We start from the raw sequence: 57,671 nt of genomic DNA, 5'->3' as shown, positions 1-57,671 counted from the left end.
TCCTCCTTGAGCCTGTTCAGGACTGGAAACAAATTCATTCCCGTATTGCCGAGCTGGTTGGACGGGAAAAACAAGCCTTGAATCATTTCAAACAGCTTGAATTTAGAACGCTGGATGTTGGCAAACGTCTGCAACAGTTTTTTGACCATGAACGGGTTACACTTGTAGAGGTTAAGCCTCCAATGATTCGGCTGCAGGGTACGATCAATCATCCCCTGAGTCATTTGCTGTATACCGAATTGGGGCTGCAGCCTGCACAGATTGCTCCGCCAGAACACCAGTGGGTCGATTACCCTGCTGAACGCATCCCTTTGCTGGATACGGATCACTTGTTCATCCATCGTCTCTCCATGCATCCTGCCAGCGAAAAATTGCTGCGGCGGTTAAAACAGACGTCTTCATGGAATCGTTCGCCTGCTGTACTTGGTGGCAATGTACATGATATTTCAAGTTGGCTGATGATGAGCTGGACCCCTTCGGGACGTCACCGGATTATGGATGAACTTATACACATCGCAGAGCAGCATGCGGCCCTCTCTCATGCCGGACTGATCGGGCAGTTCTAATGCATTAGGAAAGAAACCTGATTTTTTTCTTCATTATAAATACACAGCAAAAAGGCGCCTCCAAATAGGAGAGCGCCTTTTGGGTTCTGCTTAAGAGTTATCTTGAATCTCTTCCCGCGGAACCAGCTTATAGATTTCTTCATCTTCCATGGTGTCGATCAGTCGGTCCAGCCATTTGTAATATGCTTCCGCTTGCAACACTTTATTTTTGTCTACCTTTAGAATGTGAAGAAGTTCGGCATCTGCTTGCTCGTCCAGGTCCTTAATCAAACGATTCAGCTCCTCAACGGACTTGCGCAGCACCTGAAGGTTACTCTCCACCGCTTTTCTCCATTTAATTGCAAAATAATCCGTAAACGTCTGATGCCAGTCATACTCCACTTCATATAGGTCTTTCCGAGAGCCCTTGCTCCATACCTTATTTACCATTTTCAGATCCAGCAGTGTACGTACGCCGGTACTCATGCTCGTTTTGCTCATTTCCATTTCCCGGCCCATATCGTCAAGGGTCATAGGTTTGTCTGCAAAAAAAAGCAATCCATATAAGTGTCCCGTGGACAGCGTAACGCCGTATAGATCCATATTACGTCCGATAGCTTCAATGACGCGTTTACGGATTCTAAGAACGGTTGCCTGCTGTTCTTCTTGTAAATGGTCCAAGCCCATGCTTGCAACCTCCATTCTGAACATTCCCAGTCTTGGCACAAATAATTGCAACCATACAAGATCCTGCTTACATGGGAAAGCATCCGGCCGGACATCCTATACGCCAGAGGGCTTTCATTCACCCAATGTATGAAAAATGGAACCTTACCCGGTTGCATCTGCCTACGACTATCTTTAACCAAAAAACAGCTTAAATTAGCTCATTGTCTATTGTAGGAAAAGCAATATCAAATGTAAAGCCGCCTCATTAGGCAGAATAAGGAGTAAAACAGAGCATTCGGACGTAAAACTTTGTACAGTTTTTACTGTACAAACATTATGTACTGTTTATTCAGTTGATATACTGGTTAAGTATTGATACAATACAAAACGTTACCCAGAAAGACGGGAAGCGAAGCAACAATTACCGGATTTCGTGGCTGGGCGCACAAGTGTATGGGCTTGTGGATGCTGAAAGCCGTTCGAAGTGCACAACACATCAGAAGGGGTGAAAACATGACCATACTTGAAGTGAAAAATGTAAGTAAACTGTTTGGCCCCCAAACCGAGCAAGGTCTGCAATTACTGGAGCAAGGTTGGGGAAAAGAAAAGTTGGCCAAAGAAAAACAGATAACGGTTGGTGTCAACCGGGTCAACATGGAAATTAAGCAAGGTGAGATTTTTGTCATCATGGGACTTTCAGGAAGTGGTAAATCCACACTGGTTCGAATGTTCAACCGACTCATTGAACCAACATCCGGTGAAATTCTCGTTCACGGCAAGGATCTACGTAAAATGAACAAAGAGCAATTGCGCGAAGTACGCCGGAAAACAATCAGCATGGTATTCCAAAAATTTGCGTTGTTCCCGCACCGTACCGTTCTTGATAATGTGGAGTATGGACTTGAAGTCCAAAAGGTGGACAAAGCTGTTCGCCGGGAAAAAGCGAAAACCTCACTTGAACTGGTTGGCCTCAAAGGCTGGGAAGATAAGATGCCAGATGAACTGAGTGGTGGTATGCAGCAGCGTGTCGGCTTGGCTCGTGCGCTTGCCAATGACCCGGAAGTACTTTTAATGGATGAAGCGTTCAGTGCACTAGATCCACTGATCCGCCGGGATATGCAGGATGAACTGATTGAGCTTCAGGATAAAATGAAAAAGACGATTATTTTCATTACCCATGACTTGGACGAAGCGCTGCGCATCGGTGATCGTATTGCCCTCATGAAGGACGGCGCTGTCGTGCAGATCGGTACTCCGGAAGAAATTATGATTCAACCGGCCAACTCTTATGTGGCCCGCTTCGTCGAAGACGTGGATTTGTCCAAAGTCCTCACTGCATCACATGTAATGCGGCGCCCTGAAACAATTACGCTTGACCGTGGTCCTCGTGTTGCCCTCGAATTAATGCGCGAACGTGGTATTTCCAACCTGTTTGTCATTGACCGTTCGAAAAAATTGCTTGGTGTCATTACAGCAGATGATGCATCCCGTGCGATGCGTGAAAATAAAGTATTAAACGACATTCTAATCACGGACGGGCCGACAGTGGCGCCTGAGACCCTGATTCATGAATTGTTTGAAATGGTAAGTTCAGCCCATGTGCCTCTCGCTGTAGTAGGTGAGAATGGCCGTCTGCAAGGTGTTATCGTCCGCGGTGCCCTTCTGGGTGCGCTTAGCGGTGAAGTTGCAGTAAAGGAGGAACTTGTGAATGATTCCCAAAATACCACTAGCATCGTGGATTGAATCCATCGTTGACTGGATGAGCTCATCGCTCTCCGGATTGTTTAATGTAATCTCTGTTGTCATTCAGGAAGTAGTCGGATTCTTCTCCGGGCTGTTCTTGCTGCCCCATCCGCTCCTGTTCATTGCGATACTGGGTGTTCTAGCGTTCCTCGTGGGTCGCCTCCCATTGACACTATTTACGGTTATCGGATTCTTGCTCGTGGATAACTTGGGATACTGGTCCCAATCTATGGACACACTCGGTCTGGTTATCACTTCAGGACTGATCTCCATTCTGATTGGTGTTCCGGTCGGTATCTGGCTGGCATACAGTAAAACTGCAGCACGCATTATTACACCGCTGCTTGACTTCATGCAGACAATGCCTGCATTTGTCTACTTGCTGCCTGCGGTTACATTCTTTAGCCTTGGTGTTGTTCCAGGTGTTATCGCCTCTGTTATCTTCGCGATTCCGCCAACCATTCGTTTGACTCATCTGGGGATCAAACAGGTTTCTGGCGAACTGGTTGAAGCCGCGGATGCATTTGGTTCGACTTCCATGCAAAAACTGTTCAAAGTACAGCTTCCACTCGCCTTGCCTACCGTCATGTCGGGTATCAACCAAACGATTATGCTGTCGCTGTCCATGGTTGTCATTGCATCCATGATCGGTGCACAGGGTATTGGTGCGGAAGTATATCGTGCGGTAACGCAGCTTCAGATTGGTAAAGGTTTTGAAGCGGGTCTGGCTGTCGTGGTACTCGCGATTGTACTCGACCGTTTCACGCAAAATCTGTTTATGCCTGGTCGGAAAAAGACCTCTCGTGTATCTTCTAAACAGAAAGCTTGGATTGCTGCAGCAGCTACACTCGTCGTGCTGGTTGCCGGTTTCTCCCAATACTTTACGGGCGGGACTACTTCTGCCGGCGGTAACAACACAGCAGCCAATGCTGTAGGTGAAGAAGTCAATTACCAGATCATTGGTATCGATCCAGGGGCTGGTATCATGAAGTCCGCTGCCAAAGCGATCGAAGACTATAAACTGACTGACTGGACTCTGATTGAAGGCTCTGGTGCAGCCATGACGGCTACGCTGGACAAAGCGATCAAAAATGAGGAACCAATCATTATTACAGGTTGGACTCCGCACTGGATGTTCAACAAATATGATCTGAAATATCTGGAAGACCCTGAGAAATCTTTCGGTGATGCGGAAGAAATTCATACCATCGCTCGTAAAGGTCTGAAAGAAGATCACCCTGTTGCTTACGAATTCCTGTCCCGTTTCCAATGGACGTCGGATCAAATGGGTGAAATGATGACTGCTATCCAGGATGGCACATCTCCGGAAGAAGCAGCTAAAGCATATGCTGAGAAACATGCAGATCAGATTGCTGAGTGGACCAAAGGTCTGACTCCAGTGAACGGTGACGCATTCAAACTTAGCTATGTGGCTTGGGATTCCGAAATCGCAAGTACCAACCTGCTGAAATATGTGATGGAAAACAAACTGGGTTATAAAGTTAATGCTCTGCAAGTTGAAGCCGGACCGATGTGGACCGGGGTTGCTTCAGGCGACGTAGATGCTTCTCCTGCGGCTTGGCTGCCACTTACTCACGCAGACTACTGGGAGCGTTACAAAGACCAGGTTGACGATCTGGGAGCCAACATGACAGGTGTACGTACCGGTCTCGTTGTTCCTTCATACATGACGGACGTGAATTCGATTGAAGATCTGGAAACCGGTGCTGCTTCCTCCGCGCCAACGGCTAATGCCAATGTAGGCAATGAAGTGAACCATCAGATCATCGGTATCGATCCAGGTGCCGGCATTATGAAATCCACAGCAAGTGCAATTGAACATTACGGTCTGTCCAACTGGAACCTCGTTGAAGGTTCCGGTGCGGCCATGACAGCTACACTCGATAAAGCCTTCAAAAATGAAGAGCCCATTATCATTACAGGCTGGACACCACACTGGATGTTCAATCAATATGACCTGAAGTATCTGGATGATCCCGACAAAGTGTTCGGCGATGCTGAAGAGATTCACACCATTGCACGCAAGGGACTGAAAGAGGATCAACCTGTTGCCTATGAATTCCTGTCCCGTTTCCAATGGACCTCGGAAGATATGGGCGAGATGATGATTGCCATCCAAGGTGGCACTTCACCAGAACAGGCAGCTAAGGATTATGCTGAAAAACATGCAGATCAAATTAGCGAATGGACTAAAGGTTTGACGCCTGTTAATGGTAAAACCCTACGTCTCGGTTATGTTGCATGGGACTCGGAAATTGCAAGCACCAACCTGCTAAAATACGTGCTTGAGACGGAACTGGGTTATACCGTAAATGCCCTGCAAGTCGAAGCTGGTCCGATGTGGACCGGGGTAGCCACAGGTGATGTTGATGCTTCACCCGCTGCTTGGCTTCCGCTCACCCATGCAGACTACTGGGATAAATATAAAGATCAGATCGATGATCTGGGTGCCAACATGACAGGGGTCAAAACCGGACTTGTTGTCCCTGCGTATATGGATGTTCAATCCATTACCGATTTAAAAGATAATTAAACCAGATCGAGTTGAATCAACCTCAATTTGGAAAAAAGACCACCGAAAAATTCGGTGGTCTTTTTTATATGCTGCTTTTTTCTGGAATTCGAGCAAACTGTTTTCGTTAAGGCTAGATCTCATTTGAGATGTACTTCTAATGGAGCTATGTAGGTTTTACTTTGAACTGAACTACTACCTTATCCGATAAGTAACAATAACACACCAATTGTAATGAGTACTATACCCAAAATGCCATAGACTACCCTTGCTGCCTGTCGTCCAATCGTTTTCACGAAAAGTCCTGCCTGAAAGGTACTCATGAACCAATCCCAATTTTTCATACCGCCCAACATGCTGAAAATCCCTGCGATTATGGCAACCAATGCGAGCAAGATCGGTTGATCCTCCATATCATCACCCCTTCCAATATAATCCTGTTTACTATACTCGCTGATGATAAAAATGAACAGTAATTAAATAGTAAAAAACGGCTTACAGATTATGATCTGCAAGCCGTTTTAAGCAATTGCTAAAAGTTAAACTCTTTTGTGATTTGTAGGGATTTGAACAAACCTGGCCTGACTTGTTTCTGCCTGTGATGCATCATTTCTTTAATACAGATTCTAGTTATAGCTCACTTGCCGACATCAGCAGCGTCACCACTTCTGCACGGGTTGCATTCGCAAGCGGATTAAACCTGTTATTGCCTGTGCCCTTAATCAATCCGGCTTCATAAGCTGCTGCAATGTATGGAACTGCCCATGCCGGAACTTGATTTGCATCTGTGAAGCTTAACGTTGCATTGGATTCGATCGGAAGTCCCAGCGCTCTTACCAGCATGACTGTCATTTCCACGCGGGATACCTTGCCTGACGCACGGAACGTCTCATCCGTATATCCGCTGATAATGCCTTGTTCAACCGCCTGAGCGATAAACGATTGTGCCCAAGCCGGAATTTGTTCAGCATCCTTGAATGTTAAAGCCTTGTTGCTTGCTGGTAATTCGAATCCTCTTGCGAGCATGACTGCAAACTCAGCACGTGTTGCCGGAGCATTTGGACGGAAGTTACCATCTGCATATCCGTTTACAATTCCCCGGGAAATGGCCTGCTCGATTGCAGCAGCTGCCCAGTGATTGCCAATATCCTTGAGAATAACACCCGGATTCGGTGTTGGCGTACCTCCGCCATTTTCATTGCCCGGAACCGTTGGCGTTGTTGGTGGTGTCGGATTGGTTGGCGTTACCGGTGTTGTTGGTGTTGTTGGTGTTGTTGGTGTTGTTGTGCCTCCGCCACTGTTGCCACTGCCCGGATTGCTGCCGTTGTTGCCACCGCCGTTTCCGTCACCCGGAAGCGGTGATCCTTTCAGATCCGTACTGCGTCCTTCTGTTGTCTGATTAACTACACCCACTCGATCCAGATGCTCATGGAAGATCTCATAGTCTACCAAGTTGAGTTCGTAAAATCGGTTGTCATCCTTCGCTGCTCTCATGGAGCGATAGAAGTCTCCACCATTAGCCATAAAGGAGTTGGTTGCCACGATATAATATCCGTTTGGATCCATATCCGTGTACGTACCATTCTCATTCTTGATTTGTACTTTCACTACGCGTTGACCTTCTTGCGTCACGGTATTGGTCGTTGAATCAATTTTCTCGCCTGGTTTCGTCGAATCGTAGTAGAAGCGCATGCCCGATACTTGCGGGAAGCGTCCCTCTCCCGTTTCCACACCACTCACACCATTTTCGAGAGCAGCTGTAATTTCCTTACCTGTCATTTTCAGTGCAGACAGATTGTTACCGAATGGCATAACGGTGAGCAGATCGCCCAACGTAATGTCACCTTTCTGGAACGATGCCCGGATACCGCCGCCGTTTTGGATGGCCACATATCCTTTCACGTCGTTTTCCTTAACGATGGATTTCACTTTTTCCAGCATACCATCTGTCATCAGGTTACCCAGGTTGGTTTCCTGCTTGCGCACGTTACCACGTTCTCCATCGAGCAGTACGTTCGTTTTGCCGATGACTTCTTTCTTGAAATCTTCCAGCAGTGGTGCATATTCTGCCAGCTTGGCTTTTGCTGCCGGATCATCTGCATATACATATTTTCCCGCGGAATCTTTTGCATCCAGGCTCAGTAATTTACCGTTCCATGTTTTCAACACACCTTCTGCATCGAATGTAACATCCAGTTGACCCAGGGACACATCATATTCTCCCGTTTGGACAACTAAAGTTGGGTTTGTATGAGTATTGACCTCAACGGGCTCGCTTAGAATCGTATGCGAGTGACCACCCACTACAATGTCGATGCCTTCCACGGCTTCTGCCAGCTTCAGGTCTTCCGAGTACCCCAGATGGGTCAATGCAATAATTTTGTTAATGCCTTCTTGCTCGAGCATGGCAACTGTCGCTTGTGCACTTGCAATGTAGTTTTCAAATTTCAGATCATCTCCCGGTGAGGACAGGGATACAGTATCCGTGGTCGTTAAGCCGAAGATTCCGACCTTCTCGCCGTCTACTTCCGTAATGATAGCCGGATAGATCTCAGCATTCTCAGCTGGTTGTCCGATCGTATCTTTGTATAAGCTGCCCAGGTTGGTATCCTTCGTAAAGTCGATATTGGCACTTACGAATGGGAACTCTGCTTTCTCAATGAATTCCTTGAGCACGCCTGTGCCTTTATCGAACTCATGGTTGCCAAAGGTCATTGCGTCGTATCCGATCATGTTCATGAATTCCAGATCCGCTTGACCGTTGAAGAGATTGAAATACAAGGTTCCAGAGAATACGTCCCCGGCATCCAGCACCAAGGTGTTATCGTTGCGTGTTTCTTTGATTGCCGTTACGCGGCGCGGAATGTTATCCAAGTGCGCGTGCGTGTCGTTGGTGTGCAATACACGAAGGTTGAAGTCGCCCTCTTCTGCAGTGTTTCCAATACTTAGCTGCGCAAGCAGTGGATCATGGTCACTGACGCGTCCATCCGCTGTTTCAAAATCCGCATTCACATGCACCACTTCAATGGCGGCCGTCTCAGACAGATTTTTGCTCACCAAGATGTGGTCCAGTGTTTGTGAATTGCCATCATAGATGTAGGAATAGCGTTTATTTTCTGGCAGCTTGTTCACCAGATTGTCCAGTTCATTACCTTCAATGATACTCAAAGTCTTGGAGAACTGGAAGTCATTGAAATCCCCAAGCACAGCCACATTTACGTTAGGATCTTTATCTAAAAGTTCTTTCACAAAACCATTCACTGCCGCTGCCTGTCTGGCACGCTGAATTTCACTGCTTCGTGTCGCAGGCTGAATACTACCATAAGGCTTCAGATCGCCACCTTTGGAATTCAGGTGATTCGCAATCACGACTACTCGCTCTCCAATAAATTCGAACTCAGCTGCAAGAGGTTTACGTGAGCTGGCAAATGCATCGTTTGTTGGATCAATACGCCCTGGATTCAGGGACAGCGTTCCATCCGATTGCACCCCAATTGCTGTTGTAGCATCTCCCTTAGTTCCTTGTTTCAAAGAAATTCGCGCCTCGTTGTACAGGAAGCCTACACGAATGTTGGCACCTGGAGCCCCGCCATCCAGATTGTTTACCGGAGCAATATCCGTGTACTTATAAGCAGGACCACCGTTGCTAGCAATTGCATCAATTAAGGTCTGGAAGCTCGCATCCGCAGCAGTTGTTCCGCTGTCGGTTGCTCCATCGTTATCCTGTACTTCCATGATACCGATAACGTCAGGATTCTTGAGGTTGTTGACTACAATACCACCGATTTTCACTGCTCTTGCAGCATCCTTCTGACTGAAATTCTCCACGTTGAAGGTTGCAATCGTCAGTTTATCATCAGCTTGCTCAATTACTGTTGTTGCCTGTTTAAGGTCACTCGAAATAACTGCCGGCAAATCCCCTTCCGGAGCTACCTTATAATTGCCGTTAGCGTAAGTCATCACACCTTGGACAGAATTCGCAAGCTCGTCCCCCGTTTTAACGGCCTGAGAAGGCTTTTTATTGATAAACAGCCGCTGTGGATTCAGGGAGCTCTCGAATGGTTCCGCTCCATCTCCAGTCAGAATGACTCCCCCTGCAGGCGTTCGTAACGGATTGTTTTCACCATTATCTACTACGACTGCCAGTCCTGGTTCACTGGAATACGGACCGATAATCGTGGCTTGATCAAGCTGTACTCTCATGCCTTCCAAACTCTCATAAAAGTCGATTGCATCCACATCCGGATTAAACTCACCAAACTGATCCGAATCAATTACGGTAGGAATTATACGGCCATTCTTCCCAAGGATAACAGGTTCAGGCAGTGTCTGATTTTCACCTTCAACCGTAATCGCTGCAGCCACAATTTCGGTTGTTGCCAGTTCGGTCGTTGCTGTCGCATATTCCTTCACTTGACCGGATACGCTGACTTTGTTGCCTACCGCCATGCCATGAGTGGATTTATAAATAAGGATACCCTCAGATGTTTTTACGTCGTCATCTTCCATGCCAGGAATCTCCTGCATATAGAACGAACTTGCATTGACAACATGAGTCACGATACCTTCAACATTTTGGACAGCCAGACCATTATACAGGGAGTTATGAGATGCTCCTTGAATATCGTGGATTCTCAGGTTGTCCAGCTCCTGAAGAACGGTGTACGTAAAGCTATATACATCACTTGTGTTTTCGCCTGATACGGCAATCGCTTTAACAGTTGTATCTTCATTTACTGTGATCGGGCCACTATAGAGTGTAGATGTTTGGGTTGGTTCTGTTCCATCAACCGTGTAATAAATTTGCGCTCCTGCTGTTGGTGAGGATAAGGTTACGGTTGATCCTTTGACAATACCACCGGGCGGAGCACTGGCTGTTACGGACAGCAAATTTTCGACAACATCTGCAGCTGTACGTGGAATGATCTCTAGGCCATAGCTTGTGTGATACGTCATGACGCCTGTCACTTTTTCGTATATTTTGCCTGCTGCCAGTGCGGTTGGACTATTCTTCGCATAGATCGTGATCTCTGCACCATCGGCATCTGTCGCATAGAAGGTAGAACTGCTGCTTCTTGTCACTGTGACTTCATTCACTTCGACAAGCATCCCCTCAAAAATACCGCCTGCACCCTTGCCTCCGCCCTCAGCCGGCATGAAGTCTTTGGATGTCAGAGTGATCGGTGCTGGAATTTCTTGATTCTTGTCCAGAATTTTGATGTAACCGCTTGGGAACCCGGCCTTGTCTTTCTCTATCTGAAGCAAACCGTTATAAATAGTGAGTGATCCATACGCTTCAATACGGTCTCCCGGCTCTACTGTGGAATCCGTTCCACGAACGACGATCCCTGCATTCTCATCCTGGATGTACAGATTGGCCATGCCTCCAGACTCTTCCCGGTAGGTCACAATTCCTCGAACGGTAACCGGGGTGTTCTCCGATTGGTTCCTGGCACTGGAGATGGAGATTGGCGTATTATCCACGATTGTATAATCGAAATTGGTAACATCACTATTTTCTAGACCATCTTTTGCTGCAAAGGTTTCAATATAAGTTGCATCATTTACTGTAATGGGAACGGTGTATGGGAGATAGTCGGTGTTGTCATTTTGCTTGTAGTAGACTGCGGCACCAACTGTGGTTGTTGCAAGAGTAACCTTTGTTCCAGCTGGAACCATACCTGAGGAGGGATTAGCGGTAACGTTTGCCACTTTGTTTTCAGGCGTCTCATCAATCAGTTGGAAGGTGGTTGAGGTAACAGAGCGTATCCCTTTGGAACTAAAGTATTGAGACAACGTGCCATTGTTAATACGAACTTTGGATTTATACAAGGAAGGATTACTTTGTAGTCCGAAAATGCTTCGGGGAGCAGATGTCGGCACCTGAACAGGCATCATCTTGCTGATATTTGTCTCTTCAGGGCTATCTGCGATTGCAAAATTAGTGTCCAGTGTAAATGGTGAATTCAGATTTACGTTTGGACCATTACTAAATGTTCCTACGACATAACCTTCCACCGTGGCGGATGAGTCATTTGATTCCATAGCCAGTGCCTGAGCAACCGTCAACGGCTCGTCCGCAGCAGCTGCCTTGCTGTTAAATAACCCAACCGGAATAGCTCCTGTGATCAGCAGCACCATGGCTAAGAATAATCTGAGCCAACTCCTTATTCGCTTACTATGCATCCTTTTCCTACCCCCATGTCTCGAATTTGCAATCATTTGTTCAAAGAGCTTGTACATTGGTTCAAATATAAGATAACTGAACTCTTTTATGATGTAAACCATATTCTTGTCGTTTGATATAAATTAGTACATATACTTTACACAGTTTTAATAAATAGTGATTTGAAATCAAATACAGGACCTCTTTTTGATGAAAAACACGACTTTATGACCCTAAATAATTATTAGCACATGCACAATTGACTATTTCGAGTTAGGTATTATTACATTGATTCTTAATCAAATATCTTTCTCGACATAAACTGATAACATTTTAATGTTAAAAGAAGTGTTAACCCGAATCTTGATCATGCTTTTAGACACAGCAAAACGATGCGACGTTCCATCAAGAGCGCCGCATACGCTGTGTTGTTATATAATACTTCGATACTGTACCTAACGGATGATCCCGTTCGATTACTACACTTTTTCTTATTTCTTTACTGTGCTGTTATACTGGGCAATCTTGTCTGTAATTTGTTTCGCAGCTGCATCGAGTGCTTCTTGCGGTGTACCTTGTCCGTTCAGTACCGTCTCAATCGCTCCTTCGACAAGTTGTCGAGCCTCAGGGAATACGCCCATTACAGCCCCGGATGTTGCTGTCGAATCAGCGGAAGCGTGCAATTGGTCGACTGCTGTCTGGAATTGCGGGTACTTCGCCATATTATCCTTTAATATTTGCTGGTCGTAGGCTGCTGTCGTAATTGGGAAGTATCCTGTCGCAACACTCCAGCTCGCTTGTACTTCAGGTGTCGCCAAGTACTTGATGAATTCCCAAGCAGCCTGCTGCTGTGCTTCCGATTTGTTGTTCATGATATACAAGCTTGCGCCACCTACAACCACACCACCTTCTTTGGCATCTGCCGGACGAGGCAGGAAGCCTGTTCCCAGTTCAAACTTGCCACCAGCACCTTCTACAATTTTGCGCAATCCAGCGGTGGAATCCAGTGTCATACCGATTTGCTCTGCGGTAAATGCCGCCGTTGTATCATCTGTGCTGCGTCCCAGATTGGAGAGAGTCTTCTCATCAATCATCTTTTTCCACCATGTCAGCGTCTTCACACCCGCTTCAGAATTCAAGAGAGATTCCGTCGCAGCGCCGTCTCTTCCGTTACCATTGTTTACATAATCTGCATTCTGGTTTGCGAAGAACTGCTCCATGAACCAGCCGTAGATTGCCATGGATGCACCCGGCTTGCCGTCTTTCGCGAGTGCTTTTGCCGCTTGTTCAAACTCTTCATACGTCTTCGGTGGATTCTCTGGATCAAGACCTGCTGCCTTAAACATATCCTTGTTGTAGTACAGAATCGGGTTTGAAGTGTTGAAAGGCATGGCGTTCAGTTTGCCATCAATCGTGTAATAACGGATGATATTCGGCTCCAGTTGGGACAGGTCGAACTTGTCTTTGTCGATAAAATTCTGTACTGGTGTGATCATGCCCGAATCGATCATAAACTTGCTGCCGATTTCGTATACCTGGATGATGTCTGGACCGCTGTCCGATCCCATGGATGCTTTCAGCTTGTTTAGACTCTCATCGTATTTCCCTTGATAGATTGCTTTTACCTGAATATCCGGATGACTTGCATTGAAATCGGAAGCGAGCTGGTTAATGGCTTTCTCCCCTGCTCCGGACATGGAATGCCACCACGTCAGTTGAGTCGGCTCAGCAGCTGCCGCATCCGCTTGAGCTCCACTTACCGGACTGCTTGTCTCTGTTTTGCCGCCGCAGGCGGATATGACCAACATGAGTGCTGCCAACATCAATGCAAATGTGCCTCTTTTTTTCAAACGCATAATCTCTCTCCTTTTATTTGTGGCTCAGTTCAAAAACAAGTGCTTACGTCCTGCAAGTTAGACGTTACGGGTACGAATCGTTCTTTCGATCGCTGTTGTCTCCAAATTTATTTGAATTAATTTTAGTTGTTTAAATTTTGAGACAAAGGCGAACGCTCCACTTCTACAGAATCGATTTCGTTCCCTTCACTAATTGCAGCCATTAAAGAACTTATTTTAAGAGTGCGCCTTATTTATTCGCTCCTGGGTAACAAACCCGCCAACCTGAATGCACAACGTATTTACTTAACTAGCCCTTCAGTGCGCCTGCAGCCATACCGCGGACAAGCTGTTTCAATCCGAAAACAAGCAGCAGCAATGACGGCAGGATAACTAGCGCCGTTCCGGCAAACACCAGGTTCCACGCCGTGGATTCCTGGAACTCCAGCATCGAAATTCCGATCTGCACCGTTCTCATCTCAGGTGTGTTGGTTACAAGCAGTGGCCAGAGATACGAGTTGTACATATTCAGGAATGAATAGATCGCCAGCGTCCCTAATGCAGGACGGGATAGCGGAAGAACATGTGATACAAAGTAGCGGATATGTCCACATCCATCGATCTTTGCCGCCTCGAACAGCTCCTTCGGCAGCTGCATGAAGAACTGCCTTAACAGGAATGTACCAAATGCCGTGGCCAGAAATGGTACGGTAAGCCCTTGATAGCTATCCAGCCACCCCCAGCTGCGGATGGTCAGATAATTGGGAATCATGGTGACTTCCCACGGGATCATCATCGTTGCGACAAACATGCTGAAGATGACGTTTTTGCCTTTAAACTGCATTTTGGCAAAAGCATACGCAGCCATACTCGCTGTTATCAGCTGTCCAAGCATCGTCAGACCTGCAACCAGAAACGTATTTCCGATGAAGGAACCGATGGGAACGATATCAAACACTTCGGTAAAGTTGGATAAATCGATCGACTTCGGAATGATATGTGGCGGATAGGCGCTGGCATCCTCAGGCGTCATGACGGCCATGAAAAAGGTGTACAACACCGGATACAGCACTAGCGCTGCACAGATGGTAAGCAATACATACAATAGCGTTTTCGTCCACGGTGTCCTCATTGGTAATGCACTTTCCTTTCCACCCACTTGAACTGAATCAGGGTTAGCAGCATAATGACCGCGAAGAGGATGAGTGCCTGTGCACTTCCCGTCCCGAAGCGGAAATTCACGAAGGCTTCCTGATAGATGGAATAAACGAATACATTGGTACTGTCCATCGGCCCCCCACGGGTTAATATGTTAATCTGTCCAAAAGACTGAAAGGCTCCGATGATCGATACAACTGTTACAAAAAACAGGGTCGGTGAAAGCAGTGGCATGGAGATTTTGCGAAACGTGAGCAGCGGACCTGCACCATCTATCTTCGCACTTTCATAAATTTCATCCGGGATGCCCTGCAATCCGCTGGACAAGATGATGTAATTGAATCCGAGATTCATCCAGATTGTCATGATGGAAATGGAGACTAGCGCCCAATCCGGACTGGTCAGCCAAGGAATTGGATCGATGCCCACCTTGCTAAGCAGATAATTCAACATGCCTAGAGTCGGGTGGAACAGGAACTTCCAGATGACGGCCGACGAACCCACTGATAATACAACCGGCAGAGAGAATACAAACTGGAACAAGCGCATGCCCTTGAAACGGTTGTGAGTCAATGCAGCCAGAATCAAGGCAGCCAGTATGCCTGTTGGCACAGTGAACAGGACAAACAGCAGCGTTACTTTCATTCCCTGCAAAAACAGCCCCGACTGAAACACAGCCTTGAAGTTGTCCATTCCCACGTAAGCCGCGATTTGCCCGGTAGGATCTGTGGAGTGCAGACTCAGATAAACAGACTTAAACATTGGGTAAAACAGAAACACTGCAAACAAAAGCAGCGATGGTGCCAGGAAACCATAGGCCAGCAGATTCTCCCGCATTCGCTGTACTCGCAGCGAAGCTGTCCGGCGCTCTTTAGTATCGGATACGCGCCGTCTGGCGGCGGGCAAGCTGATCCGGTTGTCAAGCTCACTCATCGGATTTTCTTCCCCCTTGGTCTATGCATTCGGTGTGTGAATGGTACTTAAGCTTCATCAACACCACGTTATCTAGTGTAAAAGTCGAATGTCACAGCAGGATTCACTCAGAATCAACTTCACGTTAATCGTGGACAATGGACTTTACCCGATGAGCGAGCATTCAGATCGACAGGTTGGAGGCTTATAAACGAACGAAAAAACCGCAGCAATCCCCATTCCGGGATATTGCTGCAGTTCATTCTGTAAACGAAATATAAACGAGGATGTCATAATATCCCCATCCTTTTTTTACAATAATCTACAATAAGTCCAATTGAACTTGTTGATTAGTTAAGATCATTGGCTATCAGCGATAGCATGGAAAAGGCAAAGTAATCGGTAGAAATCAGATAAGTCGCCACCGCCAAATAGGCAGTGGCACAGCAATCTATCGATTAAGATGATACGGTACCGTCGTCACAATCACGTCTTTATAATTAATCAGATAGGCCCGGATCATGAAGCTGGTCTGGTTATGCAGTACATTTTGCCACCAATGCTTGGTGATGAATTGCGGAATCAAAATCGTGATATGGTCAGTCTCGGCCGTTTTCCACTCCACGGTATCGATGAATTTCTTCAGCGGGCCCATAATGCTGCGATATCTCGATTTGATAACAACCAGCCGCACACCCGGGTTCCATTCCTCCCACTTCTGCTCCATCTTGCGGATGGACTCATCATCGAATCCGATATACAAGGCCACCACATGATCCGACATCGTCTGTGCATAACTGATCGTGTTCATGACCACCCGCGTAATCCCAGCTACCGGAATGACAATCGTATTGCCTTTTTGCGCTGGCTTATCCATCTTAATATCAATGCGCAGCTCATCTGCAATGTTGCAGTAATGGCGGTGAATACGCATGAAGACATATACAACGAGTGGCAAAAAGATAAAGATGACCCACGTTTGCGTGAACTTGGTGAAAATGAAGATCAATGTGATCGACAGAGTGGTCAGCATACCGACTGTATTCACCAGCAGCTTCATCTGCCAGCCGGACGGTTTAACCTTGATCCAGCGTATCATCATGCCGAGCTGTGACAGGGTGAATGGGATAAACACGCCCACCGCGTAGAGCGGGATCAGGCTTTCCGTATTTCCTTTGAATCCAACAACAAGCAAGGCAGACATGACACTCAGGAAAATAATGCCGTTCGAGAAGCCCAGCCGGTCTCCCCTAACCATAAACATATGAGGCATATATTTGTCCTTGGCCATCATGAAGGACAGCAGCGGGAATGCGGAATACGCCGTATTGGCTGCCAGGAACAAGATGAGTGCCGTCACACCTTGAATGATAAAATACATCCAGCCTCTGCCGAAAGTTGCTTCGGCAATCTGTGAAATCACCGTAGCATGGGGATCCGGCTTCACTCCGTAACCGAAGGCGAGCAAGGTGATCCCGATAAACATAACCCCGAGAATGCATCCCATGAGCATCAGCGTGCCAGCTGCATTTTTCTCAGCAGGCTGCTTGAAATTTGGAATGGCATTACTGACAGCCTCCACACCAGTCAGAGCGGAACAGCCGGAGCTGAATGCCTTCAGCAGCAGAAATATACTCACATGAGACAGACTTGTTCCGAATTCAGGCGCGGCTGCTTCCATGCCGCCTGTCAGAAACTTAATGCCGCCCGATATAATCAAAACCGCAATTGAAAAGATAAACAGGTAGATCGGAATGGCCAGTACGGAAGCCGATTCCGTAACCCCTCGCAAATTCATAATCGTCAGAAAAACAATCATTATTAATGCAATCACTACGCTGTAATCATGAAGTACCGGAAAAGCCGATGTAATAGCATCTGTCCCTGCAGATGAACTTACAGCAACCGTTAAAATATAATCGACCAGCAGTGATCCTCCAGCAATCAGGCTGGATGTTGTCCCCAGATTATCCTTGGCTACGATATACGCACCGCCACCTGTAGGATAAGCAAATATCGTCTGACGGTAGGAAAAAATTAAAATGACGAGTAATCCGAGTACGGCGATGGAAATGGGCACAGAATACCACAAGGCGGCAAATCCGGCCGCTACGAGCACCAGCAAAATCTGTTCCGTTCCATAGGCTACAGAGGATAGCGCATCGGAGGACAGGATGGCGAGCGCCTTCCATTTCCCCAACTTTTCTGCATCCAGTTCAGCCGATTTCATCGGTCTGCCGATTAAGATTCTCTTCATTTTGCCAAGCATGATCATGACTTCCTTCCATCTCTCATCTGTGAAGCATTGTTATTATGCAAAATCCAAAGCTCCCTGACAATACGTCATTTCACCCGAAAATCGCCAGCGTGTGATAATGCACCCTACGATTCAATAATGGATAACAAAGCGGTTCTTTATCAGTGTTTTGAACTTTTTTGAACCAAAATGACGTTTGTTAGCCGAAAAATAAGAAATGGCCCTTGGTTCATAGAACCAAAGGCCATTCATTTTATAGAAGTTGAATGCATGTATTTATAAAGTAACTAACAGCAGTAGCTAAAAGTTCAAAAACCGTTCCCTCACTGAAAATATTGGTTTGAAAAGTGAAGTTATTTGCAGTCTACTTTGAACCGTAAAGGCTCAGCAGCGAATCTTGGGCATTAACCTCTCCACTGGCTTTAACCGGCAGCACTTGCTGGTAATTAGCAGAGTTCGTTACAATAATCGGTGTTACCGTAGCATATCCCGCAGCCTTGATTTGGGTAATGTCGAACTCTAGCAGCAGATCTCCAGCATTCACCCGATCGCCTTCCTTGATATGCGAGACAAAATGCTGCCCATCCAATTTGACGGTGTCCACACCGACATGAACTAATATTTCTGCACCGCTGTCGGATACGACAGCCAGTGCGTGTTTTTTCTTGAAGGCCACCGTAACCGTGCCATCAAACGGAGCAACCACTCTTCCTACACTTGGCTCAATGGCAATGCCTTGACCCATAGCCCCGGACGAAAAGGCCGGGTCCGGAACTTCCGTCAGATCAACGATTTTGCCTTGGATCGGGCTAAGCACCAGTTGGTCTGCTGCCTGCGTCGAGGTTGCCAAGTGAACGGCTTTCTCGGCTGTTCCGTCCTTGTTTTCTTCTTCACTCACCGGATCTTCAAAGCCCATAATATATGTTAATACTGCCGACACGATAAAGGAAACGACAATTCCGATAATTAATCCCGGGAAACCTTGACCGCCTGGGCCGTAGAAGATCGGTAGGGTCAGCAACCCCGGCGCACCAGATGCGAAAGCTTGGGTCCCCGCTTGGCCGATAATTGCGCCTCCGATCGCACCTCCGATAAGACCTGCAATAAATGGGCGTTTCAGCGGAAGCGTAACCCCATAGATCGCCGGTTCAGTGATCCCGAACAAAGCCGTAAGCGTGGAGGACCCTGCAAGGGTTCTCAGCTTTTTGTTCTTCGTTTTAAGCATGACTCCAAATGCAGCTCCCGTCTGAGCGAATACCGAAGCTGTTGCGGCAGGCTTAATGCCATCACGGCCGTGAACCGCGACATTGTTGATGAAGATTGGCACCAGGCCCCAGTGCACCCCAAAAATGACGAACAATTGCCAGCCCGCACCCATAACGGCTCCCGCAAGCAAAGGACTGAAGCCAAATGCGGCAACCAGAGCTGAAGCGATGGCATTACCTACATATACACCGAATGGTCCAAATGCAATTAGCGTCAGCGGAACCATGATGACTAAGAGCAACAGCGGCGTAATGAAATTTTTGACGCTCTGGTGGATCACTTTACTGAACCATTTCTCCAACAAACTCATCACGATAACCGATATGATGATGGGAATAACAGTCGATGAATAACTCATCATAATTACCGGAATGCCAAAGAAATCGGTTGGTGTACCTTCATTTTTCAACGTAATAATGGTCGGATATATTAATGCGCCCGCAATGGTCAGTGCAACGAAAATATTCCCCTGAAATTTTCGCGCGGTTGTAACCGCTAACAGCATCGGCAGGAAGTAGAACAGACTATCTGCAGCAGCATAAAGGATAATATAGGTTGTGTCCGTTGTTTCAAGCCAGCCTGCATTGCTGGTGATCAGCAGAAGTCCCTTCAAAATACCGGCTCCCGCCATGACACCCAAAAGTGGAGCAAAGATGCTTGAAATCACGTCGATAATGCCGCCAATACCTTTGACGGATTTACCCGATTTTTCCTTGGGCGAGGAATCATCCAAAATGTTGCTTACTTTTCCGATAGCACTGTATACCTCGGGTACCGTATTGCCAACGACAACCTGGAACTGTCCACCGTTCTCCTTTACGGCAATGATACCATCCAATTTTTCCAACTTGCTCTTGTCGGCTTTGGCGTCGTCTTTTAATACAAACCGCAAGCGCGTTGCGCAATGCACCAGAGAAACGACATTTTTCTCCCCACCGACCAGCTGAACGATATCTTTGGCCAGCTTTTCATGACTCATGTTCTGCACCCCCATGTTTATTGACGACAGGTCTTTGATTTTTTGCACGCAAAAAACCTAAGCCTTGAAGAAAGGTGCACAAACGATGCATCCTTTTCATGGCTTAGGTTTTGCCTGCATAACCAGTAACAATCCCAGTTAAATCATATGTTCTTCCTGTTAATCACATAATATAATTATAAAACCATTTTTGTCAACATTTATTTATTAACGATTAACCACTCTTTCAATATGTACCGTCAGATACAGTTTTTCCTCGTTCGTCAGGTCGTGATCGTATTCTTTTTTGACAAACATTTGGATTTTTTCTGTGCAGGCCGCTGCTTCTTGATGCTTCTCTTTAATCATGTCGTAGATATGATCATAATTGTTGTTATAATGCGTTCCATTTAATACTCGCTGCGAGAAGAACTTCAGATGGGTGATGAACCGAAAATAGCTAAGGGATTCCTCGTCAAATTCCATCTTGAAATGATATTTCGCAATGTTGATGATTTGTTGAATGAATTTGGTCATGTTCATCGTGGTCACAACTTCTTCATTCATTTCTGCATTCACAATATGCAGCGCGATGAAGGCAGCCTCATCTTCGGGAAGTTCGTATCCAAGCCTGGATTTGATCTGTTCCAGCGTGTTCAATCCTAGAATAAATTCAGACTTATAGAGCTGTTTGATCTCCCATAACATCACATTTTTAATATCGACACCCTCGCGATAGCGTTCGATTGCAAAATGAATATGATCCGTCAAGGACACGTAAATATTTTCATTCAGGCTTCTCCCCATGTTATCCTTAGCATGGGTGATGACCTCTTCGACAATTTCGATCAGTTCGATCGGAACTTCACGCAGCAGCATTTTGAAATTATCAGAAGTCTGCTTATTCTTAAGGGCAAATACCTTCTGGATGCGGGTCTCGTCTACTTTATCTCCCGGTTTCTTCTTGAAGGCAATTCCTCGTCCCATCACGACAAGCTCAGCCCCGTCTGTCTGATAAGTGCTGATTACATTGTTGTTAATGACCTTGGCTATTTTCACTTCCATCCCCCATTCACGATCCACTCGTAACTACAACCTATCGCGTTTTGGAGATGCAAAAAAAACCTGAAGCAGTACAAAACGGAAAAACGTCCTGAAACGTTATTCTCGGAAGACGGACAGCTTTTTGCCTAAGGCAATTAACGCCCTTGAGAGCGTAACTACCCGGTACGAACGACAAATAAACCGACGCCTAATTTTGCATGCTTAGGTTTTGCCTACATGATATGTAGTAACAATCCCAAAACGATATAATTGCGTAAAGTATATCGCGAACTCACAGATATGTCAACGCTTTCACAGGAACCCTGTTACTCCGAAGATCCACCAGCCGAGGTGAACCTTCGGAATGAACAAGGTATTGTCTTACGCCTCCAAATCCGTACCTCCGGATGCAATGACTTTCTTATACCAATGAAAACTTTTTTTCTTGATTCGCTTCAAATCACCATGTCCTGTGTTGTCGCGATCTACGTAAATATAACCGTAGCGCTTTTTCATCTCGCCAGACGATGCGCTCACGATATCGATTGGCCCCCAGCTAGTGTAACCGATAATTTCAACGCCATCCTGCAGCGCTTCACCCATTTCGGCAACATGCCGCTTCAGGTAATCAATGCGATAGTCATCGTGAATTTCTCCGTTTGGCGCAACTTCGTCGTTGGCCCCAAGACCATTTTCGACCACGAAGAGTGGTTTTTGATAGCGATCATGCAGTTGATTGGCCGTTATGCGGAATCCCTTCGGATCGATCGTCCATCCCCAGTCGGATTTCTCCAAATAAGGATTAGCGACTGATCCAAATACATTACCGCTGGTCATGTTTTTCACCACTTCCGGATCAGTACTTGTTGTTCGGCTGGAATAATAGCTAAATCCGATATAATCTACGGTATGATCTCTCAGAATGTCAGCATCCCCCGGTTCCATCACGATGTTCAGACCATGATCCTTAAAGAAGCGTTTTGCATAGCCGGGATATGCCCCCCGCGACTGCACGTCGATGAAGAAGTAAGACTCCCGGTCCTTCTCCATACCCTGGAACACATCGTCTGGATTACAGGTATACGGATAGAAGCTGCCCGCTGCAAGCATACAGCCAATCATGGCCCCAGGAATGATCTCATGGCAGGCCTTAACGGCTAATGCGCTTGCGACCAGCTGATGATGAGCAGCTTGATACTGAATTTCTTTTATATTATCCCCTTCCTTGAAAGCCAAGCCGGCACCCAGAAACGGCAAATGCAACAGCATGTTGATTTCGTTGAATGTCATCCAGTATTTAACCTTATCCTTGTAACGCGTAAATACGGTTTTGGCATAGGTTTCGAACAAATTCACCAGCTTGCGGTTTCTCCAGCTCCCGTACTTCTCAATCAGGTTGACTGGTACATCGAAGTGGGCAAGTGTTACAACCGGTTCAATTCCGTGCTTAAGCATTTCATCAAAAAGATGGTCGTAAAACCGCAGCCCAGCTTCGTTTGCCGCCGACTCTTCCCCACTCGGAAAAATGCGTGCCCATGCTATGGAAACACGGAGTGCCTTGAATCCCATTTCAGCAAATAGCGCGATATCCTCCGGATAACGGTGGTAAAAATCAATTGCTTCATGTGAAGGATAAAATTCTCCGTCCTGTGGCTTAAATCCCGGAACGTTCCCCTTCATGATGCTTCTGCGATTCTCTCCGGAAGGCAGGAGGTCCACGATGCTCAGCCCTTTGCCATCCTCCAGGTAAGCTCCTTCGGCCTGATTGGCGGCAATGGCACCACCCCACAAAAAGTTTTCAGGAAATTTGAAATTGCTCATAACGAACTCTCCTTTCAGCTCCATTAAGTAATGTACAACCACGTCTCCAATCCAGGGCAACAAAAAAACCTGAACCAGCCTGTCTACACATGTAGCGTAAACAAGCCAGCTCAGGTTATGCCCATATCGGTAACATTCCCAGAATGCATTATGCGGTTTTATAGAACTTTACCAAGATTTAGGGCGGTTGTCAATTGCATTAATTTAGATGTTCTCCCAATACTTTTCTCACCAATTAGAAGTTTCTTAGGTGTAACTTGAGAGCCGACCTTTCCATGTGAATCGCAAACTCTCCTGGTCTATCCGCTAAATTTTGGATTCAGTATACCTGCACGCGGGGTAACCCCGAACGCCTGAGCCAACGTGGTCAGCTGTTCGTCCGTAATTCGCTGCTGAATCTCATGGCCCGCAACCAACATGTAAACCTGAGCTGCTTTCTCAATCGTCTCAATGAGACCGAAGGCCTCATCGATGGTTGTTCCTGTCCCGAAGATCCCGTGCTGTGGCCAGATGACCGCATGAACTTCCTTCATTTTCTCCGCCGTCTCACGGCCGATTTCATTCGATCCAGGTACCATCCACGGGATGATGCCAACGCCATCCGGGAAAACGACCACACATTCCGTACACATCTGCCATAGGGTTTTCGTAAATTTCACTTCATCCAGTTCATGGATAAACGTCATCGCCAGCACGTTAGTGGCATGGTTATGCATGACCACCCGGTGGTTCGGGTCCACCTTCAGACGCTCAATATGGCTCATAAAATGCGTAGGCAGCTCACTCGTTGGATTCGCCCCGTTCTTCAATCCCCAGAGGACCTCCAGTTCTTCTCCATCATTCGAGACACGCAGCAAGCCCAGATTGCTCTCCGGATCCGCAAGTACATTTTTGAAATATTTGCCCGATGCGGTTACGATCACATATTTGCCTGCCAGTTCATGTACCGAAAACGCGGGTTTAATCCGCCTTATAACCTGTTGGACATCAATGTATCTGGCCACTTCTTCTTCTTCCAGCAGATAACTGACATTCCCTCCGTTGCGCTCATCCCAACCATTTTTCCACATATGCTGCGTAATCTCTGCCATCTCACGGATAAAAGGGATATCCCAACCAGCTGCTTGCGTTGCTTCGTTTCTAAGGGTCACGTTCATGATCATTCTCTCCTTATTTGGAAATGTCGATCGATATGATTCACGTACATAGTAAGTTCCTTTTTTCACATTCATTATACCTTTGTTTGTCTTTACCAGTCAATAAAATAACCGTAATTATTCTTTATTTATTTTTGTTTTTATTTGATTTTATCTTTTATTTTAAAATATAAAAAAAATACCCTGCCGGATTCCGGCAGGGCTAGTCACACATCTATCTAACACGAGAAGGGGTTTACAAGAAATATCTTACCCCCTCTACCTTAATAGAAGCTGAAAATCGCATAAAAAACAATGAAAAACGAACAACGCGGTATAGGTACAACTACTCCATGTCTGATTCCGACAATAAGTAAGACGGATGCATCTTGCCTGTCGGCTCGTAGAATTCATCTTTCTTATAGGTAAATCCCAGCTTCTGCAGCAGCCGTTTGGATACACCATTCTCTGGATGATGTCCTGCGAAAAGTGCATGAACACCCAATTGCTCAAATGCATAGCGGATAACAGCCTTCCCCGCTTCGAGTGCATACCCTTTCCCCCAGTGATCTCTGGTCAGGTGGACTCCGAATTCATAGATTTTCTCCTCTGGTGCATAAGGACGTAATCCGCAGCACCCTACGAACACACCTGTTTCCTTATTAAAAAGCGGCCAGTACTGCACCTCCATCTCCCGCTGCCGTTCCATTTCCTGCGCGAGTCTGGCTTCGATCTCATCCTCGCTCATGAAACCCTTGCTGCTAATCCACTTCGTCACCTCGGGATCCCCCCAAAGTGCAGAAGCCAAGGGTCGGTCCTCCTCGCTCCAGGTGGAGAATTGAAGACGTTCCGTTTCCAGAATTGTTTCTCTGCTCTTCACGCCTGTTTTATTGGTTTGATCCATAATCCTACCCCTCCTGCTTCTAAGCATGCTTCTACGAATGACTCTATTATAAATTACTCGTATAGCTTCTCTCATAAACAAAAGGATGTAATATTAGAAATAACAGGCTGTGACTCTATTCATACATTCATCTAAATTATCTCATCATAAATAAGAAAAGCCCCTGTCGACATATTGTCCGACAAGGGCTTATCAAAGCATGCTGCGTTCATTAGAAATCAGATGTTGCGATTTGGATCGTACCGGTCGAAGCGCCTGCAACCGTAGTTAACAAGGCAGCAACGAGCAGCAAATGAACCGACAACGTGAGGCTGTTACCTGCAGGAATCGTATATGTGATCACGGGTGCATTGACACGAGTTACAACCAGGTCTACCGGAGCAGGTCCAAAGTTGTTGACAGTGATGCTGGCATTAGTACCTCCAAACAGATTTTCGTAATACGATTTCCCTACACCAGCAGCCAAGCTGTAAAACTGTTGTGGTAAAAGGATGGCCATTGAAATCACCTCCTTTTGCTTTGATACGGTATTCTATGTTTGGAATCTAGCATTGTAACGGTAAATTGACCGTGGAACTACGTCCATTTTGATAGAATTCATAGTTTATATAGGCCACTAACACAAAAAAGCCCCAAAGGAATCGACACAAGATGTGTCTGCCTTCAGGGCCTCATGATTATGCATATAACATGAAAAAGTTTAACTCATGTCCTTGTTGCTTAAGATAGTTGTACAACTGGGAACGATGATGGAACACATGGGTTACCGTCTCAATTTGCCATTTCACCTGTACATGCCCATGTTCCATATAAAAGGCAGTCGTAGACCGATTCAACAGATCTTCTTCACTCAGTGATACGATGTACGCTTTGTACGTTTCAAAATTGCGCCACAGGACCGCTTCCAGCTGTTCAATATCCTCAATACCAGATAAACTATTTTCTATTGTTCCAACTTCCGCTTCACTTTTCTCCTGCATGATGGCAAGGTCAGATGCCGTAATCTGGATCCAGTGGTGAACCAGCTCCACCAGTGAACGCATGTTTTCCTGAGGGCGATAAGCCCAGTCTTCCGGACGAATCAGGCGAATCAGGGAAGCTCCGGTCCGTACACCTGTCTCCAACTCATCCAACAAATGATCCCGAATTTGCATTGTTCCATTCATCGTTCATGTCTCCTTTATTATAATTCTCGCATTTCCAGTATAAACGAAGTCTCGTCTGATCTATTGTACTTTTCGGACAGCATCCGGCGATGCTCTTTGGCCGCGGTAAGCGGCGTTTCTCCATACAACTTGCGAAATTGCCGAATCAGATGTGCCTGGTCAAAAAATCCATGATTCTGAGCCAGTGCTGCCCAGTCCGTACGCTGCCCCTGATGGATTTCTCTCAGAACACAGTGAAATCGAACCACCTCGCTAAACCGTTTAGGGCTGATCCCCACCCATTCACCGAACTTGCGATGCAGCTGCCGCTCACTCACAACCTCTCGGCTGGCCAGCTCTTTCACACTCATCCGTCCACCGTTCACAAAGATTCGGTGCATGGCATTTTTCATCAAATCTTTCTCATATGTACTTCCATCCCCAGATAATAGGCACAAATACGTCTTCATGACCTGCACCCTCTCTTCAAAATGCTTGGTCCCAGCCATTCGCTCGCGAAGCTCGTCGATGTTAGCTGGCCAGCATTCCTCCAAGGGGATGCGCCTGTCCGTGAAGGATTCCAGCGGCAAACCGTGAAAGTGACGTGCCCCACCGGGAAAAAACCGAACACCAAAGGTGTAGTCCGCAGGCGGGTTGACCTCTACACTCACTGGAATGGCAAACGGCTCGGTATAATTGCCACAGTAGGCAAAAGAATGCTGCTGAAGAACAGCATCATATGTTATCAGAATATCCGTACAACCATCAGGTAATACTCTGCCGGGCACACTCTCTAAAGGATTGTAACCAGCATAAGAAGTAGTCCCCGATTCCCAGAAGCAAGCGATATGGGCTGTCATCGGGTGAGACGGTGGTTGTTCTATGTAATAGGTGTGTACATCGGTCCCATTAATCTGGATTGGCCTGAACAACGGGTGCAGCCTGGCGTCCACCGAAAACTCCCCTCCCAAACGCAAGGATAACTAACTTTTTCAATCACTCTACTATTTTCTCTATCATACCATCTCAAGAATAATTTAGGAAAAAGAGTGCCCTACCGGAGGACAATCCGATAGGGCCATTCACACATCTATTTAACACGAGAAGGGGCTTACAAGATTGATATTACCTTCAATACCTTAAGTGAATCTGAAATTGAGATGAAAGTTACATCAAATATTAGATTGCCTGCAAGCAGTCTCCCATCCTTCTGTCATCAAACGAAACAAAAAGACCCCAAAGAGAAGCCACTTGTTCAAGTGTACATCTCTCGGAGTCTTCTTCTACTCATGGATATGAGTTGCTAGATGGTTCATAAAGGTTGTTAAACCTTTATTACATCATGCCGCCCATTCCACCCATGCCGCCCATATCAGGAGCGCCAGCAGCGCCTGCAGGTTCTGGCTTGTCAGCGATAACCGCTTCAGTAGTCAAGAACATAGCCGCTACGGAAGCTGCATTTTGCAGCGCATAGCGAGTTACTTTCGCAGGGTCAACGATTCCTGCTTCGATCATGTTTACCCATTCGCCAGTAGCAGCGTTGAAGCCCACGCCCACTTGCTCTTTTTTCAGACGTTCCACGATGACAGAACCTTCTTCGCCAGCATTAGCAGCGATCGTACGGATTGGTGCTTCCAGTGCTTTCAGCACGATGTTAACACCTGTTTGCTCGTCACCGGACAGTGCTACACCAGCAACCGCTTGATATACGTTCAGGAGCGCAGTACCACCACCGGATACGATACCTTCTTCAACCGCAGCGCGAGTTGCGTTCAGGGCATCTTCGATGCGCAGTTTGCGTTCTTTCAATTCAGTTTCAGTAGCCGCACCGACTTTGATTACTGCTACGCCGCCGGACAATTTAGCCAGACGCTCTTGCAGTTTCTCTTTGTCGAACTCGGAAGTTGTTTCTTCCAGTTGTGTACGGATTTGGCTAACACGTGCATCGATATCGGATTTGTTACCAGCACCGTCAACAATGATTGTGTTTTCTTTAGTTACACGGATTTGGCGAGCTGTACCCAGTTGTTCCACAACAGCGGATTTCAGGTCCAGACCCAGTTCTTCCGTGATCACTTGGCCACCAGTGAGGGCAGCGATATCTTGCAGCATTGCTTTACGACGGTCACCAAAGCCAGGAGCTTTAACCGCTACAGCGTTGAATGTACCACGCAGTTTGTTCACAACCAGCATCGCGAGTGCTTCGCCTTCGATATCTTCAGCGATCAATACGAGTGGTTTACCTTGTTGTACGATTTTCTCAAGCAATGGCAGGATGTCCTGTGTGCTGGAGATTTTTTTGTCTGTGATCAGGATGTACGGGTTGTCCAGAACAGCTTCCATTTTGTCCGTATCTGTGATCATGTATGGAGAGATGTAACCGCGGTCGAATTGCATACCTTCAACCACTTCCAGCTCCGTTGCGAATCCACGGGATTCTTCAACAGTGATTACGCCGTCTTTGCCCACTTTTTCCATAGCTTCAGCGATCAGTTCGCCTACTTCTTCGTCAGCTGCAGAGATAGCTGCAACTTGTGCGATGGATTGTTTAGTTTCAACTGGTTTGGAGATGGATTGCAGTTCAGCAACAGCCGCTTTAACTGCTTTGTCGATCCCTTTGCGGATACCGATTGGGCTAGCGCCTGCAGTTACGTTTTTCAGACCTTCTGTGATCAGTGCTTGAGCAAGTACAGTCGCTGTTGTAGTACCGTCACCAGCAACATCGTTTGTTTTGGTTGCTACTTCTTTAACCAGTTGTGCACCCATGTTCTCGAATGCATCTTCCAGTTCGATTTCTTTAGCGATGGTTACACCGTCATTCGTGATGAGCGGGCTTCCGAATTTTTTCTCCAAAACCACGTTACGGCCTTTAGGACCGAGCGTTACTTTTACTGCGTTAGCCAATGCATCCACACCGCGAAGCATGGAGCGACGAGCGTCTTCACTAAATTTAATGTCTTTAGCCATGGTAAGAAAACCTCCCTAGTATATTGTAAAATGATCTTGCTATATGGTTCGGTTAACCGATTAAATTTGAATTAGTCGAGAATCGCGTGGATATCGCTCTCTTTCATAATCAAATATTCTTTACCTTCGAATTTGATTTCTGTTCCGGCATATTTGGAGAAGATTACGCGATCTCCTTCTTTCACTTCCAGAGCTACACGTACGCCGTCTTTCAGTGCACCCGCTCCAACGGCAATAATTTTGCCCTCTTGCGGTTTTTCTTTAGCAGAGTCCGGAAGTACGATCCCGAAAGAAGTTGTTTGCTCTTGCTCCAGTGGTTCTACCAATACGCGTTCACCTAAAGGTCTGATCATGAAAAATAGCCTCCTTTTGAAATTATATAACGTTGCATTGTAGGTTGTAGCCATATGTATTAGCACTCGACAGTGTTTAGTGCTAACAACCAACTTTATGATACTCAACTTGAAGCATGATTTCAAGTCCTTTTGAAGAATTCATGCGAGAATTTACGCTGCATTAACATCAGGACATCAAAACAGCGTGTTCAGCACCGTACCTCTTGTTGCGTAACCCTGTTACCGAGTCACCAATTAGCTGTAACGGAATCACTAAACAGCCCTTCACCATTGTATCCATTGCTGGACAAAATATGCCTGCCTGTCCCAGAACACAGATCTCTCCGCAATTGATTATACCGAGCATAGTCTAATTGAAAGCTGCAAGAACAAGAGCACAGGAAGGTTCACTTAACCTGCGCTCTGCTCATTGTTGGCACGTACATATCTGGCCTCTGCCGCTTCATCGGCCGCAAGCTGCTTGCGGTATACGATGGCAGACAGAAACACACTGATCTCATATAACAGGAGTAACGGAATCATAACAAGCAGATCGGATATGAAATCCGGCGGCGTCACAACAACTGCGATGAAGATCAGGACAAAATAAGCCACCCGCCGCATCTTTCGCAGACGGATTGGATTCAATATCCGAAGCCCTGTCAGAAACATGATGAGCAGCGGAAGCTCGAATAACAGCGATACCGGCAGCACAATTCCAAACAGGAAACTGAAATACTGTTTCATTCCATAGGTCTCCACAAGCCCCATCTTCTCCGTAATCGTGGAAGTGAAAGCGAGTGCCATTGGAAATACAACATAGTACGCAAAGGCCAGTCCAACCAGAAATAACAAAAATACATAAGGCACATACTTCAGTGTCGCTTTCCGTTCACGGGGCCGCAAGCCTGGACTTACAAACTTCCAGATCTGAAACACCGTAAAGGGCAGTGTAATAATCAATGAAAACAGACCGGCAATCTTCATATAGATCCCTATTCCATCCCAGAAGGAGAAGGCATGCAGCACAAACCCCTGAGCCGATTCCGCCTTCGTTAAATAGCGGTACACCGGATCTGCTACGAAGAATCCTGCCACCAGGCCCAGCACAAAAACGCTTAACACATAGATCAGCCGCTTGCGCAGCTCGCTCAAATGTTCCGTAATGGTCATTTCTTCATTCTGCTGCGTCATTCCTGCCCTCCATTATTGCCAGCTTAAAATACAAAACCCTTCCGGCAGGAAGGGATTTCTCATTCATTGCCGTCAGGTTACTCCGGCAGACGCTTGTCTACAGGCTTGGGAGCGGTCTCAGGCTCACTATCCACTGCCAGCGGCTTGGATTTCTCCTGCTCTTTGCGATTGGACGAATCATCCTCAGAGATGATTTCACGTGCGCCCTCTTTGAATTCACGGAAAGTACGTCCGACAGCACGTCCCAGTTCCGGGAGCTTGTTAGGTCCAAACAACAATAAAGCGATCACGGCCAGCAAAATAAAACCTGTTGGTCCAATGGAACTTAACATTGATATTCCTCCTCGTCTCAAGCTTCGAAGATGCGTACACTTGGCCCTACACTCATAGATGGATCTGCTGTAATTTACAATTAAGCCCATCATACCACAGATGTAACCACTTACATAACCCGCAAAATCAACTAAGGAGTATAAAAGAAACGATTTTTAACTCTACATCTTTCCGGGTTGATTGCCGTTATTGCTTAAATTGCCCTGTAACCATCAGGAGCGCTTCGGGAAGCTGATCCATAATCGCAGCCAGATGCTCATGCACACCCTTCGGTGTACCCGGCAAATTGACAATCAACGTACGTCCACGAATCCCGCACACGCCCCGGAACAGCATGGCGGAACGATTTTTGCTCATAACGCTGTATCGCATCGCTTCTGCCATTCCCGGAACTTCACGTTCAATAACCCGACGCGTGGCTTCCGGTGTAATATCACGAATCGCCAGCTCCGTACCTCCGGTTGTTAGTACAAGGTCGGCATGAAAATAGTCTGTCATCTCAATCAAGGCCGCAATAATCTCATCGGGTTCATCCGGAACGATGCGGTATTCCACGATCTCCCCACCCAGTTCCTCTTCCACTAGCTCCCGGATTACTTGTGCACTCGTATCCTCACGTTCCCCGCGGGCCCCTTTGTCGCTGGCTGTCAGGATTGCTGTTCTCCACACCATAAAGATCACCCTTCTCCTCTATGAAAATAAATGTCCCTTATCGGTTGAAATCACCGTTTTTGCCACCACTTTTGGATTGCAGCATCGTTGGTCCGATAATCATGTCTTTTTGCAATGCTTTGCACATGTCATAGATCGTCAGTGCCGCTGCTGAAGCCGCCGTGAGCGCCTCCATCTCGACACCGGTTTTGCCTTCTGTTTTGACCGTGACCTGAATCGACAATTCATCCAGTCCATTGTCCTCAAAACGAATATCCACACCATTCAGTGCCAGTGGATGGCACATCGGAATCCAGTCTGACGTTTTCTTGGCGCCTTGGATTCCCGCGATTTGAGCCACGGCGAGCACATCGCCCTTCCCGATCCGTCCCTCCCGAATGGCTTCCAGTGTGGAGGGGTCCATCGTTACTTTGGATACGGCCACTGCCGTACGCACAGTTACTTCCTTGCCCGAAATATCCACCATACGGGCACGTCCCTGCTCGTTAAAATGTGTCAGCTTGCCTTCGCTCGAATCCGATCCATTCCTTGCATTGGAATTCAATACCATCACAACCCTTTATTCGATATGTAGTATACCTTCGGTTGTCATCAACAGATCCATACGCAGATCAAACGGGTCCATCGGAATTTCATCCTGCAGTTGTCCCGGCAAGACGAGTGCAGCGAGAAGCGGCCTTTTCCCTGCCTTGAAGCATTCTTCTTCAAGCTGCTCGGCAAATCGGTCATAATAACCGCCACCATAACCAATTCGTCCGCCATGAAGATCATATCCGAGGCCGGGTACAATGACGAGATCAATATTGGGCCATTCCTCACGCTGAAGCACCTCGCAGGTGTCTTTGGGCTCCGGGATCCCCCATACGCCAGGCTCAATATCGTGCTCTCCGGCCACTCGCCTTAATTCCATACGGTCCGGATTCGCCAGCACTTTCGGTGCAAACATCCTGTCGCCGTGCTTCCAGCCATCCTCAAACAGAAAGGCCGTGGATGCTTCGCTTCTATAAGACAAGTAGCTGAAAATCGTCAACCTCTGCTTGTCCTGCCGAAGTCGCTGCAGCTCCTGTTTAGCCACAAGACTAACTTCACTCATGGCGTGCTGCCGAATTGCCTCATCCATCAGATCACGACTCTTCATCAGTCTGGAACGAAGCTGGCTTTTGGGTTCCGTCCGGTCCTGCATGTTCCTGAATAACCTCCTGTTGATGTGGAAGGTAGTAAAAAAGCGTCAATTCAAAACAATTATATGTTAAGACCAGTTGTCGTCTCGTTGAAAAAATTAAAATGAGTGATTTTCTGCAAAATCCTCATATATTCACATGTCTTCTTTCAGTTTATCATTAGTTGAGCAAAAAGACTACACGCCGGGGCGCTCGTTATCGGTGCATTTGATCTGTATTTCATGTAAACTGGAATGTAGTTGAGTAATCAAGAACTGGACCTATGGAGGAACTTAATTATATGCTGCTGCAAGTATCCGGAATTATTAAACGTTATGGTGTCGATCCGATTCTGGACGGCGTGAACTTACAAATATTAGAACGTGAACGCATCGGACTCGTGGGCGTGAACGGTGCGGGGAAATCCACCCTGCTCAAAATCATTGCGGGCGAAATGTCCTATGACGGCGGACAGATTTTCAAATCGAAAGAGACAACCCTGGGTTATCTCGCCCAAAACAGTGGTCTGCAATCCGACCGCTCCATCTGGGAGGAGATGATGCATGTCTTCTCTCACCTGACCCAGGCTGAGGCTGAACTGCGGAAGATGGAACAGGATATTGCCGATCCAGCCCAGATGGAGGACGAGAAAAAGTACTCGGACCTGCTTGAACGCTACGCCCAGCGTTCGGATTGGTTCAAGGACCACGGCGGTTATGCCATGGAAACGCGCATTCGCAGCGTCCTGCACGGAATGGGCTTTGGCGAGTTTTCACCCGATACTCCGATTGCTACCTTAAGCGGCGGACAAAAGACACGTCTTGCACTTGCCCGCATCCTGCTTCAGGCACCTGACCTGCTCATGCTGGACGAGCCTACCAACTATCTGGATATTCCGACCCTGACGTGGCTGGAAGATTATCTAAGAGGGTATTCAGGGGCACTGCTCGTTGTATCCCATGACCGGTATTTCCTTGATCGGCTGGTGACTACCATTGTGGAGATCGAACGGCACCGCTCCAAAAAGTACACAGGGAACTACAGCCGTTATATGGAGCTTAAGGCTGCCGAGTATGAGAGTCAGATGAAACAGTACGAAAAACAGCAGGATGAGATCGCCAAGATGGAGGACTTTGTACAGAAAAATATTGTACGTGCATCCACGACAAAGCGTGCTCAGAGCCGCCGTAAAGCGCTGGACAAGATGGAACGTTTGGACAAGCCGATGGGTGACTTGAAGAAAGCTCATTTTTCTTTTGAGACAGCCGTCATGTCGGGTAAGGAAGTGCTTCGTGTGGACGATCTATCCGTCGCTTACGATGAAGCTTCGCCATTATTTCGCAATGTCTCATTCGATCTTAGACGCGGGGAAACGGTAGCGCTGATCGGACCGAACGGGATCGGGAAATCCACGATGCTGAAATGCCTCACCGGAAGCCTGCGCCCGGTAAGCGGCCAGATCCAGTGGGGAACCAAGGTACAGATCGGCTATTATGATCAGGAGCAAACGGGGCTAAACCCCAACAATACGGTTCTGGAGGAGCTGTGGAGTGCATATCCCGGCATGGAGGAAGCAAGAATTCGCACCGTGCTTGGCAACTTCTTGTTCAGCGGAGATGATGTACTCAAAAAGATCTCCTCGCTGAGTGGCGGTGAGAAGGCTCGTGTCTCCCTCTCCAAGCTCATGCTCAAGGAAGCCAACATGCTGATTCTCGATGAGCCTACCAACCATCTCGACCTTTTCGCCAAAGAAGTGCTGGAAGCAGCGCTCATGGATTATGAGGGCACACTGCTGTTCATCTCTCATGACCGATATTTCCTCAACAAAATGGCTGAACGGATCGTGGAGCTGCATCCTGGAGGAACAGAGCATTACCTCGGAAACTATGATGACTATATTGAGAAGAAGCAGGAGCTTGAGGACATCGCACGCGAAGCTGAAGAAGCAGCTCTCTCTTCCTCTAAGCGGTCTGTGAAACCAGATCAGGAACCAACCGAGAAATCTGGAGCCGCTTCATTCGAAGCTGACAAGCAGGCCAAGCGTGAGGAGCGTAACCGGCAGCGGAAACAGGAAGCAATCGAACAGCAGATTGCCCAGCTGGAAACGGAAATTACGGAGCTTGAATCCCAGATGGCCCTTCCAGAGGTATATCAGGATTACATGAAGCTGCAGGAGCTTCAGGGAGATGCAGAAGCACGGAAGCACCAGCTGGCCAAAGCGTATGAAGATTGGGAAATCCTCGCGCTTGAGTCTTGATTTCACACCTCGTCAGCATCCGTATTGGGCTCATGTGCAAGTTCAGTTAGTAAAAACAGAAATAGTAAAAGCCGACTCCTTAACCGGATCGGCTTTTTTGTTGTTTTTGCTTTAATATGAATCACTTCAGAGATTAATTTAGAGATTTTGCATTTGTCAAATTTACTCGAATTGTGAAAAAATATTTTTACTCTACTCCATTTCATGTTTATCCACAGGAAAGCAAGATAGCAAGCAGTTTAATGAAGTTAATTATACAGCGGTAGAATCGCATTTTTGAACAAAAACCATATTTATCCACCAAGTTATCCACGTTATCCACAAGTTTGTGGATATAATGGGTGTATACTATCCCCTAAACCCTTTTAGTTTCGAAAACATTGCTGGATTGACTTTGGTTCAGTTACCCACAAATTATCCTGAATATGTGGATAACTATAATCACACCTTGACAGATCGCTTTTTACTTATATAGATTAACCCACATAATCAGACAAAAGCAGACCTTCAGAACTAAGGTCTGCTTTTCAATTTCTGATACGTCACTTCACTCTTTACCTTGCTTATTCAACCTTTTCTATACGTGTACAGACTTGTCGCTTTCCGTTGACTCTGCCTTAAGTCCCGCAGCGTTACATGCTGCCACATAAGCAAGACCTGCTGCCATAACAATATCATTGTGCGTAGCCGTTCCTCTGAATTCCCGTCCTGCACGCTCCACAGCAACAGCCGCCTCTGCTGTCGCCTCTTCTCCTCCGCTCAGCGCATGGATTTCCATATCCACGAAGCTGATATCATCGGAAATGCTCTGACCGATCGCACGAATGGCTGCTTCTACCGGTCCGCTGCCAACGGCAGAATACGTCTGTTCGCCCGCACCTGTCCGGATCCGAACGGCTGCCATCCGGTCTGTCATGCTGCCTGCCGTTACCTGCAGTTCAACCAGCTCATAATCCTGCGCAGGAATGTTCATCGTTTGGCTGACCATTTGTAGCAGCTGATCGTCACTGACCACTTTTTGTTTGTCAGCCGTTTCCTTGAATACTTCGTACAGCTGTTCCATTTGCTGTTCATCCGGTTCGAAACCGTACTTGCGAACACGGTCTTTCAGAGCGTGACGACCCGAATGTTTCCCCAGAATGATCATGCTGCGCGGAATACCCAATGCTTCAGGATCCATGATTTCATAGGTGTTCCGATTCTTCAGCAGTCCATCCTGGTGAATTCCCGATTCATGCTGGAACGCATTGCGTCCGACCACCGGCTTGTTATAAGCAATCGGGAAGTGCATGGCCCGGCTGATCTGGCGGGACGTCTCGTATAGCTGATTCAATTGGATATTCGTTGTGGCACCAATGGCATCTCCTCTTGTCTCCAGTGCCATGATCAGCTCCTCCAATGCACAGTTACCTGTACGCTCACCAATTCCGTTGATCGTTACTTCGATCTGGGAAGCCCCGTTCGCGATCGCAGCCAAACTGTTGGCCACTGCAAGTCCCAGATCATTATGACAGTGGGCGCTATACCGTACTTGATCGCCACCTCTGGCCCCCTCGCGGACACGGCGGAACATCTCTCCGTATTCATGCGGCAGCGCGTAACCGACGGTATCCGGCAGATTAATGATGCTGGCCCCAGCTTCAATAGCAACCTCAATCATTTCGATCAGGTCATCCATCTTGGTCCGGGCTGCATCCATCGCCGTGAATTCCACAATGTCGGTAAACTGGCGTGCATAGGACACCATCTCACGTGCAGTAGCGACAACCTCACTGCGCGGACGACGCAATTGGTGCTCAATATGGATATCCGACGAAGAGATGAACAGGTGAATCCGGCGTCGTGCAGCATCAGCTGTTGCTTTCACTGCAGCATCTATGTCTCCTTTGACCGCACGGGCAAATCCGCAAATTTCCACATGTTGCAGTTGTCTGGATATCGCCTGAACCGCCGCGAACTCACCTGGGCTGGAGATCGGGAATCCAGGCTCAATGACGTCAATCCCAAGCGCAGCCAGCTGGTGAGCCAGCTCAATTTTTTGTTCAGGCTGCAGACTGGCTCCAGGTGCCTGTTCTCCATCACGCAGTGTGGTATCAAAAATCTCAATTTTCCGCTTGTTCATTTCCATTGTCATTATACTCCGCCTCCATTAATTTCAATGTATGTGTATTCCATGATAAACATTATCTATGCTGTTTTTTTCTCTCCTGAGTGCACGTCGACTTGCACTCCTGAATTCAATACCTATTCAACATTCAAAACGATGCTCTTCCACACCCACCCATTTGCTGCCGGCAGCAAAACAAATAACCCGCCATCTCATCTAAGAGACGGCGGGTTATATCCCCTCCGCGGTACCACTCTTGCTTGACGATTCCAGCTTGCGCCAGACATCATCCACCTCGTCGTCTCCAGGCTCAACATCACTGCGCTGTCCATAGCGCTGCTTGATGGATCAATCTGGAGAAACACCTTATAACGGTGGTCAGCCGTTGCTGTGTACACAGGACTTCCTGTTTCCACAGCTCCGTTCCCGGGCGAGATTCAAACGATTCCAGCCACTGCGTCGCACCACCCCGCAGCTCTCTGAGCGCTTCATCGTTTTACTGCTCCCGTTCATTACATTTATCGTATGTAGTAACCCTTTTGTTCAATCAAAAAAGCCTGCCATCTCTCGCAATAATGCAAGAGACGACAGGCTGTAACCATCGCGGTACCACTCTTGTTGACTTTCCATGCTCCCAAGGCAGCTACCGTATGCGTCCATACGGATCTATTTCCTCTAGGATGAAAAATCCCCTTTGTTATTGCCGAGTTCTTACCTGACATTCAGGTCATCTGCACAGCAACGGCCCAATCACGGAGGCAATCCGTAACGATGTACTTTCTCATGACCTGTTCGGCCTTCGGATCCTCCCAAGGAGTTTCCGTGTTCCATCGTTCCGCTTCCAGGCGAGTTTCAGGTTTCCTTCGACTGCGTTGCACCTCCCCGCAGCTCTCTATGACCCGGATTTACCTTACTATTCCTGTTCATTGCGTTTTCGGTTCAGGACTTCAATATCCTGTTTAAATTTGTAACTAATATACATTCTTCACATGCTGCTGTCAACTCTATAATTCAAATGTCCGGCTACACAGTCTGAACAGACCATGCTTCCAAGGATAATCCCGGATCTGCCTTGGCATCAAATTCCGAGATTTCACCCCGCTGCCATTTCAAATACGCGGCCGCTCCGATCATGGCTGCATTATCCGTGCAGTACTCCATCGGCGGAATCAGCAATTCGAGCCCTTCCTTGGCACATCGCTCCTGCAGAGCCGAGCGTAAACCGCGGTTAGCCGCAACACCTCCGCACAGCAGCAGCTGGCGTGATCCGTATTCACGAACGGCTCGCACCGCTTTCTCTACCAATACTTCCACTACAGCTTCCTGGAATCCGCGTGCAACAGCAGACGGTTCCAGCGTTTCTCCGCGCATTTTGGCCTGATTGAGGGCGTTCAGCACAGCAGATTTCAACCCACTGAGACTAAAATCGTATGAACCGGCTTCCAGCCATACCCGAGGTAAGGGTACAACCTTCTCTGCTTCAGACGCCATCCGGTCCACGTGAGGGCCACCCGGATATGGGCACCCCAACGCACGTGCTACCTTGTCATACGCTTCGCCTACGGCATCATCGCGTGTACGACCAATCAGTTTGAACTTGCCTTCGGATTCCATATGCACAAGCTCCGTATGTCCGCCAGACACAACAAGAGCCATTGCAGGGTACTGCAGCTCATGCGTAAGCCGGTTGGCATAGATATGGCCAGCAATATGATGCGTGCCAATCAGCGGTTTGCCCAAAGCCATGGCGAGTGTTTTGGCTGCAACGATTCCCACCAACAATGCACCCACCAGTCCGGGTCCCTGTGTCACGGCAATCGCGCTCAGGTCTCTTGGACGGATACCGGATTGTTCAATCGCCTGTTCCATCATCAAGGTAATCACTTCCACATGCTTACGTGAAGCGACCTCAGGCACCACTCCGCCAAACGCCTTATGTGTCTCAATCTGACTCGAGATCAGGTTGGACAGCACTTCCTGTCCATCCTTGACCACGGCAACCGATGTTTCATCACAGCTGGTCTCCACCGCCAATATATAGGATGGAGCTGATTGTTGTTTATCACTCAGTTCGTTCATGAATCCGTTACGCTTCCTTCCTCTTCGCCGCTCCGGCCTGCAGGCGGCAAATTCGCCCACATAATCATCGCATCCTCCTGATTGTCGGAGTAATAGCCTTTGCGAAGACCTGCCGATTCAAACCCTTTTTTCTCATACAAACGCTGGGCAACCAGGTTCGATACCCTGACTTCCAGTGTCATTCGCTCCATGCCGAGATATGCTGCTGTCTTCATAAGCTCATCCAGCAGCTTGTCCCCCAGCTTGCGACCCCGGTAAGCCTGTCTTACCGCAATGTTGGTAATATGGGCCTCGTCCATAATGGTCCACATCCCGGCATATCCAATAGCCCTGCCGTCCAGTTCCATGACCATATATTTGGCAAAATGATTATTTGTTAATTCGTTTCGAAACGCTTCTTCCGTCCAGGGCATCGTAAATGCCTCATGTTCAATCACCATGACATCCGGAATATCATTCAATGTCATGAGTCTGAACTGAAGTGCTGCATCCTGTATGCTGCTTTCCTTATCGTCCATCCGCTCGCCACCCTTCTTTCAGCCTTTGCGCAGTAGATTGGCTTCCGCTTCGGCCAGCTGGGTGTAGTTGGGCACCAGTGCGTGCACATCATCGCGCTGCCCTGCAAGCAGCGCTTCGGCGCCAAGGCGCCCGATCCAGCGGCCTTCCAGCTCATAGGGAACGAGCTGGAGCGCCGTACCTGCAGGGCAGCGAAGCTCAGCCGCTGCTGCCGCATGCGGGCCCGTCTCGCCGACAATCCAGACGGCTGCGGGCCGCTCTTCCGGCGCTGCCTCCGCCATGCGGGCGGCGAGGGCTTCCAGCCATCCGTCCATCAGGCGGATGGCATCTGGCGCGAGCCGCCGGGGCGCATCGCTCCCGGCGGAGGCAAACAGCGCGGTGTACGCCTGACCGCGCCGCGCATCCACAAGCGGAACGATCCAGTGGACAGGTGCGGCACCTGTGCCGCCCTGGTCCGCGGATGGCGTTCCGCCAGCCCCTGCTGCGGCAGGTTCATCTGCCGCAGCTTCAGCCTTGGCCGCGAGGCCGCGATGCCAGCCGCCCCACGCCATCGCCTGCAGGCTGGACACCCCGGCAACGGGGATGTCCCATGCCCAGGCGAGTGTCTTCGCCGCTGTTACCGCAATGCGGATTCCTGTGTATGAGCCAGGGCCGATGCCTACGGCAATGCCGTTGAGCTGACCAGGTGCAGTGCCGCTGGCTGCCAGCAGCTGCTCCATTACAGGCACGACGTGCACGGAGTGATTCCGTTCGGCACGTTCATTTCGCTCCTCCAGCAAGGCGTGATCTTCCATCACCGAGGCAGCCATCACCGCAGTGGACGTATCCAACGCCAAAAACCGCTGACGCGGCTTTTTTTGTAAATCTTCCATCATCATTTGACTCCATTCTGTCTGAACTGCCGGCACATGGCGGCATAAGTTTCACCGTATCCATCCAGCGTAATCGTGCGATCCTCCGGACCGGTTGTTTCGATCTGTACATGCAAATGGTCCTCCGGCAGCAGTTCGGGAATGATGCTGGACCATTCCACCAGACTGACTCCGGCTCCATAGAAGTATTCGTCCAGTCCAAGCTCGTCCGCTTCTTCCAGTGAAATACGATACACATCCATGTGATATAAGGGCAGACGCCCTTCATATTCCTTAATCAGCGTAAACGTGGGGCTGTTCACCACTTCACGTATACCCAGATGCCAGGCAAACTTTTGTGAAAATGCTGTTTTACCCGCACCCAAATCACCGTCGAGAGCAATGACCATTCCGGCCGTTGCTTGTTCGGCAAGTGCGGATGCAAGCGCTTCTGTATCTGCAATGCCATGGGATTGATACACCCACTGCTCATGCGTCTTATTCACTATACGCCCCACCTTTGGCGGTCAACCGCCTGAGTTCACTTTGAACCTTATTATATCGGTCCCTTTCTTCCCCCGCAAGCATCGGGGTTGCGAGGCAAAAGAGGAACTTACCCTTCACAAACTCAAATAAACCGGCACCTTTCGGCACCGGCCTTCCTAAGTCATCCTGCAATCTGACGTTACCCCTCTACTCCTCCAGGCGATCCACACGAACCGTCTGTGTATTACCCGGATTGCTGCCTACTTGAACGGTTGCCATTCCATTAGCCTCATCCACATGTTCGATCCAGACCGGATCCCCCTCAAGTTTCACGGCAATGGTATCTTTCGAATCGTAAATTGCCTTGGCGCGTTTCACATCCATCATCTTATTCATACTCTCCTTCCGGATCATCATGTGGTTCACGAATCATCGTGTCCGTCGTACTCTCACCAATATACCCGTTATCCTCCGTAACCTGACCTCCACCTAACCCTTCATTCACCATCCGGTCAATGTCGAGCATGAAGGACTCCCGATCAAGTGGCAGCTTTTCGGAAGTCACCGCTTCCCAGTTCACCGCAGCAGCTGGCGTGTAAAATTCTTCAGCATCCTCTGCCCCGGCAATGGGATATGGAGAAAAGGCATGTTTGTGCGCTTCTTCTTCATCCCTAGTGTTCTTCATTTCGGCACCTCCCAGCTTGTTCGATGTCTTACACTTCCTGACTCACATGCTTAAGACTCAATACCGTGTTCAAGCATGTTTCTGTTATCATCCCCCAGTCAGCCCGAACCATACGAATTCATCCTGTAAGCGATTATCCAGACACGGAAATGCCCATACTACATAATAAAAAAGGTACCTCGGAAAGGAGCCGACTCATGCATACGGTCTGGAAAGGTGCAATCAGCTTCGGTCTCGTGCATGTCCCTGTCAAAATGTTCTCGGCTACCGAAGACAAAGACATCTCCATGCGATATATCCATAAGGTCTGCGGCAGCCCGCTCGCTTATGTACGCCAATGTCCTTCCTGTGAGGTGGACGTGAAGTGGGAAGAAATCACCAAGGGTTATGAATACGAAAAAGGAAAATTTGTGCTGTTCGAAAAAGATGAGCTGGAGGCACTGAATGATTCGGCCAGCAAAACCATTACCATTCTGGATTTTGTGGATTTGACGGAGATTGATCCCATCTATTTTCAAAAAACCTATTACCTCTCTCCCGATCAGGCCGGCGGTAACGCTTATCAGCTGCTGATGACAGCCATGCGGGATACAGGCAAAATCGGCATCGCCAAGGTCTCCATTCGTTCCAAAAGCAGCCTCGCTGCCATTCGGGTTCTGGAGGATTGTCTCTCCATGGAAACCATTTTCTATCCGGATGAGATTCGTCCAGTCTCACAAGTACCAAACTTGCCAGAAGCTCAAAATGTCAATGATAAGGAATTGACGATGGCAAAGCTGCTGATCGATCAATTGTCGACACCTTTTGAACCCGGCAAATATACAGACGATTACCGCAATAAACTGCTGGATCTCATCAATCACAAAGTTGCGGGTGAAGAGATCAAGATTGCGCCGGCTAAACCGGAAGCGAATGTCATGGATCTGATGGCAGCCCTTCAAGCCAGCATTGAGGCAGTCAAGCCCATTCCTGCAGACCCGGGAGCAACAACTGCCAAACCCAAAAAACGCGCACCCAAAAAGACAACTGTGCAAGCCGTGGTCGGAGGCGATACCGAAGCAGCTCCAGCCAAAAAGAAAAGAGCAGCTTCCAAGACCAAATCATAACGAACAAAATCTTTACGATATGACCCGTCCGGCTCCGTTAGCCGGATTTTTTATTTTTATAGGCCCTCATATCCGCTAGTTCAGGTTTGCTCGAAACGTGAAAATACAATTGACGAAAGAAGATTTATATTTTATATTAACTTATGAAAAGTAACTTATTTATAATTATAAAGTTTAGCCTATAGGATCCGAAGCGAGAATGATCTAACGTACCTATCCTTGTTAATGCAATTTAGATGTGATGATCTCAAACTTATTTCATATGAGGAGGAAATGACGATGACTACCCCATACCAGATCCCTGCAACTACTCACTTGGGTGAAGTAAGCCTGCGAATAAGCAGCCTGGAGCGATCCATTCAATTTTACACCGAGGTGGTTGGACTTCGTTTATTGGAACGCCAGGATAAGGTCGCAACGATGACCGCTGATGGCAAAACGTCGCTGCTGCGCCTGGAAGAACTGACTGATGCGGTGACATTGCCTGTTCGCTCTCACGCGGGCTTGTACCATTTTGCCATTCTGCTGCCTGACCGCAAGTCCCTCGGGCTTGCACTCCGCAACCTCGCCGCCTCTGGCATTGAAATCGGCCAAGGGGATCATCTGGTGAGTGAGGCCTTTTATATTTCCGATCCGGATCAAAACGGCATTGAAATCTACGCTGACCGTCCGCGTTATACCTGGAGACGTGATACAGACAACAACTACGTCATGGCAAGCGATCCGGTGGATGTACAGAGCTTGTTCGACATCTCGGAGAATGAGCCATGGCATGGCCTGCCGGCTGGAACGGTTATTGGTCATGTACACTTTCATGTACGCAGCTTGGAAGAATCCCGCCGCTTCTATACAGGTTTGCTCGGCTTTGACATCGTTGGCAATTTTGCAGGCATGTCAGCCTTGTTTGTTTCCGCAGGTGGATATCATCACCATATCGGCCTGAATATCTGGGCAGGCACAGGTGCTCCTGTGAATCCGAAACAGGCTACAGGAATCGATTACTTTACCATCGTATACGCCGGACAGGAACAACTGCAGCAAGCGCTGGAACAACTGCGCACGCAAGGTGCTGCACTTGAAGAACTGGGCGGTCAATGGTTTACCATAGATCCGCAGAATATCCGTATACGGCTGGTTACAGCAGAATAAACGCGGTACTCCATCATTATTTGATTTTCCATTTCATACCAAGGAAGCTCGGACAGTGCACATCTCTTGATCCTTTGATTAGAGATGCCCTCGTCCGGGCTTTATTTATTATAAATATGGTGATTTTGGCGCATCCTAACCTAATATCCAGCTCGATCGATGAAGGAGAACCCACATGGTTGAAAAGGGACGTCTGACTGTAAGGCAGCTTGCTGCCTTAATGTTCCTCTGCACAATTGGTGAACAAATACTTGTATTTCCGGCCATGATCACCTCATTCGCCCACGAAGATGCTTGGATATCCGCTTTACTCGGTGTCGCCGGGGGTATGGGGATTCTGTCCATTTTTTTGGTCACCTATAAGCTTCACCCCAAACTCAATCTGATCGAAAATGCACTTCGAACATTCGGACCTTGGATCGGGGCCTTGTTCAGTTGTTTTTATTTGTTTTACTTTTTGATAAGCACATCGACATTTGTCAGAGAAATCGGTGATTTTATGTCTACCCAGATTTTGACCGAATCACCGCTCTTGGTTGTGCATCTGCTCTTTGTCTGCTCCCTCGTATGGGGACTCATATGCGGACTGGAGTGTATAGCCAGGAGTTCAGAGCTCCTGCTTCCCTTGGTCGTATTTTTTCTGGTTATTCTGACGGTTTGTCTGCTGCCTCACTTGAAGCTGGACAACATCCAGCCTGTTCTTGCCCATGGCTTGGTCGATCCATTTCGAGGCTTTATCGCTGTGCTGACTTATCCTTATTGCGAGTTGTGCATCTTCCTGATGCTATTTCCCTATGCCAAGAAGGAGCCACATTGGGAGAAGGATATTCTTCTGACAGGACTTATTGGTGGCCTGATGGTTACACTGACGCTGACCATTTGTCTGCTCGTCATGGGGCCATTCATGACGCAGCATCACTGGTTCGCCTCGTTTCAGCTGTCGCAAAAGATAAATATAGGCAATTTTCTGCAGCGGATTGAAGCCTTTATGGCATCTGTCTGGATTATCGCCGTTTATTTCAAAAGCATTCTGTTCTTCTACAGCTTTATCCTGGGGGTTACGAACCTGTTTCGACTGACAAGCTTCCGTTCACTGATCCTGCCTGCAGCTCTTTTGATTTTGGCCATGTCCATTCTGATCGCTCCGGATGAGGTCTTTTATCTCAAAGTCATTATCCCTTATTGGATTGACTGGGATCTTACATGCGGCATCGCACTTCCTGTGCTGCTTATTTTGGTACATAAATTAAAGTCTCGTGCTTCAAAACGCGAACGCTATAACAGGTAAGCACTTCTGATTACGTTTGCTCAATAATGCCACCCGAAAGGAGCCTGCACATGTTTAAGCCTCTGATCCCCTTTGAACCTATATCTCGGGACAAGATTCCAAACGGACCTAACTGGATTGCCCAGGTAAAATGGGATGGTGTGCGCATGCTTGCGTACGAGGATGGCAATGAACTCCGATTGATTAACCGCAGACTGCACGACCGGACAGTTCAGTATCCAGAGCTGGTCTCTGACCGCAATCTGTGCAGCGTCCCCTCCTACATTCTGGATGGCGAAGTGATTGCGCTTGACCCCGAAACGGGAAAACCTTCTTTTTACCATGTGCTGCGCCGGGACCGCATGAGCAAACCAGACGGGATCACCCAAGCCATGTACCGGATTCCAGTGACTTATATGGTTTTTGATATTTTGTACTGTGATGGAAAATGGGTCACCGATCAACCGCTTGCAGAACGCCAGCGTCTGCTGCATCGTGTCCTCAACCCAGGCTCACACGTTCAGGAGGTGACTAATACCTCCGATGCGGCTTCTCTGCTCACCGTTATGAGACAGCATCAGATGGAGGGGATTGTCTGTAAAGACCTGACAAGCACCTACGGTATCAATGGCAAGGATCAGCGCTGGCAAAAGGTTAAAATCATGCATGATCTATATGCCATGATTGGCGGGGTTACCTACCGGAGCGGCATCGTTAACGCCATTGCGGTTGGTGTATATGATGGGCCTCATTTTGTCTATATTGGTCATGTCGGCACAGGTAAACTGAACTCTGCCAGCTGGCGTAAACTGACCGAGGAAGTCGAACCGTTGATTCAAGAGGAGCGGCCGTTCCATAACGTACCTGAACGAAGCTCCGAAACGACATGGATCAAGCCCCAGATCGGAGTCAAAGTGCAATACATGGAACTGACCCAGCATCGCACCCTACGCCATCCGAGCATACAAGCATTCGCAGAAGTATCTCGGGAAGACTGTCTTGCCAGCCAACTCACGAATGGAGTGTAGTAAATGCGCGTGATATTGGCTTAGATCTATATCATGAAAGGAGGCGTCCATATGCCCCGTACGATCAAAGGTACCATTACCATCGAAGGAATAGAGCTTACTGTAACCAATCCGGATAAACTGCTGTGGCCTGAAGCAGGAGTAACGAAAGCCATCTATTTGCAGAAGCTTGCCGCTATTGCTCCCTTTCTGCTGACGTACACCAGGAACCGCCTCCTGACAACCATCCGATATCCGCATGGTGCAGGCGGTGAATTTTTTTATCAAAAAAATGCTCCTGAACCCATTCCTGATTTCGTACGTACCGAGATCCACGAAGGCATCCGCTATATCGTCATGGACGGTCTTCCGGAACTGCTGTGGCTCGGCAATCTGGCCGCCCTGGAGTTCCATCCCTCCTTACATGCTGTAGGCAGCCATCTCCCATGTGAATGGATGATTGATCTCGACCCCTCTCTTGAAGAAGAGCCGCGTATTATGCAGGCTGCTTTAATCGTAGGCGAAACGCTGACTTCCCTTGGCCTCCGTTCTGTACCCAAAACTTCAGGTGCCACGGGCATACAGATCATCGTTCCCATCCGTCAGGGCGTCACCTTTGATGAGCTGCGGGATATTGGTCATTTTGTCGGCAAGTACGTCACCCAGAAGCATCCGGATCTGTTTACACTGGAGCGGCTCAAAAAGGACCGCGGAGACCGCATTTATTTTGATTACCTGCAGCATTATGGCGGCAAAACCCTGGCCGCACCATATACACCTCGAGCCAAACCCGAGGGTACCGTATCCACCCCGCTTACGTGGGATGAAGTTCGGAACAATGTGTCGGTTAAGGATTATCACTTGATGAATATTGTGGAACGGCTGCAGCAGGTAGGTGATCTCATTGCCAGTGTTGAGCCGCAGCCCGTGGAATTAATTACGCAGCATCTCAAAAAGAAATAGCCGGCATCCCTCAAACCAAGGGCGCCGGCTATTTTTTCATTTGTTATTATAAGCTTCTTAGATCGGATAAGACTCGCTAATGGATACCTTTTTTCTTGAAACGTCCGCCCTTCACGTCATGAATGTTACCGATCGCCACAAAGGCCTGCGGGTCCCAATCTTCAACGATCGACTTCAGCTTCGCTTCTTCCAAACGGGTAATAACCACAAAGATAATTTTCTTCTCATCCCCGCTGAATCCGCCCTCTCCATCCAGGAAAGTAACGCCACGACCAAGGCGGTCTGTCAGTGCTGAACCGATATCCCGGTATTTCTCACTGATAATCCATACCGATTTGGACTGATCCAGACCTTCGTTGACGATATCAATCATCTTCATTGCAATATAATAGGCGATCATGGAATACAGGGCATTCGGCCAACCGAATACAAATCCCGCGCCTGCGAAAATAAACACGTTAATGAACAAAACGATCTGCCCAACCGACAGTGGTGATTTCTCACTAAGCAGGATGGCCACAATCTCCGTACCATCAAGCGATCCCCCGGACCGGATAACGAGACCCACACCGACCCCCAGGATCAATCCGCCAAAGACAGCCCCGAGCAGCGGTTCACCAGGCGTCAATGCAGGAACATGGTGCAATAATGACGTTCCAATGGACATGACAACGATACCGAGCAATGTGGACAGCGCAAACGTTTTACCAATTTGTTTGTAACCCAAAATCAAAAACGGCAAGTTGAGTAAGGTCAGGAAAATCCCCAGCGGCAGATGCGTAAGCTCTGACACCATAATCGAGATCCCCGTAATCCCACCATCAATTACACCATTGGGCACGAGAAATATTTCAAGTGATACGGCCATCAGTGCGGCACCAATCAAAATCATTACAATACGTTGCAGGAGCTTCAGCGTAAATACCGAGCTTTTTACACTCCGATCCGGCTTCGATGTTATTTCTTTAACCGTTACATTGGACATGGTATCCCCCCCGTTTGATCAATATGTGAATCAATTTCATAAATCATTTAAATACCAACGGGGAAACTACATATAGTAGAAAACGATCTCGCTTACCTCTATACGCACCCTTCTGTATAAGCATCTAAAGGCTATATGAAATGGATTCAAATATGTCTTAATTCAGGTGTACACTTCGAAAAGAGAGCAAAAGGGAGCCTGTTTCCCGCAGACTCCCCTCCTTCGCCAAGACATGATTTATATATTTATTATATCATAAAAGATCAAATTTGAGCAAAATAGTTAGCAAAAAGAAGATAAATTCAAAAAAAGTGAATTTATCTTCAGAAATTGAACCTAAAACGGCTAAAGCAGCGGAGAAAGCATGCGAGAAAGTATTTCCGCCCCTTTTTGCACTCGTGAACGCTCCTGAAATGCCTTCAGGTCGATCTTGCTGGACACCTTCAAATCCCGCTCAAAATCCCCGACCAAACGATCCATGGAGGATGACTCAAACAGCACGGCTGTCAGTTCGAAGTTGCAGAAAAAACTGCGCATATCCATGTTGGCTGTTCCCACAGTAGCAAGCAATTCATCGACAATCATTACCTTGGCATGTATGAACCCTTTCCGATATTGATAAAATTCCACCCCGGCCCGGAGCAGTTCCTCCACGTATGAGAGGGAAGCCAAGTGAACGAGACGGGAATCGGATTCGTACGGAATGATGATTTTAACGTCTACCCCGCTGACAGCTGCAGTTTTAAGCGCTTCATACAGGGCTGGATCCGGAATGAAATAAGGGCTTGTGATATAAATCCGGTCACAGGCAACCGAGATGGCCCCAAAACACATTTCCTGAATCGCATCCCATTCCTGATCGGGACCACTGGCCAAAATTTGAATTTTCTCATTTCCGCTGCATATATGAGGTGGGAACAGTTCCTTCAGCTGTGCTTCGGTTATCTGCTCGCCGGAAGCAAGCTTCCAGTCGTTAAGAAATGTATTTTGCAGAAAATAAACGGCATCCCCTTCCAACTGCATATGCGTATCCCGCCAGAACCCCATTTTCGGGTATTTCCCGAGATAATCGTCCCCCACATTAATGCCTCCTACGAATCCAACCTTTCCATCTACGACGATAATCTTCCGATGATTCCGGTAATTGACCCTGCGATCAATGGTGGCAATCAGCGGTGGAAGGAAGTAATGGAATTCCACCCCGGCGTCTTGAAGCTTACGGATGAAACCCAAGCTCATTTTATGGCTGCCCAGACCATCACAGATAAACCGGACTCTCACGCCCTCACGTGCCTTGCGAATCATGACTTCCTGGAATTTGGTACTGATTGCATCATCGCGAAAAATGTAAAACTCCACATGCAGATGATGCTTCGCCTTCTCCATTTCCCTTAACATGGCCGGGAAGGCCTCTTTCCCGTTCGTTAATACTCTGCTTCGGTTACAGCCCGTGATGGGGCTCTCCGACAGGTGGGACAGCAAATTAAACAGCCTTTGCTGATGCATAAAGCGATTGTCCGGCATTTCGGCTGCTTCCTTCACAATATGAGCCTGCTCCCAAATCGTATCCTTAATCTCCCTGAAAATTCTGGATCCGGCTTTGCGCACTTTTTTTCGCTTATTGAAATCCTGTGCCACGAAGTAATACACGATAAACCCAATCGGAGGCACGCAAAACAAAATAAACAGCCAGGCCACCGCTTTAGACGGATTTCTGAACTCCAATATGATAATGGTGGCTGCCTGGAAAATAAAAATAACTAAAATAATGACCAGCCAAAACATCCGGCTTCCCCCTTGATGACAATCTCCTGCTTTCTCTCTCACTTCAACAGCTTTGACGATAAAGCATACGGCTAATCATAGATACCCAATGTTAGGTCCATTCGTAACGTTCGCATAGATAAAACTTTACATACACAAACTACCCTTAGGCTTTTTTGTCCTCCGTTTCTTCAGAAATGGTTGTCTATTCTGACTGTGTTTGCATCTACATATTCTTCATTGCGTCTGAGAAACCGCGTCACAGCGCCGTTTTGGGCAATTCCCCTTCCATAGTCTTCCTCTTCAGCTCCCCTGAAGGTGGTCTTCTGGCTATAATTTCGATATAATATTCGTTAAAAACTTATTACCTAAAGGAGAAGAGTAGTGAATGGACAGTGAGAGGTATGCGTTAAATTTAGTATTGGTTGCGATTTTGATAGGATTTTCAGCATTTTTCGTTGCGGTGGAATTCGCCCTGGTACGAATTCGTCCAAGCCGGATTGATCAAATGATTGCAGAAGGAAACAAGCGTGCTCTGGCTGTCAAACAGGCTGTCGCCAACCTGGATGGGTATCTGTCCGCATGTCAGCTCGGGATTACCATTACATCCCTCGGTCTTGGATGGCTTGGTGAACCTACGGTAGAGAAGATTCTCCACCCTGTGTTTGAAAGTTTAAGTATGCCTGAGGCGCTCTCATCATTCTTATCGTTTGTTATTGCCTTTGTTGCCATTACATACTTGCATGTTGTGGTTGGTGAACTAGCTCCCAAAACGATTGCAATCCGCAAAGCTGAAACGGTTGCTCTGCTGACGTCTACACCTATCATCTGGTTTAACCGAATTATGTATCCTTTTATCTGGCTGTTGAACGGCTCGGCGAATCAACTGGTCAAATTGTTTGGAATCAAGCCTGCGTCCGAGCATGAAGAGGCGCACTCAGAAGAAGAACTGCAAATTATCATTAATGAAAGCTTCGAAAGCGGTAAAATTAATCAGGCGGAGTTCGGTTATGTCAGCCGGATCTTTGCTTTTGATGAGATGCTCGCCAAAGAAATCATGGTACCCCGGACCGATATGGTCTGCCTTTATGTCAATAAAACAAATGAAGAAAACCTGGAAATTATCCGGGAAGAGCAGTACACCCGGTTCCCGGTTGTGAATGAGAGCAAGGACGATATCATTGGCATCATCAATACCAAACAGTTCTTCCTTGAGCTCTATGGAAACGACGAACCTGTCGATCTGTCTTCCCTGATCCAGCCCGTATCTGCTGTTCACGAAACGACTCCGGTGAAGGATCTGCTCAAGAAAATGCAGAAGGATGGCGTGCACATCGCTGTGCTGGTTGATGAATACGGCGGCACATCAGGGATCGTAACGATTGAAGATGTGCTTGAACAGATTGTCGGCGAAATTCGGGACGAATTCGATGCGGACGAAGTGGAAGATATCCAGATCATCAATGAGAACTATGTCATTATGGATGGGAAGGTATCCCTGTCGAAGGTGAATGACATGTTTATGTCGAACCTCGATGCCGATGAGTGGGATACCATTGGCGGATGGCTCTACAGCCATCGCCCGGAAATGAACGAGCAGGATGAGTATGAGTTTGAAAACCTGACGTTTGTTCTTCTGGAAAAGGATAAAAACCGATTCTATAAGGTGGCTGTTGTACCTAAAGAGCCGCTCGTCATGTCTGAATATTCAGATGATGAAACCGAAAAGAGTTATTAATCGTCACAGTTAAACACCTGTGGTTATAATAGAAATAATAAGAAGAGCACTTGCCAACATTGGTAAGTGCTCTTCTTATTATTTCCCGTTCAATATGTCACTTCCCCATGTTATCACTCAACGTTTAATATCCACTTCGCAATATCATCGATAATGGCTTTGGAGACATTAGATGGCTCAGTGTACTCTTGACCAACCGAAAGTCCATCATAGCTGGATAACAGATGATTTACCTTTGGATAGCTATTGTACGTTACATTGGAATGACCTTGAAGAGCCGTTTTCCAATTTTGGAATTGATCCATAGACACCTGCACATCATTTTCACCTTGTAGAATAAGCATGGGGATATTTTGTGTTTTAGCCAGTTCCGCAGGCACATAATCTCTCTGCTCAAACCACCAATAAGCAGGTTGAAGTGGGAACGCCTCAGGAAGATGATCTACAGAATATTGAGGATCTTTAACGATCGCAGCAACATTTTTATAAAAATCAGCTTGTTCCTTAATGATCTTCGTGTCTAAACCAAGCTGCTTCATCCGGTCTACCAATTCGTCCTGCTGCTCGGTAAGCACATCCACAAAGCTGCTACTTGGTGCTGCAAGTAGGATGCTTCCTGCAATATCATGTTGTTTATCCTCAGCAATGATTAACGGCATTGCAAACCCGCCTTGGCTATGTCCAGCTACAAAAATCGCTGTAGAATCAATATGTGCATTCTTTTGAAGTAATTCTACTGCATCGGTTACCTGATCTACGCTTTCTTGTTTTAATGTGAATTTTGGCTGTGAAGCGACCTTATAGGTATGCTCATATGTGACTTTATCGTATCTTAATACAGCAACTCCCTGTGAAGCTAAACCTACCGCAAGATCGCGAAATGGCTTTGCCCCACCAATGGCAGCATCTTGATTGCTAGCCCCTGAACCGTGTACCAGAATGACAACCGGGAAAGGTCCCTCTCCCTTGGGCAAGGTTAATGTCCCTGGTAAAGCTAGATCACCCTGACCAACCGTAATCTTTTGTTCTGTATACGCAGATGGATCGTCGTAGCTTGGTTTTTGATAAACATTTGGAGTAGCCGCGGCAACATACAAGTCATCCACCAGTCCGTCATGATTCATTCTGACCGTAATATTTACACTAGTAAGCTCTGTTTCAAAAGTATATGTGACATTGCGATGCACGGAGTTGTTCTCTACGTGTTTAGCTATGGCTTTACTTGTAATTTTGCCATTTTGTCCTTCTAATGCTGCCCATAGCTGACTCAATAACGCGGGTGACAACACTCCACTCACAGAGGTATGAACATACTTGGCTGCCTCCTTGCCATCCCCTTCACTTATAAGTGAAATGAATATATCCTCAGGTGCTGCCTTCAGTGCCTCGGTAAGAAATCCCCCATCCATAAAGGTAACCCCTTTCGTTAACTGAACAGGATGGTCTAAGGGAATGACTTGCCCATTCACCATCGCCTGTTTCTCCCCTACCTTAACTACAATCGTAAGCTCATTTTTTCGTATTGTAATTTGTCCTGTGTTTTCCTGCCAGGATACCTCTGCCCCATTCTTTACTGCAATCTCACGAACAGGAACTAGATTTTCATGATCAACGGGTTTCTCAGCAGCTGCTGAGATGGATGTTACCGGCAGGATAAGGCATACGAAAGTAAGAGAACATAATAGCTTTTTCCAATTGTGCATCGTAATAACTCCTCCTAATCATTTTAGGATATGCATAGATCTATGAGCATTTATTGGCTCAGAACTCTGCTTATAACAACAATAGCAATGATAAGTAACAACAGGACCCAAGATAGTGGACGAGCGAAATTAATCGTCCAGCCTATTCCATAACGTTTCTCTACAGTAAAAGAAGGATCACTCGCATTGAAGTAAATAAAACCAAGCTTCCAATATTCATCATCGTTCACAGGCTGCTCCTTAGAGCGTTCGCTATCCTCTTGATGATTACGAATTTTCCCGCCGCCTTGTCTGCCTGTGAGAGACAGCAATATAGCGCCTAATAAGATTCCCACTGAGGTGATCAGACTAATCGCTGTTAACAAGACCTGATTAGGAACGAACATATTTATCTGAATGAAGGCAAATAAGATGGTAAGAAGCAACCCTGTAATGATCGTAAATAGGGACCACTTACGGCGGAATTGAATATTTTTAGCAGCAAATTGGGCAGGATCTCTCGTGGCAAGCTGTTGTTTGCTTGTTTTAATACTCCAGTTAACCAGCATCAGGAGTGCAATTACTCCTAGCTGTACCAGATTAATAGCCAATACTGAAAGGTAGGTTTTAGGCACACTTGATGTGACATTGCCCTGAAGATCGTATTTCATGGGAATAACGTTAGGTAGTGCATCATAATTCAGGATCGAAATGATCGCAACGGCTACAATAATAGCCAGATGAAATAGAAACCAATAGTTGGAATACGTGAGCTTATTTTGGCGGAAGGTGGTATCAATTTTAACCCGTTGAGGTGCTTCTGCAGGTGGAAGTGTTCCCTTTAACCTTTTCATCTTGAAATGAAAAAATAAATGTAGTGCCACCCAGTACACAACGAACATCATGGTGCAAACACCGGTAATTATTGCAGTAGACTCTTCATTGGCAGATCGGAGTAAAAATAGGCAGACAACTATAACCAACCCGTTTCCGATCAGACTTACTGCAGCAAACGTTTTACGTAACTTACGTAGAATGGGTGTATAATAATTATATTCACTTACCGTAACGCCAAAGCTAATGGTTTCCCTTGTTAGATAAGGTGTAAAGGATAGAAGTACGGCTAATGGAGCAAAGATTAAGATGACAGATAAGATACTAAATAATTGCATACATAACACACTCCCTTATTCGTTTAGTCCTTGTTGTGCCCCATCTTCACATCATCATAGATTTGATCTAATACCGCAGACAATTCCTCTTTGGTCATGCCTCGACATATCGCTTCGGCAATAATCGGTCTTAATTCACCTTGCTGCTTTTTCAAAAAATCATCCGTTAGACCAGGCATTCCATCAGGATTTACGACAACTCCCTTTTGTCTGTGAATTAGTATGTACCCATCTTGCTTGAGTAGTGTATATGCCTTATTGACCGTATGAAGGTTAACACCAATATCTGCTGCCAAATTCCGAACTGAAGGTAGCGCCTCACCTAGCTGCAGCTCACCACTAGCAATGCCTTCGATAATTTGATAAACCAGTTGAGAATAAATGGGAAGCTCGGACTGCATGTCAAGTTGAATAATCAAGGGTTCACCTTCTTCTTTGTCATCTGTTATATATCAAGTATAACAGATATAACATAAAGGGGCAATGCGCATGGAAATAAAGCCGCATATCAATTGCAGGGGCAGGCTTACCTAACCCTTCACCATTGATATGCGGCTTATCTTCATGAGCTTAGTCTTATGTCATTGATGAGCAAATATGAGTGGAGGCACATGACCGTGTTGTATTTTACATTCCATTCAAAGTTCAGTCTTATCTTCGACAATCCGATAATGGATTTTGCGAACTATAATTTTCAGGATCATATATAGCGGAATAATGATAATCATACCCAAAATGTTCCACAGGTCGGCACCCACGAGCAACAGAATAACCGTTGTCAGCGGATGAATATCCAGCTGCTTGCCATATACATAGGGAGATATCAGGTTATCTTGAATCTGCTGGGCAACGACAATAATGATCAGAGACCAGATCGCCATTGACGGAGATTCAATAAAGGCCACAATCACGACAGGTATCGCTGCCAATATTGCACCCACATAAGGAATAAAGTTCAATATGATGGAAGCAGCCGTCAGTAATAACGCATATGGTAAACCAAGGATAAGAAAACCAATGTACATCAGGATCCCGAGTGCAACATTGACAATAACTCGCCCAACAATAAAATTGCTCAGCGCTTCATCTATTTCGTGAACGGTCTCTTCTCCATCCTTCCGATAACGTCTCGGCAAAAGCAAGGTGAGATTGGTGCCAAACTTGCTGCCTTCCTTAAGCATGTAATACAGCATAATTGGAAAGGTGGCCAAAATAATGACCAGATTGGATACAACCGAGAACAGGCCTGAGAGATAATCACTAACCTGTGTAATTCCCTGTGTCAGGAATTCGGAAAATCTTGAAACAAGATCCGAGTCCTCCGGCAAGTATTTGGACAGGAATCCGCTTTTTTCCATTTCGTTTAGTTGTGCACTAAGTGAGGCTATCAGAGCTGGCGTATTTTCAATAAAGTTCCACAGCTGCTCACGAAGTGACGGCCATATAAGCACGCTAAACCCGGCTATCAGCAGGGCAATCACAACATAAATAATCAGAACGGATAGAGCCCTTTTCAACCGATGTCGTTCCATGAAATCAACGAGCGGCCGAAGCAAATAATAGAAAAAGCCCGCGATTAACAGCGGAATAATAATGATATGTATTAGTGATGTTAACGGGCTGAAAATAAAATTCACCTTATCTCCCAAATACACAATGAGCAGCAGCAAAATAATGGCTGTGCAAATTCGGTAGAACTTGTTGTTTATCAAGAAATTGATCCCTCCATACACTGCTCTGCCAGCACTGGCTATAATCTGGTGCACCTTCTTTAGTCACCTGATTATATGTACCCTTTAATGCAAGTATTGCCACATTGCATGTCAGTTAACGTGAAGGGCCTTTCTCTTGCCGATGAAAAATGAGCAAAAAAAAGAAGCAGGCGGTTAGCCTGCCACATCTCTTTTGCTGAATACAACCCACGAAACAACCATAAAAATCACATAGTACACGGCGAGTACGGCAACCGAGAAGCCAAGGGTCATTCCCGCGTTCCCCCCGCCGAACAATCCGAGGTCCATTCCCGAATTCATATACCGGCTGAGATCCATGTTATTAAATAGTACATATTTGGCCCAGTCATAGCGAGCCGGATTGAAGATCAAGGCAAAGATACTCTGGGTAAACATAATAAATAGTGACAGGCCAATGGCCAGTGCTCCCGAACGAAACACGGAGGAGACCATAAAGGCAATGGCCAGCGTAATAAACAGATCAACATACAGGTATGCCCATAACGTAAAGGCATACGATGCCGAGGTTACGCCTCCAGCTGCACTTCCATCATGGGAGAATAGAACATAGGACATTCCCGTTGCGAGCAAGAGAATGAGCACTGTACTGAGCAGACTGAATCCCAGAACCGTAATGTATTTTGAAGCCAGGATTTTGCTACGTGACCACGGACGAATAAGCAGCAGTTTAATTGTGCCCCATGTGAATTCACCAGCTACCGCTTCAGCCGCAATGACCACACAGAAGATGGTATTCAGGAAGAATACAATCTGAACCGTCGTTATTGCCGCTTCCCAGAAGTAAACGTCACCACCTCCCATGCCTTCTCTCAGCAGCACCGGAAGCAGCAGTGAAATTAATGCTAGGAACGAAAGCATAATCCAGGTACGGGGACGCCGGAAGATTTTCATATTTTCATTCAACAACAGATTTCCAAAGTTAGGCAATACCTCCGCCCCCAGTCACTTGTAAAAATTGATCTTCGAGTGTATGTGTTACGTTGCGGATACCGTATACCTGTATACCTTCGCTTACCAGTCTGGCATTGAAATCCGGAATCTGGTCACGCGATAGACGCACCACAAGCATGTTACCTTGAACAGTCGCATCCTGAATAAGTTCTGAAGCACGCTGTGTATCATTCACCTCAAAGGCCACTTCCGCGAGTGCATCCGCTCCAGCTTCAGCTTTGAGGTTTCTCACGTCAATCAACTTACCATTCTGGATAATGGCGACCGTATCACACATGAGTTCCATCTCTGACAACAGGTGACTGGACACAAAGACCGTAATGCCTTCTTCTCGGGTGAGCTGACGAAGATAATCCCGTAGTTCCCGAATCCCTTGCGGATCAAGGCCGTTGGTTGGCT

At 47.2% G+C, this 57,671-nt stretch carries 47 protein-coding genes and 2 other annotated features (2 of these 49 cut by a window edge); of the genes, 10 read left to right on the top strand and 37 right to left on the bottom strand.

Translation table 11 applies throughout. The annotated features are described in order from the left end of the window. Window positions 1-566 carry the final stretch of a helix-turn-helix domain-containing protein gene (locus AC3WQ3_RS05215; protein WP_492471622.1) on the top strand. 1,063 nt of this gene lie to the left of the window's left edge, so only the last 566 of its 1,629 coding nucleotides appear in the window; the start codon falls outside the window, past its left edge; it ends in the stop codon at window positions 564-566. A gap of 90 nt (window positions 567-656) precedes the next feature. On the opposite strand, the gene AC3WQ3_RS05210 is transcribed toward AC3WQ3_RS05215, so the two are convergent. Beyond that, entirely contained in the window at window positions 657-1,232 is a 576-nt protein-coding gene (locus tag AC3WQ3_RS05210) for a GbsR/MarR family transcriptional regulator (protein WP_095289047.1), read from the bottom strand. Window positions 1,233-1,727: 495 nt separating this feature from the next. Here AC3WQ3_RS05210 and AC3WQ3_RS05205 point away from each other — a divergent pair, with 495 nt between their 5' ends. Beyond that, window positions 1,728-2,957, top strand: a complete 1,230-nt coding sequence (locus AC3WQ3_RS05205; protein ID WP_095289046.1) for a quaternary amine ABC transporter ATP-binding protein — start codon at window positions 1,728-1,730, stop codon at window positions 2,955-2,957. Continuing rightward, entirely contained in the window at window positions 2,923-5,511 is a 2,589-nt protein-coding gene (locus AC3WQ3_RS05200; protein WP_154892597.1) for a glycine betaine ABC transporter substrate-binding protein, read from the top strand. The genes AC3WQ3_RS05205 and AC3WQ3_RS05200 overlap by 35 nt, the downstream gene beginning before the upstream one ends. 179 nt (window positions 5,512-5,690) lie before the next feature. Here the strand turns inward: AC3WQ3_RS05200 and AC3WQ3_RS05195 are convergent, their stop codons facing one another. The 21 genes from AC3WQ3_RS05195 to AC3WQ3_RS05095 all read right to left on the bottom strand — a co-directional run bounded on the left by AC3WQ3_RS05195 (window position 5,691) and on the right by AC3WQ3_RS05095 (window position 32,776). Continuing rightward, complete coding sequence (locus AC3WQ3_RS05195) at window positions 5,691-5,903, bottom strand: immunity 17 family protein (protein WP_127538176.1); 213 nt, start codon at window positions 5,901-5,903, stop codon at window positions 5,691-5,693. Between the two features lie 217 nt (window positions 5,904-6,120). Beyond that, complete coding sequence (locus AC3WQ3_RS05190; RefSeq protein WP_492471621.1) at window positions 6,121-11,631, bottom strand: S-layer homology domain-containing protein; 5,511 nt, start codon at window positions 11,629-11,631, stop codon at window positions 6,121-6,123. A gap of 516 nt (window positions 11,632-12,147) precedes the next feature. Beyond that, window positions 12,148-13,512: an ABC transporter substrate-binding protein gene (locus tag AC3WQ3_RS05185; protein WP_492471620.1), complete on the bottom strand. Its 1,365-nt coding sequence runs from the start codon at window positions 13,510-13,512 to the stop codon at window positions 12,148-12,150. A gap of 289 nt (window positions 13,513-13,801) precedes the next feature. Further along, a complete protein-coding gene (locus AC3WQ3_RS05180) occupies window positions 13,802-14,623 on the bottom strand; it encodes a carbohydrate ABC transporter permease (RefSeq protein ID WP_336781093.1) in 822 nt (273 codons plus the stop codon). Further along, window positions 14,620-15,582, bottom strand: coding sequence for a carbohydrate ABC transporter permease (locus tag AC3WQ3_RS05175; RefSeq protein ID WP_336781094.1), 963 nt, complete (start codon window positions 15,580-15,582; stop codon window positions 14,620-14,622). The genes AC3WQ3_RS05180 and AC3WQ3_RS05175 overlap by 4 nt, the downstream gene beginning before the upstream one ends. 430 nt (window positions 15,583-16,012) lie before the next feature. Then, window positions 16,013-17,830 carry an APC family permease gene (locus AC3WQ3_RS05170; protein WP_336781095.1) on the bottom strand — a complete coding sequence of 606 codons (1,818 nt, stop codon included), beginning with the start codon at window positions 17,828-17,830 and terminating at the stop codon, window positions 16,013-16,015. 352 nt (window positions 17,831-18,182) lie between these two features. Beyond that, the gene (locus tag AC3WQ3_RS05165) at window positions 18,183-20,063 is read right to left on the bottom strand and encodes a beta-glucoside-specific PTS transporter subunit IIABC (RefSeq protein ID WP_492471619.1); all 1,881 of its coding nucleotides are present in this window, start codon (window positions 20,061-20,063) and stop codon (window positions 18,183-18,185) included. A 207-nt stretch (window positions 20,064-20,270) separates the two neighbouring features. After that, complete coding sequence (gene licT, locus AC3WQ3_RS05160; RefSeq protein WP_127538299.1) at window positions 20,271-21,101, bottom strand: BglG family transcription antiterminator LicT; 831 nt, start codon at window positions 21,099-21,101, stop codon at window positions 20,271-20,273. A 366-nt stretch (window positions 21,102-21,467) separates the two neighbouring features. Beyond that, window positions 21,468-22,907, bottom strand: a complete 1,440-nt coding sequence (locus AC3WQ3_RS05155) for a 6-phospho-beta-glucosidase (RefSeq protein WP_492471618.1) — start codon at window positions 22,905-22,907, stop codon at window positions 21,468-21,470. A 299-nt stretch (window positions 22,908-23,206) separates the two neighbouring features. Beyond that, on the bottom strand, window positions 23,207-24,064 hold the full coding sequence (gene rhaD, locus AC3WQ3_RS05150; RefSeq protein ID WP_492471617.1) for a rhamnulose-1-phosphate aldolase: 858 nt from the start codon (window positions 24,062-24,064) through the stop codon (window positions 23,207-23,209). A 325-nt stretch (window positions 24,065-24,389) separates the two neighbouring features. Next, window positions 24,390-24,947: a GNAT family N-acetyltransferase gene (locus AC3WQ3_RS05145; protein WP_492471616.1), complete on the bottom strand. Its 558-nt coding sequence runs from the start codon at window positions 24,945-24,947 to the stop codon at window positions 24,390-24,392. A gap of 211 nt (window positions 24,948-25,158) precedes the next feature. Further along, entirely contained in the window at window positions 25,159-25,446 is a 288-nt protein-coding gene (locus AC3WQ3_RS05140) for a hypothetical protein (protein WP_154892607.1), read from the bottom strand. 178 nt (window positions 25,447-25,624) lie between these two features. Further along, window positions 25,625-26,113 carry a DinB family protein gene (locus AC3WQ3_RS05135; RefSeq protein ID WP_154892608.1) on the bottom strand — a complete coding sequence of 163 codons (489 nt, stop codon included), beginning with the start codon at window positions 26,111-26,113 and terminating at the stop codon, window positions 25,625-25,627. A 17-nt stretch (window positions 26,114-26,130) separates the two neighbouring features. Next, window positions 26,131-27,045: a DUF6597 domain-containing transcriptional factor gene (locus AC3WQ3_RS05130; RefSeq protein WP_492471615.1), complete on the bottom strand. Its 915-nt coding sequence runs from the start codon at window positions 27,043-27,045 to the stop codon at window positions 26,131-26,133. Window positions 27,046-27,427: 382 nt separating this feature from the next. Then, the gene (gene groL / locus AC3WQ3_RS05125) at window positions 27,428-29,059 is read right to left on the bottom strand and encodes a chaperonin GroEL (protein WP_127538159.1); all 1,632 of its coding nucleotides are present in this window, start codon (window positions 29,057-29,059) and stop codon (window positions 27,428-27,430) included. Window positions 29,060-29,130: 71 nt separating this feature from the next. Next, window positions 29,131-29,412 (bottom strand): co-chaperone GroES, encoded by a 282-nt coding sequence (gene groES / locus AC3WQ3_RS05120; protein ID WP_090918205.1) that lies wholly within the window; start codon window positions 29,410-29,412, stop codon window positions 29,131-29,133. Window positions 29,413-29,805: 393 nt separating this feature from the next. Continuing rightward, window positions 29,806-30,588, bottom strand: coding sequence for a twin-arginine translocase subunit TatC (tatC, locus tag AC3WQ3_RS05115; RefSeq protein ID WP_110821396.1), 783 nt, complete (start codon window positions 30,586-30,588; stop codon window positions 29,806-29,808). Between the two features lie 77 nt (window positions 30,589-30,665). Continuing rightward, entirely contained in the window at window positions 30,666-30,920 is a 255-nt protein-coding gene (tatA, locus tag AC3WQ3_RS05110) for a twin-arginine translocase TatA/TatE family subunit (RefSeq protein ID WP_492471614.1), read from the bottom strand. Window positions 30,921-31,107: 187 nt separating this feature from the next. Then, window positions 31,108-31,593 (bottom strand): MogA/MoaB family molybdenum cofactor biosynthesis protein, encoded by a 486-nt coding sequence (locus AC3WQ3_RS05105; RefSeq protein WP_095289023.1) that lies wholly within the window; start codon window positions 31,591-31,593, stop codon window positions 31,108-31,110. A 37-nt stretch (window positions 31,594-31,630) separates the two neighbouring features. Then, window positions 31,631-32,137, bottom strand: a complete 507-nt coding sequence (gene moaC, locus AC3WQ3_RS05100) for a cyclic pyranopterin monophosphate synthase MoaC (RefSeq protein WP_336781102.1) — start codon at window positions 32,135-32,137, stop codon at window positions 31,631-31,633. A gap of 15 nt (window positions 32,138-32,152) precedes the next feature. Beyond that, window positions 32,153-32,776 carry a 5-formyltetrahydrofolate cyclo-ligase gene (locus AC3WQ3_RS05095; protein WP_336781103.1) on the bottom strand — a complete coding sequence of 208 codons (624 nt, stop codon included), beginning with the start codon at window positions 32,774-32,776 and terminating at the stop codon, window positions 32,153-32,155. 278 nt (window positions 32,777-33,054) lie between these two features. Between AC3WQ3_RS05095 and AC3WQ3_RS05090 the strand changes: the two genes are divergently transcribed. Beyond that, entirely contained in the window at window positions 33,055-35,010 is a 1,956-nt protein-coding gene (locus tag AC3WQ3_RS05090) for an ABC-F family ATP-binding cassette domain-containing protein (protein ID WP_492471746.1), read from the top strand. A 577-nt stretch (window positions 35,011-35,587) separates the two neighbouring features. On the opposite strand, the gene AC3WQ3_RS05085 is transcribed toward AC3WQ3_RS05090, so the two are convergent. The 7 genes from AC3WQ3_RS05085 to AC3WQ3_RS05055 all read right to left on the bottom strand — a co-directional run bounded on the left by AC3WQ3_RS05085 (window position 35,588) and on the right by AC3WQ3_RS05055 (window position 41,734). After that, the gene (locus AC3WQ3_RS05085) at window positions 35,588-37,144 is read right to left on the bottom strand and encodes a 2-isopropylmalate synthase (RefSeq protein WP_492471613.1); all 1,557 of its coding nucleotides are present in this window, start codon (window positions 37,142-37,144) and stop codon (window positions 35,588-35,590) included. Window positions 37,145-37,333: 189 nt separating this feature from the next. Then, window positions 37,334-37,639: a binding site (T-box leader), on the bottom strand. A 55-nt stretch (window positions 37,640-37,694) separates the two neighbouring features. Next, window positions 37,695-38,053 (bottom strand) — a binding site (T-box leader). Between the two features lie 87 nt (window positions 38,054-38,140). Continuing rightward, window positions 38,141-39,196, bottom strand: coding sequence for a tRNA (adenosine(37)-N6)-threonylcarbamoyltransferase complex transferase subunit TsaD (tsaD, locus tag AC3WQ3_RS05080; protein WP_492471612.1), 1,056 nt, complete (start codon window positions 39,194-39,196; stop codon window positions 38,141-38,143). Then, complete coding sequence (gene rimI, locus AC3WQ3_RS05075) at window positions 39,193-39,714, bottom strand: ribosomal protein S18-alanine N-acetyltransferase (RefSeq protein ID WP_492471611.1); 522 nt, start codon at window positions 39,712-39,714, stop codon at window positions 39,193-39,195. The genes tsaD and rimI overlap by 4 nt, the downstream gene beginning before the upstream one ends. An 18-nt stretch (window positions 39,715-39,732) precedes the next feature. Next, complete coding sequence (tsaB, locus tag AC3WQ3_RS05070; protein WP_336781517.1) at window positions 39,733-40,584, bottom strand: tRNA (adenosine(37)-N6)-threonylcarbamoyltransferase complex dimerization subunit type 1 TsaB; 852 nt, start codon at window positions 40,582-40,584, stop codon at window positions 39,733-39,735. Between the two features lie 2 nt (window positions 40,585-40,586). Beyond that, window positions 40,587-41,069, bottom strand: a complete 483-nt coding sequence (gene tsaE / locus AC3WQ3_RS05065; protein WP_154892624.1) for a tRNA (adenosine(37)-N6)-threonylcarbamoyltransferase complex ATPase subunit type 1 TsaE — start codon at window positions 41,067-41,069, stop codon at window positions 40,587-40,589. A 187-nt stretch (window positions 41,070-41,256) separates the two neighbouring features. Continuing rightward, entirely contained in the window at window positions 41,257-41,433 is a 177-nt protein-coding gene (locus AC3WQ3_RS05060; protein WP_336781518.1) for an H-type small acid-soluble spore protein, read from the bottom strand. Window positions 41,434-41,437: 4 nt separating this feature from the next. Next, complete coding sequence (locus AC3WQ3_RS05055) at window positions 41,438-41,734, bottom strand: hypothetical protein (RefSeq protein WP_336781106.1); 297 nt, start codon at window positions 41,732-41,734, stop codon at window positions 41,438-41,440. A 197-nt stretch (window positions 41,735-41,931) separates the two neighbouring features. Between AC3WQ3_RS05055 and ku the strand changes: the two genes are divergently transcribed. The 5 genes from ku to ligD all read left to right on the top strand — a co-directional run bounded on the left by ku (window position 41,932) and on the right by ligD (window position 47,226). Then, window positions 41,932-42,840: a non-homologous end joining protein Ku gene (ku, locus tag AC3WQ3_RS05050; RefSeq protein ID WP_492471610.1), complete on the top strand. Its 909-nt coding sequence runs from the start codon at window positions 41,932-41,934 to the stop codon at window positions 42,838-42,840. A 279-nt stretch (window positions 42,841-43,119) separates the two neighbouring features. Continuing rightward, window positions 43,120-43,989: a VOC family protein gene (locus AC3WQ3_RS05045; protein ID WP_492471609.1), complete on the top strand. Its 870-nt coding sequence runs from the start codon at window positions 43,120-43,122 to the stop codon at window positions 43,987-43,989. Between the two features lie 175 nt (window positions 43,990-44,164). Further along, window positions 44,165-45,277: a GerAB/ArcD/ProY family transporter gene (locus tag AC3WQ3_RS05040; RefSeq protein ID WP_492471608.1), complete on the top strand. Its 1,113-nt coding sequence runs from the start codon at window positions 44,165-44,167 to the stop codon at window positions 45,275-45,277. 50 nt (window positions 45,278-45,327) lie between these two features. After that, complete coding sequence (locus AC3WQ3_RS05035; RefSeq protein ID WP_492471607.1) at window positions 45,328-46,284, top strand: ATP-dependent DNA ligase; 957 nt, start codon at window positions 45,328-45,330, stop codon at window positions 46,282-46,284. A 51-nt stretch (window positions 46,285-46,335) separates the two neighbouring features. After that, on the top strand, window positions 46,336-47,226 hold the full coding sequence (gene ligD / locus AC3WQ3_RS05030) for a non-homologous end-joining DNA ligase (protein ID WP_336781111.1): 891 nt from the start codon (window positions 46,336-46,338) through the stop codon (window positions 47,224-47,226). A gap of 76 nt (window positions 47,227-47,302) precedes the next feature. Here ligD and AC3WQ3_RS05025 read toward each other — a convergent pair whose 3' ends face one another. Continuing rightward, entirely contained in the window at window positions 47,303-48,211 is a 909-nt protein-coding gene (locus AC3WQ3_RS05025; protein WP_154892630.1) for a YitT family protein, read from the bottom strand. 345 nt (window positions 48,212-48,556) lie between these two features. Continuing rightward, window positions 48,557-49,996, bottom strand: coding sequence for a cardiolipin synthase (gene cls, locus AC3WQ3_RS05020; protein WP_154892631.1), 1,440 nt, complete (start codon window positions 49,994-49,996; stop codon window positions 48,557-48,559). 367 nt (window positions 49,997-50,363) lie between these two features. Here cls and AC3WQ3_RS05015 point away from each other — a divergent pair, with 367 nt between their 5' ends. Next, entirely contained in the window at window positions 50,364-51,713 is a 1,350-nt protein-coding gene (locus AC3WQ3_RS05015) for a hemolysin family protein (RefSeq protein WP_336781112.1), read from the top strand. 113 nt (window positions 51,714-51,826) lie between these two features. Here AC3WQ3_RS05015 and AC3WQ3_RS05010 read toward each other — a convergent pair whose 3' ends face one another. The 6 genes from AC3WQ3_RS05010 to AC3WQ3_RS04985 all read right to left on the bottom strand — a co-directional run. Beyond that, the gene (locus tag AC3WQ3_RS05010; RefSeq protein WP_492471606.1) at window positions 51,827-53,416 is read right to left on the bottom strand and encodes an alpha/beta hydrolase family protein; all 1,590 of its coding nucleotides are present in this window, start codon (window positions 53,414-53,416) and stop codon (window positions 51,827-51,829) included. A 50-nt stretch (window positions 53,417-53,466) separates the two neighbouring features. Next, on the bottom strand, window positions 53,467-54,567 hold the full coding sequence (locus tag AC3WQ3_RS05005) for a DUF1648 domain-containing protein (protein WP_492471605.1): 1,101 nt from the start codon (window positions 54,565-54,567) through the stop codon (window positions 53,467-53,469). A gap of 23 nt (window positions 54,568-54,590) precedes the next feature. Continuing rightward, entirely contained in the window at window positions 54,591-54,986 is a 396-nt protein-coding gene (locus tag AC3WQ3_RS05000) for a GntR family transcriptional regulator (RefSeq protein WP_336781115.1), read from the bottom strand. Window positions 54,987-55,205: 219 nt separating this feature from the next. Continuing rightward, on the bottom strand, window positions 55,206-56,279 hold the full coding sequence (locus AC3WQ3_RS04995) for an AI-2E family transporter (RefSeq protein WP_336781116.1): 1,074 nt from the start codon (window positions 56,277-56,279) through the stop codon (window positions 55,206-55,208). A 174-nt stretch (window positions 56,280-56,453) separates the two neighbouring features. After that, the gene (locus AC3WQ3_RS04990) at window positions 56,454-57,248 is read right to left on the bottom strand and encodes an ABC transporter permease (protein ID WP_095289004.1); all 795 of its coding nucleotides are present in this window, start codon (window positions 57,246-57,248) and stop codon (window positions 56,454-56,456) included. Continuing rightward, window positions 57,241-57,671, bottom strand: partial view of an ABC transporter ATP-binding protein gene (locus tag AC3WQ3_RS04985; RefSeq protein WP_154892635.1) — the final stretch only. It continues 478 nt past the right edge of the window; only the last 431 of its 909 coding nucleotides appear in the window; the start codon falls outside the window, past its right edge — the gene reads right to left on this strand; it ends in the stop codon at window positions 57,241-57,243. Before AC3WQ3_RS04985 ends, AC3WQ3_RS04990 begins: the two co-directional genes overlap by 8 nt.

The organism is Paenibacillus sp. FW104-T2, from assembly GCF_058789975.1.
The sequence above is the reverse complement of the archived record's forward strand: the minus strand, read 5'-3'. Positions and strand labels throughout refer to the sequence as shown.

Coding starts and splice junctions, on each gene's coding strand:
- cls (WP_154892631.1), bottom strand. CDS start 49,996: ATGTTTTGGCTGGTCATTATTTTAGTTATTTTTATTTTCCAGGCAGCC.
- AC3WQ3_RS05040 (WP_492471608.1), top strand. CDS start 44,165: ATGGTTGAAAAGGGACGTCTGACTGTAAGGCAGCTTGCTGCCTTAATG.
- AC3WQ3_RS05025 (WP_154892630.1), bottom strand. CDS start 48,211: ATGTCCAATGTAACGGTTAAAGAAATAACATCGAAGCCGGATCGGAGT.
- AC3WQ3_RS05185 (WP_492471620.1), bottom strand. CDS start 13,512: ATGCGTTTGAAAAAAAGAGGCACATTTGCATTGATGTTGGCAGCACTC.
- tatC (WP_110821396.1), bottom strand. CDS start 30,588: ATGACGCAGCAGAATGAAGAAATGACCATTACGGAACATTTGAGCGAG.
- AC3WQ3_RS05190 (WP_492471621.1), bottom strand. CDS start 11,631: ATGGTGCTGCTGATCACAGGAGCTATTCCGGTTGGGTTATTTAACAGC.
- AC3WQ3_RS05140 (WP_154892607.1), bottom strand. CDS start 25,446: ATGGCCATCCTTTTACCACAACAGTTTTACAGCTTGGCTGCTGGTGTA.
- AC3WQ3_RS05195 (WP_127538176.1), bottom strand. CDS start 5,903: ATGGAGGATCAACCGATCTTGCTCGCATTGGTTGCCATAATCGCAGGG.
- tatA (WP_492471614.1), bottom strand. CDS start 30,920: ATGTTAAGTTCCATTGGACCAACAGGTTTTATTTTGCTGGCCGTGATC.
- AC3WQ3_RS05085 (WP_492471613.1), bottom strand. CDS start 37,144: ATGACAATGGAAATGAACAAGCGGAAAATTGAGATTTTTGATACCACA.
- AC3WQ3_RS05200 (WP_154892597.1), top strand. CDS start 2,923: ATGATTCCCAAAATACCACTAGCATCGTGGATTGAATCCATCGTTGAC.
- AC3WQ3_RS05015 (WP_336781112.1), top strand. CDS start 50,364: ATGGACAGTGAGAGGTATGCGTTAAATTTAGTATTGGTTGCGATTTTG.
- tsaB (WP_336781517.1), bottom strand. CDS start 40,584: ATGGAAGATTTACAAAAAAAGCCGCGTCAGCGGTTTTTGGCGTTGGAT.
- AC3WQ3_RS05010 (WP_492471606.1), bottom strand. CDS start 53,416: ATGCACAATTGGAAAAAGCTATTATGTTCTCTTACTTTCGTATGCCTT.
- AC3WQ3_RS05105 (WP_095289023.1), bottom strand. CDS start 31,593: ATGGTGTGGAGAACAGCAATCCTGACAGCCAGCGACAAAGGGGCCCGC.
- AC3WQ3_RS05090 (WP_492471746.1), top strand. CDS start 33,055: ATGCTGCTGCAAGTATCCGGAATTATTAAACGTTATGGTGTCGATCCG.
- AC3WQ3_RS05145 (WP_492471616.1), bottom strand. CDS start 24,947: ATGGATCAAACCAATAAAACAGGCGTGAAGAGCAGAGAAACAATTCTG.
- AC3WQ3_RS05045 (WP_492471609.1), top strand. CDS start 43,120: ATGACTACCCCATACCAGATCCCTGCAACTACTCACTTGGGTGAAGTA.
- AC3WQ3_RS05180 (WP_336781093.1), bottom strand. CDS start 14,623: ATGAGGACACCGTGGACGAAAACGCTATTGTATGTATTGCTTACCATC.
- AC3WQ3_RS05170 (WP_336781095.1), bottom strand. CDS start 17,830: ATGCTTGGCAAAATGAAGAGAATCTTAATCGGCAGACCGATGAAATCG.
- AC3WQ3_RS05035 (WP_492471607.1), top strand. CDS start 45,328: ATGTTTAAGCCTCTGATCCCCTTTGAACCTATATCTCGGGACAAGATT.
- AC3WQ3_RS05060 (WP_336781518.1), bottom strand. CDS start 41,433: ATGGATGTGAAACGCGCCAAGGCAATTTACGATTCGAAAGATACCATT.
- AC3WQ3_RS05155 (WP_492471618.1), bottom strand. CDS start 22,907: ATGAGCAATTTCAAATTTCCTGAAAACTTTTTGTGGGGTGGTGCCATT.
- rimI (WP_492471611.1), bottom strand. CDS start 39,714: ATGGACGATAAGGAAAGCAGCATACAGGATGCAGCACTTCAGTTCAGA.
- AC3WQ3_RS05135 (WP_154892608.1), bottom strand. CDS start 26,113: ATGAATGGAACAATGCAAATTCGGGATCATTTGTTGGATGAGTTGGAG.
- ku (WP_492471610.1), top strand. CDS start 41,932: ATGCATACGGTCTGGAAAGGTGCAATCAGCTTCGGTCTCGTGCATGTC.
- ligD (WP_336781111.1), top strand. CDS start 46,336: ATGCCCCGTACGATCAAAGGTACCATTACCATCGAAGGAATAGAGCTT.
- groES (WP_090918205.1), bottom strand. CDS start 29,412: ATGATCAGACCTTTAGGTGAACGCGTATTGGTAGAACCACTGGAGCAA.
- rhaD (WP_492471617.1), bottom strand. CDS start 24,064: ATGAACGTGACCCTTAGAAACGAAGCAACGCAAGCAGCTGGTTGGGAT.
- AC3WQ3_RS05055 (WP_336781106.1), bottom strand. CDS start 41,734: ATGAAGAACACTAGGGATGAAGAAGAAGCGCACAAACATGCCTTTTCT.
- AC3WQ3_RS05095 (WP_336781103.1), bottom strand. CDS start 32,776: ATGCAGGACCGGACGGAACCCAAAAGCCAGCTTCGTTCCAGACTGATG.
- AC3WQ3_RS05205 (WP_095289046.1), top strand. CDS start 1,728: ATGACCATACTTGAAGTGAAAAATGTAAGTAAACTGTTTGGCCCCCAA.
- AC3WQ3_RS05165 (WP_492471619.1), bottom strand. CDS start 20,063: ATGAGTCATGAAAAGCTGGCCAAAGATATCGTTCAGCTGGTCGGTGGG.
- tsaD (WP_492471612.1), bottom strand. CDS start 39,196: ATGAACGAACTGAGTGATAAACAACAATCAGCTCCATCCTATATATTG.
- AC3WQ3_RS05210 (WP_095289047.1), bottom strand. CDS start 1,232: ATGGGCTTGGACCATTTACAAGAAGAACAGCAGGCAACCGTTCTTAGA.
- groL (WP_127538159.1), bottom strand. CDS start 29,059: ATGGCTAAAGACATTAAATTTAGTGAAGACGCTCGTCGCTCCATGCTT.
- AC3WQ3_RS05175 (WP_336781094.1), bottom strand. CDS start 15,582: ATGAGTGAGCTTGACAACCGGATCAGCTTGCCCGCCGCCAGACGGCGC.
- AC3WQ3_RS05005 (WP_492471605.1), bottom strand. CDS start 54,567: ATGCAATTATTTAGTATCTTATCTGTCATCTTAATCTTTGCTCCATTA.